Origin of the sequence: Actinomadura sp. NPDC000600 (assembly GCF_040492135.1) — a bacterium.
Lineage (GTDB): Bacteria > Actinomycetota > Actinomycetes > Streptosporangiales > Streptosporangiaceae > Spirillospora.
Genome location: NZ_JBEUPD010000004.1, coordinates 203,726 through 258,357, shown reverse-complemented (window position 1 = coordinate 258,357; position 54,632 = coordinate 203,726). Strand labels below are relative to the sequence as shown.

59 protein-coding genes and 1 pseudogene (1 of these 60 cut by a window edge) are annotated in these 54,632 nt (G+C 72.9%); 44 read left to right on the top strand and 16 right to left on the bottom strand.

The annotated features are described in order from the left end of the window. Window positions 1–79, top strand: partial view of an RNA polymerase sigma factor gene (locus ABWI07_RS08395; protein ID WP_149261060.1) — the end only. Its footprint begins 521 nt before the window's first position; 79 of the gene's 600 nt are visible here — the last part of the coding sequence; its start codon lies beyond the left edge, outside the window; the stop codon is at window positions 77–79. 2 nt (window positions 80–81) lie between these two features. Then, window positions 82–1,074, top strand: a complete 993-nt coding sequence (locus ABWI07_RS08390; RefSeq protein ID WP_353818106.1) for a CU044_5270 family protein — start codon at window positions 82–84, stop codon at window positions 1,072–1,074. A gap of 202 nt (window positions 1,075–1,276) precedes the next feature. On the opposite strand, the gene ABWI07_RS08385 is transcribed toward ABWI07_RS08390, so the two are convergent. Beyond that, window positions 1,277–2,155 (bottom strand): alpha/beta fold hydrolase, encoded by an 879-nt coding sequence (locus ABWI07_RS08385; protein WP_353818173.1) that lies wholly within the window; start codon window positions 2,153–2,155, stop codon window positions 1,277–1,279. A 5-nt stretch (window positions 2,156–2,160) separates the two neighbouring features. Beyond that, window positions 2,161–3,090, bottom strand: coding sequence for a metal-dependent hydrolase (locus tag ABWI07_RS08380; protein WP_353818105.1), 930 nt, complete (start codon window positions 3,088–3,090; stop codon window positions 2,161–2,163). A 225-nt stretch (window positions 3,091–3,315) separates the two neighbouring features. Between ABWI07_RS08380 and ABWI07_RS08375 the strand changes: the two genes are divergently transcribed. Further along, a complete protein-coding gene (locus tag ABWI07_RS08375; protein ID WP_353818104.1) occupies window positions 3,316–3,930 on the top strand; it encodes a TetR/AcrR family transcriptional regulator in 615 nt (204 codons plus the stop codon). A 60-nt stretch (window positions 3,931–3,990) separates the two neighbouring features. Here the strand turns inward: ABWI07_RS08375 and ABWI07_RS08370 are convergent, their stop codons facing one another. Together ABWI07_RS08370 and ABWI07_RS44475 are read right to left on the bottom strand one after the other, a co-directional pair. Continuing rightward, complete coding sequence (locus tag ABWI07_RS08370; protein WP_353818103.1) at window positions 3,991–4,431, bottom strand: DUF6069 family protein; 441 nt, start codon at window positions 4,429–4,431, stop codon at window positions 3,991–3,993. A gap of 10 nt (window positions 4,432–4,441) precedes the next feature. Then, the gene (locus ABWI07_RS44475; RefSeq protein WP_502912806.1) at window positions 4,442–4,546 is read right to left on the bottom strand and encodes a hypothetical protein; all 105 of its coding nucleotides are present in this window, start codon (window positions 4,544–4,546) and stop codon (window positions 4,442–4,444) included. Between ABWI07_RS44475 and ABWI07_RS08360 the strand changes: the two are divergent. Next, window positions 4,541–5,368 (top strand): annotated as a pseudogene (locus ABWI07_RS08360) (helix-turn-helix transcriptional regulator); the annotation flags it as partial. The gene ABWI07_RS44475 and the pseudogene ABWI07_RS08360 overlap by 6 nt on opposite strands. Here the strand turns inward: ABWI07_RS08360 and ABWI07_RS08355 are convergent. The 3 genes from ABWI07_RS08355 to ABWI07_RS08345 form a co-directional block, all read right to left on the bottom strand. Continuing rightward, window positions 5,339–5,665 (bottom strand): MmcQ/YjbR family DNA-binding protein, encoded by a 327-nt coding sequence (locus ABWI07_RS08355; RefSeq protein ID WP_353818102.1) that lies wholly within the window; start codon window positions 5,663–5,665, stop codon window positions 5,339–5,341. The pseudogene ABWI07_RS08360 and the gene ABWI07_RS08355 sit on opposite strands and share 30 nt — an antisense overlap. Before the next feature lie 152 nt (window positions 5,666–5,817). Beyond that, window positions 5,818–7,428 carry an FAD-binding oxidoreductase gene (locus ABWI07_RS08350; RefSeq protein ID WP_353818101.1) on the bottom strand — a complete coding sequence of 537 codons (1,611 nt, stop codon included), beginning with the start codon at window positions 7,426–7,428 and terminating at the stop codon, window positions 5,818–5,820. A gap of 216 nt (window positions 7,429–7,644) precedes the next feature. Continuing rightward, a complete protein-coding gene (locus ABWI07_RS08345; protein WP_149261052.1) occupies window positions 7,645–8,310 on the bottom strand; it encodes a TetR/AcrR family transcriptional regulator in 666 nt (221 codons plus the stop codon). Between the two features lie 95 nt (window positions 8,311–8,405). Here ABWI07_RS08345 and ABWI07_RS08340 point away from each other — a divergent pair, with 95 nt between their 5' ends. The 3 genes from ABWI07_RS08340 to ABWI07_RS08330 all read left to right on the top strand — a co-directional run bounded on the left by ABWI07_RS08340 (window position 8,406) and on the right by ABWI07_RS08330 (window position 10,739). Then, the gene (locus ABWI07_RS08340; protein WP_149261051.1) at window positions 8,406–9,095 is read left to right on the top strand and encodes a hypothetical protein; all 690 of its coding nucleotides are present in this window, start codon (window positions 8,406–8,408) and stop codon (window positions 9,093–9,095) included. Then, window positions 9,092–9,901, top strand: a complete 810-nt coding sequence (locus tag ABWI07_RS08335) for an SDR family oxidoreductase (RefSeq protein ID WP_353818100.1) — start codon at window positions 9,092–9,094, stop codon at window positions 9,899–9,901. The genes ABWI07_RS08340 and ABWI07_RS08335 overlap by 4 nt, the downstream gene beginning before the upstream one ends. Window positions 9,902–10,142: 241 nt before the next feature. Further along, window positions 10,143–10,739 carry an HD domain-containing protein gene (locus tag ABWI07_RS08330; protein ID WP_353818099.1) on the top strand — a complete coding sequence of 199 codons (597 nt, stop codon included), beginning with the start codon at window positions 10,143–10,145 and terminating at the stop codon, window positions 10,737–10,739. 75 nt (window positions 10,740–10,814) lie between these two features. On the opposite strand, the gene ABWI07_RS08325 is transcribed toward ABWI07_RS08330, so the two are convergent. Beyond that, window positions 10,815–12,260 carry an MFS transporter gene (locus ABWI07_RS08325; protein WP_353818098.1) on the bottom strand — a complete coding sequence of 482 codons (1,446 nt, stop codon included), beginning with the start codon at window positions 12,258–12,260 and terminating at the stop codon, window positions 10,815–10,817. Between the two features lie 115 nt (window positions 12,261–12,375). On the opposite strand from ABWI07_RS08325, the gene ABWI07_RS08320 reads away from it, so the two are divergent. Then, a complete protein-coding gene (locus ABWI07_RS08320) occupies window positions 12,376–12,987 on the top strand; it encodes a TetR/AcrR family transcriptional regulator (RefSeq protein WP_353818097.1) in 612 nt (203 codons plus the stop codon). 18 nt (window positions 12,988–13,005) lie between these two features. Here ABWI07_RS08320 and ABWI07_RS08315 read toward each other — a convergent pair whose 3' ends face one another. After that, window positions 13,006–14,508 carry a SulP family inorganic anion transporter gene (locus ABWI07_RS08315; protein ID WP_375708339.1) on the bottom strand — a complete coding sequence of 501 codons (1,503 nt, stop codon included), beginning with the start codon at window positions 14,506–14,508 and terminating at the stop codon, window positions 13,006–13,008. A 219-nt stretch (window positions 14,509–14,727) separates the two neighbouring features. Further along, window positions 14,728–16,335: a peptide chain release factor 3 gene (locus ABWI07_RS08310; protein ID WP_353818096.1), complete on the bottom strand. Its 1,608-nt coding sequence runs from the start codon at window positions 16,333–16,335 to the stop codon at window positions 14,728–14,730. Window positions 16,336–16,554: 219 nt separating this feature from the next. Here ABWI07_RS08310 and ABWI07_RS08305 point away from each other — a divergent pair, with 219 nt between their 5' ends. Together ABWI07_RS08305 and ABWI07_RS08300 are read left to right on the top strand one after the other, a co-directional pair. After that, entirely contained in the window at window positions 16,555–17,274 is a 720-nt protein-coding gene (locus ABWI07_RS08305; protein WP_353818095.1) for a polyamine aminopropyltransferase, read from the top strand. Between the two features lie 41 nt (window positions 17,275–17,315). After that, complete coding sequence (locus ABWI07_RS08300) at window positions 17,316–17,699, top strand: MerR family transcriptional regulator (RefSeq protein ID WP_149261252.1); 384 nt, start codon at window positions 17,316–17,318, stop codon at window positions 17,697–17,699. Window positions 17,700–17,711: 12 nt separating this feature from the next. On the opposite strand, the gene ABWI07_RS08295 is transcribed toward ABWI07_RS08300, so the two are convergent. Continuing rightward, complete coding sequence (locus tag ABWI07_RS08295) at window positions 17,712–18,350, bottom strand: TetR/AcrR family transcriptional regulator (protein WP_149261045.1); 639 nt, start codon at window positions 18,348–18,350, stop codon at window positions 17,712–17,714. Between the two features lie 110 nt (window positions 18,351–18,460). On the opposite strand from ABWI07_RS08295, the gene ABWI07_RS08290 reads away from it, so the two are divergent. Beyond that, complete coding sequence (locus ABWI07_RS08290) at window positions 18,461–19,465, top strand: oxygenase MpaB family protein (RefSeq protein WP_149261044.1); 1,005 nt, start codon at window positions 18,461–18,463, stop codon at window positions 19,463–19,465. Between the two features lie 75 nt (window positions 19,466–19,540). Beyond that, window positions 19,541–21,691 carry an acyl-CoA dehydrogenase family protein gene (locus ABWI07_RS08285; RefSeq protein ID WP_353818094.1) on the top strand — a complete coding sequence of 717 codons (2,151 nt, stop codon included), beginning with the start codon at window positions 19,541–19,543 and terminating at the stop codon, window positions 21,689–21,691. Window positions 21,692–21,739: 48 nt separating this feature from the next. On the opposite strand, the gene ABWI07_RS08280 is transcribed toward ABWI07_RS08285, so the two are convergent. From ABWI07_RS08280 to ABWI07_RS08270, 3 genes are all read right to left on the bottom strand, one after another. Then, window positions 21,740–22,780 (bottom strand): aldo/keto reductase, encoded by a 1,041-nt coding sequence (locus ABWI07_RS08280; RefSeq protein WP_353818093.1) that lies wholly within the window; start codon window positions 22,778–22,780, stop codon window positions 21,740–21,742. A gap of 66 nt (window positions 22,781–22,846) precedes the next feature. Beyond that, entirely contained in the window at window positions 22,847–23,653 is an 807-nt protein-coding gene (gene hypB / locus ABWI07_RS08275) for a hydrogenase nickel incorporation protein HypB (RefSeq protein ID WP_353818092.1), read from the bottom strand. Next, complete coding sequence (locus ABWI07_RS08270; RefSeq protein ID WP_149261040.1) at window positions 23,646–23,984, bottom strand: hydrogenase maturation nickel metallochaperone HypA/HybF; 339 nt, start codon at window positions 23,982–23,984, stop codon at window positions 23,646–23,648. The genes hypB and ABWI07_RS08270 overlap by 8 nt, the downstream gene beginning before the upstream one ends. A gap of 181 nt (window positions 23,985–24,165) precedes the next feature. Here ABWI07_RS08270 and ABWI07_RS08265 point away from each other — a divergent pair, with 181 nt between their 5' ends. The 16 genes from ABWI07_RS08265 to hypE all read left to right on the top strand — a co-directional run bounded on the left by ABWI07_RS08265 (window position 24,166) and on the right by hypE (window position 35,709). Next, the gene (locus ABWI07_RS08265; RefSeq protein WP_149261039.1) at window positions 24,166–25,215 is read left to right on the top strand and encodes an NADH-quinone oxidoreductase subunit B family protein; all 1,050 of its coding nucleotides are present in this window, start codon (window positions 24,166–24,168) and stop codon (window positions 25,213–25,215) included. A gap of 130 nt (window positions 25,216–25,345) precedes the next feature. Continuing rightward, window positions 25,346–27,151: a nickel-dependent hydrogenase large subunit gene (locus ABWI07_RS08260; protein ID WP_149261038.1), complete on the top strand. Its 1,806-nt coding sequence runs from the start codon at window positions 25,346–25,348 to the stop codon at window positions 27,149–27,151. Then, window positions 27,151–27,636 carry a NifU-related iron-sulfur-binding protein gene (locus ABWI07_RS08255; protein ID WP_149261037.1) on the top strand — a complete coding sequence of 162 codons (486 nt, stop codon included), beginning with the start codon at window positions 27,151–27,153 and terminating at the stop codon, window positions 27,634–27,636. The genes ABWI07_RS08260 and ABWI07_RS08255 overlap by 1 nt, the downstream gene beginning before the upstream one ends. After that, entirely contained in the window at window positions 27,633–28,307 is a 675-nt protein-coding gene (locus ABWI07_RS08250; protein WP_353818091.1) for a DUF5947 family protein, read from the top strand. The genes ABWI07_RS08255 and ABWI07_RS08250 overlap by 4 nt, the downstream gene beginning before the upstream one ends. Continuing rightward, window positions 28,304–28,507: a hypothetical protein gene (locus ABWI07_RS08245; RefSeq protein WP_149261035.1), complete on the top strand. Its 204-nt coding sequence runs from the start codon at window positions 28,304–28,306 to the stop codon at window positions 28,505–28,507. Before ABWI07_RS08250 ends, ABWI07_RS08245 begins: the two co-directional genes overlap by 4 nt. 108 nt (window positions 28,508–28,615) lie before the next feature. Beyond that, entirely contained in the window at window positions 28,616–29,287 is a 672-nt protein-coding gene (locus ABWI07_RS08240; RefSeq protein ID WP_353818090.1) for a DUF6084 family protein, read from the top strand. After that, on the top strand, window positions 29,275–30,267 hold the full coding sequence (locus ABWI07_RS08235) for a hypothetical protein (RefSeq protein ID WP_353818089.1): 993 nt from the start codon (window positions 29,275–29,277) through the stop codon (window positions 30,265–30,267). Before ABWI07_RS08240 ends, ABWI07_RS08235 begins: the two co-directional genes overlap by 13 nt. Continuing rightward, window positions 30,264–31,040 carry a hydrogenase maturation protease gene (locus ABWI07_RS08230; RefSeq protein WP_235036995.1) on the top strand — a complete coding sequence of 259 codons (777 nt, stop codon included), beginning with the start codon at window positions 30,264–30,266 and terminating at the stop codon, window positions 31,038–31,040. Before ABWI07_RS08235 ends, ABWI07_RS08230 begins: the two co-directional genes overlap by 4 nt. Next, on the top strand, window positions 31,037–31,195 hold the full coding sequence (locus ABWI07_RS08225; RefSeq protein WP_160160996.1) for a DUF6893 family small protein: 159 nt from the start codon (window positions 31,037–31,039) through the stop codon (window positions 31,193–31,195). The genes ABWI07_RS08230 and ABWI07_RS08225 overlap by 4 nt, the downstream gene beginning before the upstream one ends. A gap of 23 nt (window positions 31,196–31,218) precedes the next feature. Beyond that, window positions 31,219–31,737: a DUF892 family protein gene (locus ABWI07_RS08220; protein WP_353818088.1), complete on the top strand. Its 519-nt coding sequence runs from the start codon at window positions 31,219–31,221 to the stop codon at window positions 31,735–31,737. Further along, window positions 31,734–32,330, top strand: a complete 597-nt coding sequence (locus ABWI07_RS08215) for a D-sedoheptulose-7-phosphate isomerase (RefSeq protein WP_353818087.1) — start codon at window positions 31,734–31,736, stop codon at window positions 32,328–32,330. The genes ABWI07_RS08220 and ABWI07_RS08215 overlap by 4 nt, the downstream gene beginning before the upstream one ends. Continuing rightward, entirely contained in the window at window positions 32,327–32,533 is a 207-nt protein-coding gene (locus ABWI07_RS08210) for a HypC/HybG/HupF family hydrogenase formation chaperone (protein ID WP_160160995.1), read from the top strand. Before ABWI07_RS08215 ends, ABWI07_RS08210 begins: the two co-directional genes overlap by 4 nt. Before the next feature lie 5 nt (window positions 32,534–32,538). Further along, on the top strand, window positions 32,539–33,207 hold the full coding sequence (locus tag ABWI07_RS08205) for a D-sedoheptulose-7-phosphate isomerase (protein ID WP_149261030.1): 669 nt from the start codon (window positions 32,539–32,541) through the stop codon (window positions 33,205–33,207). Continuing rightward, a complete protein-coding gene (locus ABWI07_RS08200) occupies window positions 33,207–33,476 on the top strand; it encodes a HypC/HybG/HupF family hydrogenase formation chaperone (RefSeq protein WP_149261029.1) in 270 nt (89 codons plus the stop codon). Before ABWI07_RS08205 ends, ABWI07_RS08200 begins: the two co-directional genes overlap by 1 nt. Further along, window positions 33,476–34,645, top strand: coding sequence for a hydrogenase formation protein HypD (hypD, locus tag ABWI07_RS08195; protein WP_353818086.1), 1,170 nt, complete (start codon window positions 33,476–33,478; stop codon window positions 34,643–34,645). Before ABWI07_RS08200 ends, hypD begins: the two co-directional genes overlap by 1 nt. Then, complete coding sequence (gene hypE / locus ABWI07_RS08190) at window positions 34,642–35,709, top strand: hydrogenase expression/formation protein HypE (RefSeq protein WP_149261027.1); 1,068 nt, start codon at window positions 34,642–34,644, stop codon at window positions 35,707–35,709. Before hypD ends, hypE begins: the two co-directional genes overlap by 4 nt. On the opposite strand, the gene ABWI07_RS08185 is transcribed toward hypE, so the two are convergent. Next, window positions 35,692–36,939 carry an MFS transporter gene (locus ABWI07_RS08185; protein WP_353818085.1) on the bottom strand — a complete coding sequence of 416 codons (1,248 nt, stop codon included), beginning with the start codon at window positions 36,937–36,939 and terminating at the stop codon, window positions 35,692–35,694. The two genes, hypE and ABWI07_RS08185, sit on opposite strands and share 18 nt — an antisense overlap. Window positions 36,940–37,018: 79 nt before the next feature. Here ABWI07_RS08185 and ABWI07_RS08180 point away from each other — a divergent pair, with 79 nt between their 5' ends. The 15 genes from ABWI07_RS08180 (at window position 37,019) to ABWI07_RS08110 (ending at window position 52,367) form a co-directional block, all read left to right on the top strand. After that, window positions 37,019–37,981 carry a LysR family transcriptional regulator gene (locus tag ABWI07_RS08180; protein WP_353818084.1) on the top strand — a complete coding sequence of 321 codons (963 nt, stop codon included), beginning with the start codon at window positions 37,019–37,021 and terminating at the stop codon, window positions 37,979–37,981. 195 nt (window positions 37,982–38,176) lie between these two features. Then, window positions 38,177–39,181 (top strand): sulfotransferase family protein, encoded by a 1,005-nt coding sequence (locus ABWI07_RS08175; RefSeq protein WP_353818083.1) that lies wholly within the window; start codon window positions 38,177–38,179, stop codon window positions 39,179–39,181. 463 nt (window positions 39,182–39,644) lie between these two features. Further along, on the top strand, window positions 39,645–39,902 hold the full coding sequence (locus tag ABWI07_RS08170; RefSeq protein WP_160160994.1) for an acyl carrier protein: 258 nt from the start codon (window positions 39,645–39,647) through the stop codon (window positions 39,900–39,902). Continuing rightward, on the top strand, window positions 39,902–40,543 hold the full coding sequence (locus tag ABWI07_RS08165; protein ID WP_149261023.1) for an SGNH/GDSL hydrolase family protein: 642 nt from the start codon (window positions 39,902–39,904) through the stop codon (window positions 40,541–40,543). Before ABWI07_RS08170 ends, ABWI07_RS08165 begins: the two co-directional genes overlap by 1 nt. A gap of 34 nt (window positions 40,544–40,577) precedes the next feature. After that, a complete protein-coding gene (locus ABWI07_RS08160; protein ID WP_149261022.1) occupies window positions 40,578–41,408 on the top strand; it encodes an SGNH/GDSL hydrolase family protein in 831 nt (276 codons plus the stop codon). A 29-nt stretch (window positions 41,409–41,437) separates the two neighbouring features. Next, a complete protein-coding gene (locus tag ABWI07_RS08155) occupies window positions 41,438–41,890 on the top strand; it encodes a nuclear transport factor 2-like protein (RefSeq protein ID WP_149261021.1) in 453 nt (150 codons plus the stop codon). A gap of 72 nt (window positions 41,891–41,962) precedes the next feature. Then, complete coding sequence (locus ABWI07_RS08150; RefSeq protein ID WP_353818082.1) at window positions 41,963–43,951, top strand: acyl-CoA dehydrogenase family protein; 1,989 nt, start codon at window positions 41,963–41,965, stop codon at window positions 43,949–43,951. A gap of 5 nt (window positions 43,952–43,956) precedes the next feature. Then, window positions 43,957–45,831, top strand: a complete 1,875-nt coding sequence (locus ABWI07_RS08145; protein WP_149261020.1) for a fatty acyl-AMP ligase — start codon at window positions 43,957–43,959, stop codon at window positions 45,829–45,831. A 174-nt stretch (window positions 45,832–46,005) separates the two neighbouring features. Beyond that, a complete protein-coding gene (locus ABWI07_RS08140; RefSeq protein ID WP_149261019.1) occupies window positions 46,006–46,587 on the top strand; it encodes a PadR family transcriptional regulator in 582 nt (193 codons plus the stop codon). Window positions 46,588–46,728: 141 nt separating this feature from the next. Continuing rightward, window positions 46,729–47,298 (top strand): ATP-binding protein, encoded by a 570-nt coding sequence (locus ABWI07_RS08135; protein ID WP_149261018.1) that lies wholly within the window; start codon window positions 46,729–46,731, stop codon window positions 47,296–47,298. A gap of 39 nt (window positions 47,299–47,337) precedes the next feature. After that, window positions 47,338–47,952: a hypothetical protein gene (locus ABWI07_RS08130; RefSeq protein ID WP_149261017.1), complete on the top strand. Its 615-nt coding sequence runs from the start codon at window positions 47,338–47,340 to the stop codon at window positions 47,950–47,952. A gap of 113 nt (window positions 47,953–48,065) precedes the next feature. Next, complete coding sequence (locus tag ABWI07_RS08125; RefSeq protein WP_353818081.1) at window positions 48,066–50,888, top strand: nitrate- and nitrite sensing domain-containing protein; 2,823 nt, start codon at window positions 48,066–48,068, stop codon at window positions 50,886–50,888. After that, window positions 50,885–51,304, top strand: a complete 420-nt coding sequence (locus tag ABWI07_RS08120; protein WP_149261015.1) for a roadblock/LC7 domain-containing protein — start codon at window positions 50,885–50,887, stop codon at window positions 51,302–51,304. Before ABWI07_RS08125 ends, ABWI07_RS08120 begins: the two co-directional genes overlap by 4 nt. 6 nt (window positions 51,305–51,310) lie before the next feature. Beyond that, entirely contained in the window at window positions 51,311–51,754 is a 444-nt protein-coding gene (locus ABWI07_RS08115; RefSeq protein ID WP_149261014.1) for a DUF742 domain-containing protein, read from the top strand. After that, window positions 51,735–52,367, top strand: coding sequence for a GTP-binding protein (locus ABWI07_RS08110; RefSeq protein ID WP_149261013.1), 633 nt, complete (start codon window positions 51,735–51,737; stop codon window positions 52,365–52,367). Before ABWI07_RS08115 ends, ABWI07_RS08110 begins: the two co-directional genes overlap by 20 nt. Window positions 52,368–52,401: 34 nt before the next feature. Here the strand turns inward: ABWI07_RS08110 and ABWI07_RS08105 are convergent, their stop codons facing one another. Then, window positions 52,402–52,908: a winged helix-turn-helix transcriptional regulator gene (locus ABWI07_RS08105; protein ID WP_200842039.1), complete on the bottom strand. Its 507-nt coding sequence runs from the start codon at window positions 52,906–52,908 to the stop codon at window positions 52,402–52,404. A gap of 65 nt (window positions 52,909–52,973) precedes the next feature. Here ABWI07_RS08105 and ABWI07_RS08100 point away from each other — a divergent pair, with 65 nt between their 5' ends. Beyond that, window positions 52,974–54,413, top strand: a complete 1,440-nt coding sequence (locus ABWI07_RS08100; protein ID WP_353818080.1) for an MFS transporter — start codon at window positions 52,974–52,976, stop codon at window positions 54,411–54,413. Window positions 54,414–54,632 lie beyond the last annotated feature (219 nt).

The following is a 54,632-nucleotide window of genomic DNA, read 5'->3' as shown; positions in this document are numbered from 1 at the left end:
CACGGTGCGCTCCCGTCTCAACCGCGCCCGGCGGAGCCTGCGCGCGGCCCTCGGCACCCCGACGACGAGTGAGGACTGACCATGGACGAACTGAACACGCTGCGGAACATGCGGGCCTCCCTGGCCGAGCCCGAGCCGGTACGGCTCGCCGCGGTCCGGTCGCGGGTGACCGCGGGATTCGGCGAGCGGGGACGCCGCGTCCGGCTGCCGCGCACCGGCGTCCGGCTCGTGGCCGTCGGCGCCCTGGCCGTCACGGCCGCGGCCGGGATCACCGTCGCCCAGAACCTGGGAGGCGTGGACGAGGACGGCCATCGCCGGTCCGGCATCCCGGGCCTGCCCGCCGGGCCCGTCGCGTCCGCCGCCGAGCTGACCCACCGGGCCTCGCTCAAGGCGGCGACCGAACCCGCCTGGAACCCGCGCCCAGACCAGTGGACCTACGTCAAGGAGTTGCTCGCGACGTCCTCCGCGGGCACTGCCGGCTCCCTGTCGGGACGACCTGACAAGCGCACCACCGTCGAACGCTGGATCCGGGTGGACGGCATGCGGCGGGCGACCATGGAGAACGGCGGACGGCTCGAGAACGCTCCGACCACGCCGATGGACCGCTCGGCCGTGCCGCGCCCCGACTACACCTACCTCCGGTCGCTGCCCACCGACCCGAAGGCCCTGCTGGCGCTCGTCTACCAGCAGTCGGGGCAGACGCCCCTCGGGCGCGACGCCGGGGCGTTCACCACGATCCAGGACCTGATGAGCCGCAGCGTCCTGCCGCCGAAGCTGCGCGCGGCGCTGTACGGTGCGCTCGCCGCGATCCCCGGCGTCCGGTTCGCCAGGGACGTGACCGATGCGGCCGGGCGCCACGGCGTCGCCCTCTACCGGATCGACGAGGGCTACCTGCGCACCGACGTCATCATCGACCCGACCACCTTCGCCTACCTCGGGCACCGCGCCATCGCCGTCAAGGACCACACGTCGACCGGCGGCGACGGCACCGCGCGGTTCACGAAGGGCCAGAAGCTCGGCTGGTCCGCCCAGCTGGGCACCGCCATCGTCGACCGGCCCGGAACCCGGGGATGAGAAGGCCCCTGGCCGTCACCGGCGTCACCGGGTCCCGCGTCGCCGACTCCGTCACATAGCCGGCGTCCGCCGGGTTCGGGCCGTTCGCAGATGCGGACGGCCCGGACCGCTGGGCCCGGTCGGGACGGTGTGATCAGCGGTCGGTCGGCACTTCTGCCAGCGCCGGCCTGGCCGTCCGCGACCGCCGGCCTAGCCGAGACCGTCAGGTGAGCCAGTTCAGGATGCGGGCGTTGATCTCCCGCGGCTGCTCAAGGTGCAGGAAGTGGCCCGCTCCTTCGATGATCTCCATCTTCGACCCCTGCGGCAGCCCCTGCTCGGCGTCCCGCACGAGGTCGGCCGCCAGGGCGCCGTCGGCCGCGCCGTGCAGGTAGAGGATCGCGCGTTCCCCCTTGCGGCCGGCCGCGGCCTGCTCCTCGGCATAGGCCTGGAGATGGTGTGAAACGTCCAGCAGCGCGCGGTAGTAGCCGATCGCGGCCGCGACGTTGGCCGGCTCGCTCAGGCACTGGACGACGTGCGCCACGTCCTCGGCCGCGGCGTACCCGGGGGACCAGTCGCGCCACAGGCCCTCGATGAAGTCCGGGGTGAGCGCCAGCTCGGCGAGAGGGGTCTGGAACAGGAAGATGTAGAAGGACCGCTTGAACTGCTCGTAGCCGAAGAACGCGTTCAGCATGGCGGACACGGGCGGGACCGCCAGGGTGACGACCGTCCTCCAGCGGTCCGGTGCGTGGGCGGCGGCCGAGTACGCGGCGATCGCGCCCCAGTCGTGGCCGATCAGTACCGCGTCCGAGCCGCCGCCGAGCGCCTCGTGCAGCGCGTTCGCGTCGGCCGCGAGCGCCCCGCTCTGATAGGCCCCGTCCGACGGCACCTCGGTGGGCGCGTAGCCGCGCATGAACGGGGCGACCGCGTGATAGCCCGCCGCGGCGAGCTCGGGGAGCAGATGCCGCCAGGAGTAGGCCGAATCGGGGAAGCCGTGCAGGCACAGGGCGAGCGGGCCGTCGTCCGGCCCGGCCGACAGGTAGCCGAAATCCAGACCGTTGGCTTTGATCGTGCGTAGCGGCTGAATCATGTCGATCTCCGTCATGTCGCTCAAGAGGCGCTCCGCAGGGGCTTGCCTTCGAAGCGGGTCATGTCCGCGCCCTCGTCGTAGGCGGCGAACCAGGTCTCGGCCCAGGCGGGCAGGGGCTCGTCGGCCGGTCGGTGGTGCGGGGTCTGCGACAGCAGGAGCCGCAGGAGGGCCACCATGAGCTGGCGGCCGGGCACCGCTTGGAAGGCGGTCGGACGGTCCGACGAGCGCCTCCGGGGTCCGATGAGGGGGAGGTGCACCGCGGCCTCCCGCACCCAGGCCTGCTTGGAGTTGATGCGGCGGAGATCGGTTTGCAGGTCCTCGGGCGGTACGTGGCGGTGGAAGCCTTCGATGACCTCACCGTAGAGCCGGGTCAGATGCCCGAAGACCCGCGGGGCCGTCCGGGTGCGGTACCAGGGGTCGTCGATCAGCCCGTGGTAGATGACCAGCGCCGAGCTGCGGTGCTCGATCTCTTCGACCAGATGCCACACCAGCAGGGAGGCGACCCTCGCGTCGCCCGGGCTGAAGAGCGTCGAGCGGTTGTCGAGCATCATCTTGAACAGCGGCGTGAACGTGGCCTCGACGGCGGCGATGTAGGCGATGCCGAACTCGGGCGACTCCCGCTCCCGCAGCCGGTCGTAGTCGGCGATCGCGCCGTCCAGGACGTCCCGCAGACCGGGGTACTGCCGGATGAGCGCGTTGACGTGGAGCCGGTGTGCGCGCGAGTGCTGCCCCTCCTGCCGCAGGAAGGCCTCGGCCTCCTCGACGATCCCGGGGTCGCTCAGCCTCGGGAGGACCTGCCGGGTGACGCCGAGGATGTACCGCTCGAAGGCGATGGCCAGCACGCTGAGCGCGTTGACCAGCAGGCCGAAGTCGGGATTGGCGGGATTCCACTGGAAGGGCACGGACTCGTCGAACTCGAATGGGATCTTGCGGATCTGCAGGTCGGTCACGGTGGCGTTCTCCTTGTGACATCCCGCGGGCGTTCGCCATGGCGGAGGCCGAACCAGGGCGGACGCCGAGGGCGGCGGACGGCACGTCGGCTCGGCATGCCTCCATGTTGACACTCTTTGATCGACTGTCAAGGGAGAGAACGTTCAGGTCATATCTGTCACCCATGGCGTAGTGATTGGGTTGATGTCAGCTATATGGACAGTCCGCTTGATAGTGTCGAGCCTGTGAACAGTTCCGCACCGGCCAACTTCCACGCGCGAGTTCGCCACCAGCTGCATCACGACGCCCTCGACGCCGCGTACCGGCTCCTGGTCGACCGGGGCTGGGCGGCGGTCACCATGACCGCGATCGCCGCCGAAGTGGGCGTCAGCCGCCAGACCCTCTACAAGGAGTTCTCCTCCAAGGACGAGATCGGCCAGGCCCTGCTGAACCGCGAGGCCGCACGGTTCCTCGACGGCGTCGCCGACCGGCTCGCCACGCACGACGACCCCGTCGCCGCGATCGAAGCCGCCGTCCGCTACGGACTCACCGAGGGTTCGGCCAACCCGCTGCTGCGCGCCGTGCTGTCCGGCGACCACGGCGGCGACACCCTGCTCGGCCTCCTCACCGCCAACTCCCAGCCTCTGATCACCCTCGCCGGGCAGGTGCTGCAGGAGCACATCACCGCCCGCGCACCCCATCTGGACGAGGAGGACGTCACCGCCACCGCCGACGCCCTCGTCCGCCTCACCGCCAGCCACCTGCTCCAACCCCTCGACCCCACCGAGACGACCGTCGCCCGCCTGACCCGCCTCGCCCGCCGCAACCTCGTCCCGCGCAGCGACCCCGACCAACCGTGATCCCGCCCCGTCCGGGAACGCGCTCTGCTCGGCCCCGTATTGGGGCCGAGCCGGTGGGCGCTACTTCGCGGGTCGCTCGCGGTGCGGAACCGGCCGGTTCCGGCGGCTCAGGAGCGGGGCGAGTACGGCGGCGACGATCAGGTGCAGCGACCCGAGGATGAGCCGGGTGCCGCTTGACGCCTCGACGTACAGCACCGGCACGAACGACACCAGCAGCACGATGAAGGCCGATCCGGTCCAGATGGCCGGAGCGCGGTCGGTCAACCGGTCCAGCGCCGCCCGCGTGGCCGAGGCGAGCAGACCCACGACGAACGTGACGCCGGCGGTGAGGGGCAGGCCGACCACCTGGCCGGGCCGTCCATCGCCGGGATCAACGCGAAGGTCGACGCCCAGGCCGTGCGCCGCGGTCCACACCAGGACCGTGGCCAGGACGGCGCCGCCCACCGCGTAGGCGTAGCGGCGGAGGTTCTGACCGGCCGGGCGGGTGGGAGTGGTCGTCATCTGGGCTCCTTCAGGGAATGAGGATGGCCTTGCCGCTGGTGCGGCCGGCTTCGGCGTCGCGGTGCACGGCCGGCAGTTCGGTGAGGGGGCGGGACGCCGTGGCGTCCACCCGCACCGCGCCCGCGTCGATGAGGGCGACGAGTTCCGCGAGCTGACCGGGGCCGTTGCGGGCGCGGCGGGATTCCAGATCGTCCTGCGCGGCCCCTGCTGGCTCATTCCCGAAGAGGGTGAGCCCTTCCCGCTCGCCGTCGGCGACGTGGTGTTCCTGCCCCACGCGGGTCGGCACGGCCTGGCCGACGCTCCGTCCACGCCGCTGGCCGAACACGTCTGCGACCCGCGGGAAGGCCCCAGGTTCGAACGCAGGTACGCCGCGCCGCCGGTCGGCCGGGCACCCGCCGGTGCTTCGACCACGGTGACGTTGTGCGGGGCCTACGAGCTCGACGCCGCTCGCGTCCACCCGCTGCTGGACACGCTGCTGCTCTACATCCTGCGGGCCTGGTTCGCCGACCAACCGGCGGACGGCGGGGCCACCGGATGGGCGGCGGCGCTCGCCGATCCCGCCGTCAGCGCCGCGTTGGGGGCGATCCACGACGATCCGGCACGGCCCTGGACCGTCGCGAGCCTGGGCGCGCACGCGGGACTGTCGCGGGCCGCCTTCTCCCGCCGTTTCACGGCGCTGGTGGGGCGGCCGCCGCTCGCGTACCTGACCTGGTGGCGGTTGACGACCGCGATGCGGCTGCTACGCGACTCCGACGCTCCGCTGAGCGCCGTGGCGGAGCAAGTCGGGTACGCCTCGGAGTTCTCCTTCGCCAACGCGTTCAAGCGCGAGTTCGGTGTCTCCCCCGGGCGCCACCGGCGCGACAGCCGCACTCCTGGCCGGCCGGACCGGACGGAGGACGCCGAGCCGTCATCCGGCCGCGAGGCGTTTCGGGGCTGAGAGCCGCCAGGCCTCGGTGACCAGCTCTCTCATTTCCTCGGGGTCGACGCTGGCCAGCTTGACCTCCACCCATGCGAAGCGCCCACTGGCCCAGGACGGGGAGAAGGTGCCGGGGTCGTCGGCGACGAGGGCGGCCTGTTCCTCCCGGGTGGCCTTGAGCAGGACGAAGCCCTCGTCCTCGTTGAGATAGCAGAACCCCTTGTCGCGGACCCGGAAGCCGGTCAGGTTCGAGAACGCCTCGCGTTCGGTGACCTCCGGCAGGTCGAGCACCATGTGCAGGAACTCCTCAGGACGCATGCCCGAAGGTGTACCAGCCGGGTCGGACGCTTCACCGCCGTCGAAACCACCGCGGTCACCGGTCCTGCCCGGCCGATGGGAGGACCGCCCCCGCCGAGACCGTCTCACTCGGCGGGGGCGCCGGCAGTGGCGGATGCTCGGGGCCCGTGCTTTCAGCGCGTGGACTTGGGTTGGATGGACTGGCCGTGGTGGAAGACGTTGAGGGGGTCCCAGCGGGCCTTGATGCGCTGCAGGCGGTCGTAGGCGTCCTTGTAGTACAGCTGCGACCAGGGCTGTTCGGACTTGTTCCAGTTGCCGTCGGACAGGTCGACGTCCGGGTAGTTGATGTAGCAGCCGTCGCTTCGGCCGCCGGTCTCCGGGGCGCCGCCGGTCTCGGCGAAGGTGGCGCGGTAGGTCTCGCGGATCCATTTCAGATGCCGCGCCTCGGCCTCGTGGTCGGGGAGCGAGTCGCTGGGCCGGTTCCAGTACACCTGGTACTGCATTTTCAGGATCGAGTCGCGTTGCCGGGTGGCGGTGTCGCGGGGCGGACGGTTGACCGCCGAGCCGTAGGAGTCGATCTGGATGACCGCCGCCTTGTTGTCGTAGTCCTTGAAGTGGGCGTTGCCGAGGTAGTCCCACATGGCGCCGATCTGGTCGTCCGTGAGGGGTTTGCGCAGGTAGGCCGACTTGTACTTGCCGCAGCGGTTCTCCCCGGAGCCGTTGAGGGCCTGCGTGGCGGTCAGCCACGGCATCATGCGGGGGTGCCATGCGTTGGGGATGGCGGCGTGCTCGGCGACCGACTCCCACATCGGCCTCGAGTCCGGCACGGCGCGGCTGTCGACCTGGCGCAGGAAGTCCTGCATCGCGGCGACACCCGCGTCCTTGGTGTCGCCGGGATCGTCGGTGGCGGTGTCGACCTGGGCGACCAGGCCGATCTCGCCGTTGGCGCGGTGGTTGAGGGTCAGCAGGGCGAACAGCCGTCCGGCCGCGGTGCCGGGGTCCTGGTGGCGGGCGAAGTAGTCGCAGTAGTTGGCGACCAGTGGAATGAAGTCCTTCTTCTCCTTGAAGCCGGACCACGGCCAGGCGCGGGCGGTGATGAGGACCTTGCGGGGCGGGGTGGGCAGGTCCCGGAACCAGAACCGGGTGACGACGCCGAAGTTGCCGCCGCCTCCGCCCGTGTGCGCCCACCACAGGTCCCGCACGTGGGGGTCGGGGTCGTCGCGGGTGGCGACCACCAGGTCCACGGTGCGGTCGCGGTTGACCACGGCGACCTCGACGGCGTAGAGGTAGTCCACCGTCAGGCCGGCCTGGCGCGACAGCAGCCCGTAGCCGCCGCCGGTGATGTGTCCGCCGAGCCCGACCGAGTAGCACGATCCGGCGGGCAGGGTGCGGCCCGACAGCGGGAACAGGTGGCTGTAGACGTGCCAGTTGGTGGCGCCCGCCTCGACGGCCCAGGCCTCCAGGCGCGGGTCGTAGGCGATGCCGCACATCGGGCTGAGGTCCAGGATCACCCGGACGTCGTCGCCGCACACGAAGTCCTCGTAGCAGTGGCCGCCGGACCGGACGGTGACGCGCGTGCGCTTCGGGTCGGCGGGCTTCTGGTTGACCGCCTCCCGCAGCGCGGTCACCACGCCGTCCGAGGAGGTGATCAGCCGCACGTACTCCGGGTGGGCGATCCACCGCTGGTTGAAGCCGCGGCTCAGCGTGGGGTACCGGCCGTCGTCGGGTCCGATGGTGATGGCGGGACGCTTTTCGGGTTCGAACGGCGGAGGGTTGGGGGGCATGCACTGACCTCCGGGGGGACTCGAGCCGGTGACCCGGCCGGGCGGAAGGAGGCGGCCGATCCGGGACGCGGGGGACGCCCGGATACGTCCGTTCCCTCCACTAGTAGTTGACCCAGAGTGTCGCTGTGAATGCTCTGAGTAGTAGATCGTTGGAAGATCTCTGGCGGTCGACGCCCCCGGAGCGGCCTTCTGCCGGCCGCCGTTCGGGCGGCGGGGTCAGGGGTTGCGGACGCGGTGGCGGGCGTGGTCGGCGGCACCGTTGCCGGTGATCAGCCACAGGGTCGTCAGGTCGTCGATGAGGATGTCGAGCGGGACGGCGACGGTGCCGTTCACCCAGGCCAGGATGGTTTCGGCGGTGCCGCCCACCACGAAGGGCGGGGCCGTCCGGGCGAGGCTGTCGGCGGCGAGTTCGACGCCGTGGATGGCGCGGGCGTGGTCCATGAGGATCTCGGTGAGGCCCTGGACGACGGCGGCCCGGTGCTGCTGGATGAGCGGCGGGCCGCCGACCATGCCGAACAGGACGCGCGCCTTGCGGGGGTCGTCGGCCAGGCCGTGGACGACCGCGCCGATGGCGGCGCGGGCCTGGCCGGCCAGAGGGAGGCCGGCGGAGGCGGCGTAGGCGTCGAGTGCGGCCTGGCCGACCTCCTGGGCGATCTGGTCGATGGCCGCGACGGCGAGCTGGTCGAGGTCGGTGAAGCTCTCGTAGAAGTAGCGCTTGTTCAACTCCGCTCGGGCGCACAGCCGCGCGACGGTCTCGGCCCGCCAGGCGCCGTCGGCCATGGAGGTGAGGGCGGCGTCGATGAGCCGCCCGCGGCGGACCGCCTTGCGCTGGTCGGCGGACTGCCCTCCGTAGGCGCGCCGCCGGACCGTCTCGTCTGCCACCAGGTCATGGTGGCATCCCGCCGGACCCGCTCTTGACACCTCCCGCCCGCCATCTGGTACAAAACTGTACCAGATTCGATCCGTGGAGGTTCTCGATGACCACCGAACGTGCCGCCGCCGCGGTGCCGCGCCCGGCCGGCGAAGCCGCGGGATCGGGCGATCCGCTGCTGGACGAGCTGCGGGCGCTCGCCGCCGTCTCGCCCTGCCGGGCCCGGGTCGCGGGCTGGGAGTACCTGCGCGAACTGGGGCGCAAGAACGACCGCGCCGCGATCTCGGCGCTGTTCGCCCGCGGACTGCCCCCGGGCGAGCTGGACGGGAGGCTGGAGGGCCTGATCGTCGGCCGGCTGTTCGGCATCCCGGAGGCGGCGCTGGCGAACCCGCTGCTGGCGATCGACCCGACCTGGCTGGGCAAGACCTTCGACGCCGCCGCCGGAACCGGCTTCAACCGGCTGATCCCGCTCGCCCGGTACGCGATGCGGGTGATCGCCCCCCGCTACGGCGGGCTGCGCCGCGCCGGGAACGCGATGGAGGGGTTCGACTTCGACCACCGCCTGGACACCGGGCTGATCGAGCCCCACATCCCGGTCCGGGCCCTGGACTACGGCGTGAGCGCCTATCGCAACCCGAGCGTGCGGACGTTCCCGATCAAGCGGACCCGCGACGAGATCGTGGAGCTCCTGCCCGGCCTGTACCTGGGCCGCGCCCTGCTGACCATGCACAGCGGCGAGATCCGCACGGTCGCCCACTTCGCGCTCCGCGAACCGGTCGCCGGGCTGCGCGCATGATCGAGCTGAAGGGCGCGGTGGTGTGCGTGACCGGGGCCGCCCGGGGCATCGGCCGCTGCACGGCCGCCGCGCTCGCCGCCCGCGGCGCGCGCGTGTGGATCGGGGACGTCGACGGCGACGCGGTCGCCGAGACGGCGTCCGACCTGGGTGTGAAGGGCCATCTGCTGGACGTCACCGATCCGGAGGGCTTCCGGGCGTTCCTGGACGCCGCCCGCGCGGACGGCCCGGTCGACATGCTGGTCAACAACGCGGGCATCATGCGGATGGGCGCGTTCTCCGAGCAGTCGCTGGCCGGCCACCACCACGAGATCGCCGTCAACCTGGCCGGTGTGGTCAACGGCACCTACCTCGTCCTGCCGGACATGATCGCCCGGGGGCGCGGCCACATCGTGAACGTGGCGTCCATGGCCGCCAAGGTGACCACCCCCGGCATCGCGGTCTACTGCGCCACCAAGTTCGCCGTGGCCGCGCTGTCGCGCGCCGTCCGCGCCGAGCTGCACGGCACCGGCGTCACCCTCACCACGATCATGCCGGCCGCCACCCGCACCGACCTCACCTCCGGTGTCTCCCTCGACCTCCAGCCGACGCTGAAGCCCGAGGACGTCGCCGAGGCGATCGTCGCCAGTGCCCGGCACGGCCGCCGGGAGGTCACCGTGCCGCGCTGGCTCGCCCCCATGGGCGCCGTGGAGCAGGCCCTGCCCGAACCGGCGCTGGAAACCCTCAAACGCGTCGTCACCCGCCACCGTCCGCCCGGCGACTTCGACCCCGACGAGCGGCGGGCCTACCTCGACCGCACCGGCCCCTGACCCGCTGTCCGGGCGGACGCGGCACAGCGGGGACGCCCTGTCCGCCCGGCGGCGCTCCGGTCACCGCAGGTGGTCGATGATCGCCGCGGTGACGTCGGCGGTGGTGGCGGAGCCGCCGACGTCCGGGGTGAGGACGCCGGCGCCTGTGGGGACCACCGAGCTGAATCCCGCCTGATCCCCCGGCGCGCCACGAGCACGTGAAAGCCTGGTCCGGCGGACGACCGGGGAGAGAAGGGCGGGCATGGCGAGCGAGACGGAGCGGCTGGCCGGCTTCCTGTACGAGATCGGCCTGCTCAAGCGCTACAAGCGCACGGGCTGGCTCGTGGCGGGGGTGAACGCCCCGGAGAGCATCGCCGACCACTCGTTCCGTACGGCGGTCATCGCGAGCGTCCTGGCCGCGCTGGAGGGCGCCGACCCCGCCCGCGCCGCGCTGCTGAGCCTCTTCCACGACAGCCAGGAGACGCGCCTCACGGACCTCCCGTACCTGGCCAGACCGTACGTGGAGAAGGCGCCCAACGAGCAGGTCACCGAGCACCAGACACGCGGCCTGCCGGAAGCGGTGGCCGCCCTGATCACGGGTGCCGTAGCGGAGTACGAGGGCAAGGACAGCGCCGAGGCGCTGTGCGCCCGCGACGCCGACAAACTGGAGTGCCTCATCCAGGCCATCGAGTACCGGGAGCAGGGCAACCGGAACACCCAACCGTGGATAGACAGCTCACTGGCCCAACTCCAGACCCCGTCGGCCAAACGCCTCGCCGAGCAGACCCAGAAAACCGGCTCCCTAGCCTGGCTAACCCAAGCCCTGAACACCCCCAGAAACCCTGAAGACCTCCCGTGACCCCGCCGCCGGATTCAGGACTGCGAATGTGCCGGCCGATGCTCTTGCCGCCCTCGAGGAGTACGGCCTTCCGGCTCACCGCGGCGTGTCCGCGGCCGCGGGGTCGCGTCTGGGCGGGAGGGCGAGGGAGGCGGCGGCGATGGCGAGCAGCATGACCGCCATGATCAGGAAGGCGTCGCCGTAGGCGTCCGCGAGGGACGGCGGGGTGGGGGCATGGTCTGCGACGGCCGCGGTGAGGGCGGCCAGGCCTAGGGCGCCGCCCACCTGTTTGGCGGTGTTCATCAGGCCGGAGGCCGCCCCGGCGTCGCGCTCGGTGACGCCGGAGGTGACGGTGGCCGTCAGGGGCGTGTTGAGCAGGCCGCCGCCGACGGACATGAGGACCGCCGGGCCGAGCACGGCCGAGAGGTAGCCGCCGTCCGCGGTGATGCGGCTCTGCCACAGGAAGCCGGCGGCCGCGACGAGGGCCCCGGCGATGACGAGGGCCCGGTCGTCGACCCGCCTCATCAGCCGCGGGGTGGCGCGCAGGCCGACGATCATCGTCAGGAGCGTGTGCGGGAGGAAGCCGAGGCCCGTCTCCAGCGCGGTGTAGTGCAGGACGTCCTGCATGTAGAGGGTCAGGAAGTACCACATCGGCACCTGAAAGCAGGCGCCCGCGAGCAGCATGACCGCATTCCCGGCGGAGACCGCCCGGATGCGGAACAGCCGCGGCGGGATCAGCGGGTCGCGGGCGAGGCGCGTCTCGATGAGCGCGAACGCCGCGAGGAGGAGGGCCGCGGCGGCGAGGGCGGCCGCGGTCACCGGGTCGTCCCAGCCGCGCGGTCCGGCCTGCATGATGCCGTAGGCGAGCAGCGCCAGGCCGGCGGTGGCCGTGGCGGCGCCGGGAAGGTCGAGGCGGGCGGCGCGCCCGGTGCGGCGGCGGGCGGCGGGCAGGCGGCCGGTCAGGGCGAGCGCGGCCGCGCCGATCGGCACGTTGATCAGCAGGATCCAGCGCCAGGACAGCGACTGCGTGAGGACGCCGCCGACGAGGTTTCCCGCCGCGCCGCCCGCCAGGCTCACCGCCGTCCAGACGGCGAGGGCGCGGGTGCGGCGGGGGCCTTCGGGGAACGTGGTGGTGAGGACGGTCAGGGTCGCCGGAGCGAGGACGGCGGCGCCGACCCCCTGCGCCGCGCGCGCCGCGATCAGCAGCGCGGGCGTGGTCGCCAGGCCGCCGATCAGGCTCGGGACGGTGAACAGGGCGAGGCCGGCGACGAGGACGCGTCTGGTCCCGTAGAGATCGGCCAGTCGCCCGCCCAGGAGCAGGAAGCCGGCGAAGGCGAGCGTGTAGGCGCCCGCGACCCACGGCAAGTCGGTGGCCGCGAAGCCCAGGGACGCCTGGATCGAGGGCAGTGCGACGTTCACCACCGAGACGTCCAGCACGACCATGAACTGGGCGGCGCAGGCGAGGGCGAGGATCACCCGGGACGCGCGTGCGGCCGGCGCCTCGGCGGTCGTGCGGGCACCGTCCGGTCCGGTTCGGGTCACGTCCCACCGCCAGTCTAATCAATGTGATCACATCGTGTTGCTCGCCCCAGGCTAGGGTCGGCTAGGTTCTGAGGTCAATCCGATGTGATCGCATCGATAAAGCCGGGAGTGGTCGATGGAGCGGCGGACGCGCGGGCCGGGGGCGGGCCACGAGGTGCGGCGGCGGGAGATCGCCGACGCGGTGCTGGTGGTCGTCGCCGAGCGCGGCCTTCCGGCCGTGTCGCTGACCGAGGTCGCGGCGCAGGCGGGGGTGTCGGCGGGACGCGTCCAGCACTACTTCCCCACGAAGCAGAAGCTCGTGGAGGCCGCGTTCGAGCGCGGCAACGAGTTGAGCGCCGCCCGCATCAGGTCGCTCGTGGGCGAGGACCTCGAAGGCGCCGAGCGGCGCACGGTGCTGAGCGTCGTGCTGAGCGAGCTCATCGCCTACGACCCCGAGACGCGGGCGCACATGCGCGTCCGCCAGTCCTTCACCGCGCTGGCCCTCACGGACGAGGCGATCGCGGAGCGCATGCGGGCGGACTACGCGCGCTTCCACGACCAGGTCGCCGAACTGCTCCGCAAAGACCGGGAGGCTGGGCTCCTCCGCGTGGCGGTGGACCCCCGCGAAGCGGCCGTCGATCTCGTCGCGCTCGCCGAGGGCCTCGCCTACTACGTCCTGATCGGCGTCACCGCACCGGAGGCGGCGCGTGACCGCGTCCTCAACGCGATCGCCGCCCTCTACCCCTGACGCGTGAGCGCCGGGCGGTCAGTGGCTTCCGGCGAGCTCGCCGCTGAGGGCGCCGTGCATGCGGGCACTGTGCTCGTTGAGGCCGACGATCTCGACGGTCTTGCCGTGCCGCTCGTATTTGGTGGTGACGGCGTCGAGGGCGGCGACGGTGGACGCGTCCCAGACGTGGGCGTCGGTGAGGTCGATGGTGACGCGGTCGGGGTCGCCGGCATAGTCGAACTGGTAGACCAGGTCGTTGCTGGAGGCGAAGAACAGTTCGCCGGTGACGGCGTAGACGACCTGGCCGCCGTCGGGGTCGGTGACGGCGGAGACGTTGACCAGGTGCGCGACCCGGCGGGCGAAGACGATCATTGCGGTGATCGAGCCGGCGACCACGCCGATGGCGAGGTTGTGGGTGGCGACCACGACGGCGACGGTGACCGCCATGACGATGGTCTCACCGAGCGGCATGCGCTTGAGGGTGGACGGCTGGACCGAGTGCCAGTCGAAGGTGCCGACCGAGACCAGGACCATGACGGCGACCAGGGCGGCCATGGGGATGTCGGAGACGATCGGGCCGAAGGCGATGCACAGGGTCATCAGGAACGCCCCGGCCAGGAAGGTCGACAGCCGGGTCCGGGCACCGCTCTTGACGTTGATCATGGTTTGGCCGATCATCGCGCAGCCGCCCATGCCGCCGAAGAACCCGGTGACGATGTTGGCGATGCCCTGTCCGATGGACTCGCGGGTCTTGCCCGAGCGGGTGTCGGTGATGTCGTCGACGAGCTTGGCGGTCATCAGCGACTCCATCAGCCCGACCAGCGCGAACGCCAGCGCGTAGGGGGCGATGAGGGTGAGGGTGTCCAGGGTGAGGGGGACGTCGGGGATGCCGGGGGTGGGCAGGGAGGACGGCAGTGCGCCCTTGTCTCCGACGGTCGGCACGGCGATGCCCGCGGCGACGGTGATGACGGTGAGGATGACGATCGACACCAGCGGCGCCGGGACGGCCTTGGTGACGCGGGGGAACAGCACCATCAGCGCCAGACCGGCGGCCACCAGCGGGTAGACGGGCCACGGGACGTTGCGCAGTTCGGGGACCTGCGCCATGAAGATCAGGATGGCCAGGGCGTTGACGAAGCCGACCATCACGCTGCGCGGCACGAACCGCATCAGCCGGGCCACGCCCAGCGCGCCGAGGACGATCTGGAAGATCCCGGCGAGGACGACGGTGGCGAACAGGTGTCCCAGGCCGTGCTCGCGGGCGATGGGCGCGACGACCAGGGCGACCGCGCCAGTGGCCGCGGAGATCATCGCGGGGCGTCCGCCGACGACCGAGATGGTGACGGCCATCGTGCAGGCGGCGAACAGCCCGATCCGCGGGTCCACCCCGGCGATGATCGAGAAGGAGATCGCCTCGGGGATCAGCGCGAGCGCGACCACCAGGCCGGCCAGCGCCTCGGTGCGCAGCAGCCTTGCGGTGACCGGCTGCGAAGGCGTGAGAGCGGGCTTCAGATGGCGTGCCAGGACGGCAGGCAGGCTCAAAACACTCCAGACATGAATCGTCCGCACCGGTACGGCGCGGGCACACGAACAACGGCGTGCGGGCGGGGGCCGGCGCCGATGCCGGCGAGAAGGCCGCGGGACGCGCGGGCGGTCAGGCCGCGGCTCGTTCACTACCCTAACGTAAGGGGAGAGTTTCCGGTGCCGCCGGGAGGCGCCGGGCAGCCGGCAGGGACGAGCGTCACACCCCTCGCGGGCGGGTCAGTCCAGGACGCCGGCGGCCAGCATGGGGGTGAGGGTGACGTCGGGGTGCTCGCGTTCGATGGCGCGCACCCGCCACTTGTCGACGAAGACCGCGACGTACGAGCCGTCGAGGGTGCGGGTGAGCACCTCGACGCCGCGGCGCCCGGCGAGCGTCTCGGCGGACTCCTTGTCGGTGACGCGGGCGGTGGTGTAGTCGAGGCGGGTCAGCTCGACCGGCGCGCCGAACTCGTCGGCCATCCGCGCGGTCACCACGTCGAACTGCAGCGGCCCGACCGCGGCGAGCACGGGGGCCTGGTCGCCGCGCAGGTCGCTGCGCAGCACCTGGACGACGCCCTCACTGTCGATCTGGTCGATGCCGCGGCGGAACTGCTTGGCGCGGCTGTTGTCCTTGACCCGCGCCACCATGAAGTGCTCGGGGGCGAACGCCGGGATCGGCGGGAAGGCCACGGGGGTCTTGGTGTACAGGGTGTCGCCCACGGTCAGGCCGGAGGCGTTCGGCAGGCCGATCACGTCCCCGGGGTAGGCGGCGTCCAGGGTGGAGCGGTCGCGGCCGAAGACCGTCTGGGCGTACTTGGTGGCCAGCGGACGCCCGGTCGGGGCGTGGGTGAGGGTCATGCCGCGCTCGAAGCGGCCCGAGCAGACCCGGATGAAGGCCAGCCGGTCGCGGTGTGCCTTGTCCATGCCCGCCTGCACCTTGAACACCTGCCCGGAGAACGGCGCCGACACCGGGCGCTCGCGGCCTTCGGAGTCGGTGCGCGCGGACGGCGCGGGCGCCAGCCGGCGGACGGTGTCCAGCAGCGCGCTCACGCCGAAGTTGGGCAGCGCGGCCCCGAACAGCACCGGGGTGCAGACGCCGGCGGCGAAGGCGTCCATGTCAAGGGTGGCGCCGATCTCGTCCAGCAGCGCCAGCTCCTCGTTGGCGGTCGTCCACGCCTGGCCCTCCTCGGCGGCGGCCCGGTCGGCCGGGACGTGCTCGGCGGCCGCGCGGGTGGCGCCGCCGGGGGTGCGGCGGAACCGGGTGAAGGAGCCGTCGGCGCGGTCGATCAGGCCGCGGAAGTCGCCGGCGATCCCGACCGGCCAGTTCAGCGGCGCCGGGCGCAGGCCGATGCGCTGCTCGACCTCGTCCAGCAGCTCCAGCGGCTCGCGGCCCGGCCGGTCCCACTTGTTGACGAAGGTGATGACGGGGATGCCGCGGTGCCGGCACACGTCGAAGAGCTTGAGCGTCTGCGCCTCCAGGCCCTTGGCCGAGTCCAGCAGCATGATCGCCCCGTCCACGGCGGCGAGCACGCGGTAGGTGTCCTCGGAGAAGTCGGCGTGGCCCGGGGTGTCGAGCAGGTTCAGCAGCACGCCCTCGTACTCGAACCGCAGCACCGAGGAGGTGATGGAGATGCCGCGCGAGCGCTCCATGTCCATCCAGTCGGACCGGACGCCCCGCCGGCCGGCCTTGCCGTGCACCGCGCCCGCCTGCTCGATCGCCTGCGCGTGCAGTGCGAGGGCCTCGGTCAGCGTGGACTTGCCCGCGTCCGGATGACTGATCACCGCGAACGTCCGGCGCCGCGCCGCCTCCGCCGCGACGTCCTCCGCCGTCCCGATTCCGGCGCTCACCGCGCTCCTCTCCCGTGCTCCGCCTCGCCGGGCCCGGCCGGACGCGTCCGGTCCGCCACGGCCGCTCGTACGTCCGAGACCGTCCTGGAACAATCTAACCTTACGTTAGAGTTCGAGGTGGGCGGGTCGGCGGAGACGGCTTGCACCGGCTGTCGCCGCGCCCGCAGAGCCGGCCGGACGGCCGGCCAGACGCCGCAGGACCACGAGGATGTGAACCCCATGGGCGCACGGTTCGAAGAACTCGACTGGCGTCCGACGCCCATGGGCGCCGTCAGCCTGCGGCGGCGCCGCGATCCTGCCGCCGGCGTCGATGTCTACGAGATCAAACTCGATGACGACTTCCTGATGTCGAGCCTGTGGACGGAGGGCGAGACCGAACTCGCCCGCCTCGGCCTGGCGGCGGCGGCGGGTGACGCGCTCGACGTCGCCGTGGGCGGGCTCGGTCTCGGCTACACCGCCCAGGCCGCGCTGGACGATCCCCGCGTGCATTCGCTCGTCGTGGTGGAGGCCCTTGCCGAGGTCATCGAATGGCATCAGGCAGGGCTGGTGCCGCTGGGCGAACGGCTGGCGGGCGACGAGCGCTGCCGCCTGGTCCAGGGTGACTTCTTCGCCATGGCCCCTTCCTCGGACGGGCTGGACCCGCGCAATCCGGAAGCCCGCTTCCACGCGATCCTGCTCGACATCGACCATTCGCCGAGCCACGTCCTCGACCCGGCCCACGCCTCGTTCTACCGGCCCCCGGCGCTGGGTCGCATGGCCGAGCGGCTCCACCCCGGCGGCATCTTTGCCCTCTGGTCGAACGAAGCCCCCGACGACGGCTTCAGCGCCGTGCTCGGTGAGGTGTTCGCCGAAGCGGAGGCGCACGTCGTGGAGTTCTCGAACCCCATCCAAGGGGGTACTTCAGCCAACACCGTCTACGTCGCCCGCACCGAGCGGTGAGGCGGGCCGGCGTGGGGAGGAAGCCGACGGACGGCCGGCAGATGCAGATCGGCGAGGTCGCGGACCGGACCGGTCTGAGCCTGCGCACCATCCGCCACTACGAAGAGGTCGGCCTCGCGGTCCCCACGGCGCGCTCGCAGGGCGGGTTCCGCCTCTACACGGACGAGGACGTCGCGCGCCTGCTGGTCATCAAGCGGATGAAGCCGCTCGACTTCACCCTCGAAGAGATGCGCGACCTGCTGACCGTCCTGGACGAACTCCGCTCCGGCGACGCCGACGAGGCGACGCGGGCCGACCTCGCCAAGCGCCTCGCCCTCTACCGCGCCCTGGTCGAGGAGCGCTGCGAGAAGCTCCGCACCCGCCTGTCGGACGCCGAGCGGTTCTCCACCGAACTCACGTCGGAACTGCGCAAGCACCGCCGCTGACCCGGCGGGGGCTCACTCGCCGGGGAGGTGGGGGGCGGTCGTGGCGTGCAGGGCGAGGGAGAGTTCGACGGCGCTGTCGACGACGGCGTCGAGGTCGTCGCCCAGCCGTCCGTCGGCCCACTGCTGGGCCAGCTCGGTCATCGCGCCGGTGAACATCGTCGCGCCGACGACGACGGGGAGCCGCGGGCTCTCGGTGCGGCTCATCGCGAGGACGCCCTCCAGCAGGGCGGTCTGCGCGGCGCGGCGGCGCTCGGCCAGCACTTCGTGGCCGCGCGCCTCGGCGAACAGTACGCGTCCGCGGCGGGGGTCCTCGCTGATGAAGCTCAGCACGGCGCGGATGCCCGCGCGCGTGCGGACGTCCGGGTGTGGGCCCGCCTCCTCCAGGGCGCGGGCCAGGACCTCGGCGAGCGAGGCGGCCTCCCGGTCGTAGACGGCGGCGAGCAGCGCGCCGGTGTCGGGGAAGTTCTCGTAGAAGTAGCGCGTGTGCAGCTCGGCCTCGCGGCAGACGGCGCGGACGGTGAGGGCCGCCTCGCCCTCCTCGCCGAACAGCCGGAACGCGGCCCGGACGAGCATGGCGCGCCGCTCGTCGCGGCGCCTGCTCGCGGGGACCCCGGCCCACCGTGTGGACGCGGCCGTGCGCGTGCTCGCCATGCCGGTCACCCTACCCCCGCGCCGCCGCGCGCCCCGGAAGTCTGGACACGGTTGTACCCAAACACTTACTCTGGATACACCTGTCACCAGAATGGGCCGGGAGTTGCGGCATGCCATCGAGGACCAACATCATCGCGGCGCGGTTCGAGCGGGCCTTCGACACCGATATCCGCTCCAGGTTCTTCCGCGGTCTGGAGTTCGCCGGGCCGGAGGGCGACCCCGGCTGGTTCGGGCCCGGCAGCGCGGTCTGGTACGTCCACTCGCACCTGCCGACCCTGCTGCTCGGGCTGGTCGGGGCCGCCTACATCGAGGGCCTGGACCCGAGCATCAGCTGGATGGCCTACGACCACTCCCGCATCCCCGAGCGCGTCGACGGCGTCCCGACCGGCGGCATCGACCCCGAGGGCGCGGCGGTGCGGCTCGGGCACTCGCTGTCGTTCTTCATCGGGACGGCCTACGGCTCCACCGCGACGGCCGAGCGCCTCGCCCGGACCGTCCGCGCCATGCACCACACGGTGAAGGGCACCCGTCCGGACGGGCTGCCCTACGACGCCGACGACCCCGACTGGCTGCGCTGGAACTACGCCACCGTCGTGTGGGGGCTGGCGACCGCGCACGAGCGCTACCACCGCCGCCCCCTCAAGGGCGACGGCCTGGAGCGCTACTACCGCGAGTTCGTCCGCGTCGGCGAGGCGCTGGGCGGCACGGACCTTCCCGCCACCAAGGCGGAGGTCGCCGAGTGCCTGGAGTCCTACCTGCCGCGCCTCGCCCTCACCCCGATCAAGGCGTTCGGGACCGGGCCCAACCTGCGCGACAGCAAGGCCAAGCCGTGGGAGCCCGGCAGCCCGTTCATGGACTGGGCGGCCCGCGACATGCTGCCGGAGTGGGCGCGGAAGCTCGCCCTCTACCGGCCGCCGAACCCGGTGGCGCTGCGGCTGCGCCGGACGACGCTGTGGGTCGCCCTCAACGCCCTGCACGACGCCACCGGGCCGCTGCCGGAGTTCCGCCAGGCGCGGGCCCGGGTGGCGGCGGGCGCGGCGGCGCCGGTCGCCTCCACCGCGCCGGCCGCGCCCGACCCGGAGCTGTCCCGCGAAGAGGTCGAGGCCATCGCCTGATTTCGGCGCCCACCCTCGCCCCTGACGGCAACCGAATGTCATTCTGGTGTTCTGGACGCAGAACTTGGAGGGGCCATGGCGATCGCGATCGGCGACGAGCACCGCGAGCTGGCACGGACGGCGCGCGCGTTCCTGCGCGACCAGAAGGCGCGGGCGGCGAACCGCGCGCTGCTGGACGCGGAGCAGGAGACCCTGCCCGCCTTCTGGACGGGGTTCGCCGCACTGGGGCTGCTCGGCCTGCACCTTCCCGAGGAGCACGGCGGCGGGGGAGCGGGCCTTCCGGAGCTCGTCGTGGTCGCCGAGGAGCTCGGCCGCGCCGCCGCGCCGGGCCCGATGCTGCCGACGATGATCGCGTCCGCCGTGCTCGCCGCGGCGGAGGACGAGGAACCGCGGGCCCGGCTGCTGCCCGGCCTCGCGTCGGGCGCGACCCCGGCGGCCCTCGGCCTGGACGGGGCGCTCACCGTGAGCGGCGGCGCCGCCACCGGGGACGCGGGCGTCGTGCTGGGCGGCGGCCTCGCGGAGCTGCTCGTCCTGCCCGCCGGGGACGACATGGTGGTCGTGCGGGCGGACGCACCGGGCGTCACCGTCGAGGTGCCCGAGAACCTGGACCCGGCCCGCCGCTCCGCGCGCGTCCGGCTCGACGGCGCCGCCGTGGAGGTCCTCCCCGGGGCCCGCGCGTACGCGACCGCCGTCGCCCGGACGCTGATGTCCGCGGAGGCCGTCGGGGGCGCGCTGGAATGCGTCGACGCGGCCACCGCGTACGCCAAGGTGCGCCGGCAGTTCGGGCGGCCGATCGCGACGTTCCAGGCCGTCAAGCACCACTGCGCGAACATGCTCGTCGCCGCGGAGCTGGCCACGGCCGCGGTGTGGGACGCGGCGCGGGCCGCGTCCGGTCCGGCCGACCAGTTCGAGCTGGCCGCGGCCGTCGCGGCGGCGCTCGCCCTGCCCGCCTTCACCTCCAACGCGGGCCTGAACATCCAGGTCCACGGCGGGATCGGCTTCACCTGGGAGCACGACGCCCACCTGCTGCTGCGCCGGGCCGCGACGCTGGAGGCCGTCGGCGACCCGCACGCGGCGGAGCGCGACGTGACCCGGCTGCGGGTGGCCGGGGTCGTCCGGGAGACGAGCCTCGACCTGCCGCCCGAGGCGGAGGCGCGGCGCGCGGAGGTCCGCGAGCTGGCCCGGGAGATCGCCGCGCTGCCCAAGGCCGAGCAGCGCGAGAGGCTCATCGAGACCGGCTACGTCCAGCCGCATTGGCCGCGCCCCTGGGGCGTGGAGGCGAGCGCCGGGCTCCAGCTCGTCATCGAGGACGAGTTCCGCGCCGCAGGCGTGAAGCGCCCGCAGCTCGGCATCACCGGCTGGGTGATCCTCACGCTCGTCCAGCACGGGACGCAGGACCAGATCGACCGGTGGGTGCGTCCGGCGCTCACCGGTGAGGAGGTCTGGTGCCAGCTGTTCAGCGAGCCCGACGCCGGATCGGACGCCGCGGCCGTCAAGACCCGCGCCGTCAAGGTGGACGGCGGCTGGCTCGTCAACGGCCAGAAGGTGTGGACGAGCGGCGCCCAGTACTGCCGCTGGGGCTTCGCGACCGTCCGCACCGACCCGGACGCGCCGAAGCACTCCGGCGTCACGATGGTCGTCGTCGACATGCACCACCCCGGCGTGGAGGTCCGGCCGCTGCGCCAGACGACCGGCGCCTCCGACTTCAACGAGGTGTTCTTCTCCGACGTCTTCGTCCCCGACGCCGACGTCGTCGGGGAGCCGAACAAGGGCTGGTCGGTCGCCCGCGCCACCCTCGGCAACGAGCGGGTCAGCATCGGCGGCGGCGTCGGCGGCCCGCCCGGACCCGACGTGTTCCGGCTCTACACCGAGCGGGGCGACCGCGTCCCGGCGGCGGCCGAGCGGGTCGGCGCGTACGCGGCCGAGGAGCAGGCCCTCCGGCTGCTCAACCTCCGCTCGGCCGAGCGCGCCGTCGCGGGCGGTGAGCCGGGCCCCGAGGGGAACATCACCAAGCTCGTCCTCGCCGAGCACGGCCACGCCACCGCCGCGCTCCTCGCCGAGTTCGCCGGGCCCGAGACCGCGTTCAACGAGGGGCTCGGCCAGTTCGCGGGCCTGATGCGCCTCGGGTCGCGCGGCATGTCCATCGCGGGCGGCACCTCCGAGATCACCCGCAACCAGATCGCCGAGCGCATCCTCGGCCTGCCCCGCGACCCGCTGATCCGCTGACGGGGCGGTCCGGCCCCGGCGCGGTCACGCCGGGGCCGGGGCCTGTGTTCACGACCGGCGGCGGTGGGCCGGCTCCAGGGACGGGTTGCCGGTCATGTGCCTGATGCCGGCCATGTCGGTGCCGGGCGGGACGACCTCGTCGATGGCGTCGAGGATGGCCGCGTCGAGCCGGACGTCGGCGGCGGCGAGCAGGTCCTCCAGCTGCGCCATCGTCTTCGGGCCGATGATCGTCGAGGTGATGGCCGGGTGCTCGGCGACGAACCCGAGGGCCAGGTGGGTCAGCGAGAGGCCCGCCTGCTCGGCGATCTTGGTGAGCCGTTCCACGGCGTCGTAGCGCGCCGAGGCGCTGGGGTCGGTGTCCACGGTGCGGCCCCGCCACACCGGGCTGTCCGAGGGGGCGAAGCGGGCGCCCTCGGGGGCCTGCTCGCCGCGCCGGTACTTGCCGGTGAGCCAGCCGCCGGCGAGCGGGCTCCACGGGATGACGCCCATCCCGTGCCGCCGCGCCGCTGGCAGCATGGACTCCTCGATCGACCGGGCGAAGATCGAGTACTGCGGCTGCTCGCAGACGAACCGGACGCCGCCCCGGCGCTCGGCGGCCCACTGCGCCTCGACGATCCAGTCGGCGGGGAAGGACGACGACCCGACGTACAGCACCTTGCCCTGGCGGACGAGGTCGGTCAGGGCGTCGAGCGTCTCCTCGAGGTCGGTCTCCCAGTCGCGGCGGTGCATCTGGTACAGGTCGATGCGGTCGGTGCCGAGGCGGCGCAGGCTGTCCTCCACGGCGCGGACGATGTAGCGCCGCGAGCCGCCCCGGGCGTTGCGCGCGTCGTCGTCGAGCGGGAAGAAGAACTTGGTCGCGAGGACGACGTCGTCGCGGCGGCCCTTGAGGGCCTTCCCGACGATCTCCTCGCTCTCCCCGGTGGAGTACATGTCGGCGGTGTCGATGAAGTTGATGCCGGCGTCCAGCGCCCGGTGGACGATCCGCTCGGACTCGCCGTGGTCGGGGTTGCCGACGGCGCCGAACATCATCGCACCGAGGGTCTGGGTGCTGACCTCGACGCCGGTACGGCCGAGCTTGCGGTACTGCATGCGTGCTCCTCGTTAGGCGAACGCGAGGAACGCTAGGTGCTGGAGCGCGCTCCAGGTCAAGCGCGGTCAGGCGCCGGGCGCCGTCTCGGCGAGCCAGTCGTACCAGGCGTCCAGGCCGTCGCCGCGGGTCGCCGAGACGGGCAGTACGCGCAGCCCGGGGCACAGCCGGCGGGCCGCGTCCCGGCAGGCGTCCATGTCGAAGTCGACGTACGGCAGCAGGTCGGTCTTGTTGACCAGCAGGACGTCCGCGCCGCGGAACATGTGCGGGTACTTCAGCGGCTTGTCGTCGCCCTCGGTGACGGACATGAGCACGACGCGGGCCCGCTCGCCGAGGTCGAACAGCGCCGGGCAGACGAGGTTGCCGACGTTCTCGACGAACACCGTGGAGCCGTCCGGCGGGGCCAGCGCGGCCAGCGCCCCGGCCACCATCCCGGCGTCGAGGTGGCAGCCGGCGCCCGTGTTGACCTGGACGGTCCGGGCCCCGGCCGCGGTGAGGCGCCGCGCGTCCAGCAGCGTCTCCTGGTCGCCCTCGATCACCGAGATCGGACGGTCGCGGCTCAGGTCGGCGACCGTGCGCTCCAGCAGCGTGGTCTTCCCCGAACCGGGGGAGCTCATCACGTTGAGCGCGACGATGCCGCGTTCGGCCAGCCACGCCCGGTTCCGGCCGGCCAGTTCGTCGTTGCGGGCCAGCACCCTGCGGCCCAGCGGCACGACGTGCCCCTCCTCCTCCCCTAGGTCGTCCTCCAGGTCGTGTACGAGATCGTGGACGTGCCCGTGGACGTGCCCGGCGGCGTCGCCGTGGACGTGCCCGGGGGCCGTCAGGGTCGTCAGGCGCGCGGCGTCCTCGCCGTCGCAGCCGCAGCTCTCACACATCGTCGGCTACCTCCACCGCCTTGATCGTCAGGTCGGCGCCGCCGCTGATCACCACGTCGGCGCTTCCGCACGGGCACACCGCGAGCGGATCGCGCGCGGGGAACGAGGCCCCGCAGGCGGTGCAGTCGCCGACGCCCTCCGGCTCGGTGATGTCGAGCCGCGCGCCCTCGACGCACGTCCCTTCGCCGGCCAGTTCGAAGCAGAAACGCACCGCGTCCGGCATGACTCCGGAAAGTCTCCCTATTTCGAGGTGGACCACCACCACCCGCGAATCGGGCAATTGGGTGGAAATTGCCGCTATGACGCTCTCCGTGACGGCCAATTCGTGCACGCGTCCTCCCGGCCCGCTTCCATTGCCCCACCGCCGTTCTGCTGCCCCGATCTCCCCAGTTCAAACGGTGTGTTTACCGAACCGAGGAAAGGGGTTGAGGCGCTTTTCGGGCGGTGTTTCGCGCCGTTCCCGCAGGGCAACCGGATGGGGTGATGACCGCAGCCGGTCGAGGGGGGAAGCGATGACGAGCGTCGCTCCGGCGGAGCCGCTGACGGACGAGATCCACATTCTGTGGACGTCCGAGGGAATGAGCTGCGACGGGGACACGGTCTCGGTGACCGCGGCCTCGCTGCCGAGCATCGAGGACGTCGTCCTCGGCGCGATACCGGGCCTGCCGAAGGTCCACCTGCACAACAAGGTGCTGGCCTACGAGAACGGCGACGAGTTCATGGAGGCGTTCCGCCAGGCCGCGCGCGGCGAGCTGTCGCCGTTCGTCCTCGTCGTCGAGGGCTCGATCCCGAACGAGAACATCAACGGGGACGGCTACTGGACGTCGATGGGCAACGACCCGGAGACCGGCGAGCCGATCACGCTGAACGAGTGGATCGACCGGCTCGCGCCGAAGGCGTGGGCGGTCGTCGCGGCCGGGACCTGCGCGACCTACGGCGGCATCCACGCGATGGCGGGCAACCCGACCGGATGCATGGGCCTCGCCGACTACCTCGGCTGGGACTTCCGCTCCGCGGGCGGGCTGCCGATCGTGAACGTGCCGGGCTGCCCGGTCCAGCCGGACAACTTCATGGAGACGCTGCTCTGGGTGCTGCACCAGGCGGCCGGGCTGGCGCCGGTCATCCCGCTGGACGAGAAGCTGCGGCCGACGTGGCTGTTCGGCAAGACCGTCCACGAGGGCTGCGACCGCGCCGCCTACTACGAGCAGGCCGACTTCGCGCGCGACTACAACTCGCCGAAGTGCCAGGTCAAGATCGGCTGCTGGGGCCCGGTGGTGAACTGCAACGTCACCAAGCGCGGCTGGATGGACGGCGTCGGCGGCTGCCCCAACGTGGGCGGCATCTGCATCGGCTGCACGATGCCGGGCTTCCCGGACAAGTTCATGCCGTTCATGGACGAGCCGCCCGGGGCGAGCCTGTCCACCACGCTGCTGAGGTCCTACGGGCCGTTCATCCGGACGATGCGGTCGATCACCAACAGGGGCGCGAACCGGGAGCCGAAGTGGCGCCACAACCGGGAGCGGCTGACCAGCGGCTACCAGCCCCGCTGGCCGCACCAGTGAACGGCGGCCGTGCCGCCGCCGGGCCGGCGGCGGCACGGCCCGACCAGGAAAGACACGAGCGGAGGACGGCCGCGCCGGGGGACGGCGGACGGGCCGCGGAACAGGGGCGAGCGATGAAGCGGGGCGAGTCATGAAGCAGGGGACGGCGGCGCGCGGCGAACGGGCGGCCACGCAGGCGGGCCTCGTGGAGGTGGCGTTCGACCCGATCACCCGGATCGTCGGCAACCTCGGCATCTACACCAAGATCGATTTCGCGAACGGGCAGGTGGCCGAGTGCCGGAGCACCTCGTCCATCTTCCGCGGCTACAGCGTGTTCATGAAGGGCAAGGACCCGCGCGACTCGCACTTCATCACGAGCCGGATCTGCGGCATCTGCGGCGACAACCATGCGACCTGCTCGATCTACGCACAGAACATGGCGTACGGGATAAAGCCCCCGCCGCTCGCCGACTGGATCATCAACCTCGGCGAGGCCGCCGAGTACATGTTCGACCACACGCTCTTCCAGGACAACCTGGTCTTCGTCGACTTCTGCGAGCGGATGGTCGCCGAGACGAACCCGAGCCTGCTGGCGACGGCGAAGAACACCGACGCGCCGCGCGGCTCCGTGCACGGGTTCCGCAAGATCGCCGACATCATGACGGCGTTCAACCCGTTCGAGGGCTCGGTCTACAAGGAGGCCCTCCAGCTCAGCCGCATCACCCGCGAGATGATCTGCCTGATGGAGGGGCGCCACGTCCACCCGTCGACGCTGTATCCGGGCGGCGTGGGGACGGTCGCGACGCCGCAGGTGTTCACCGACTACCTCGTCCGGCTGACGCGCTGCCTCGACTTCGTCAAGCGGGCCGTCGCGATGAACGACGACATCTTCGACTTCTTCCTGGAGGCGCTGCCCGGCTACGACCAGGTCGGCCGGCGGCGGACGCTGCTCGGCTGCTGGAGCGCCTTCCAGAACCCGGACGTCTGCGACTACGACTACCGGCACATGTCCGAGTGGGGGCGGGCCGCCTACGTCACCCCGGGCATCGTCGTGGACGGGGAGCTCCTCACGACGGACCTGGTCGACATCAACCTCGGCATGCGGATCCTGCTGGGCAGCTCCTACTACGACGACTGGGTCAACGAGGAGACCTTCGTCAAGGAGGACCCGCTCGGCAACCCGATCGACCAGCGGCACCCGTGGAACCAGACGACGCTGCCGAACCCGCAGAAGCGCGACCTCGACGGCGGCAAGTACAGCTGGGTGATGAGCCCGCGCTGGCGCCACCCGGAGACCGGCGACCACCTCGCCCTCGACACCGGCGGCGGGCCGCTCGCCCGGCTGTGGGCGACCGCGCTGGCCGGCGAGGTGGACACCCCGTACGTCCGCTCGACCGGGCACAGCGTCCAGATCGACCTGCCGAAGACGCCCGGCATGCCGGAGGTCAACCTGGAGTGGAAGCCGCCGCAGTACGCCAACACGATCGAGCGCGACCGGGCCCGCGCCTACTTCATCGCCTACGCGGCGGGGATGGCGCTGTACTTCGCCGAGAAGGCCCTCGACGAGGTCCGGGGCGGGCGGACGAAGGTGTTCACCGACTTCGACGTCCCGGACGAGGCGATCGGCTGCGGGTTCCACGAGGCCGTGCGCGGCGTGCTGTCGCACCACCTCGTCATCCGCGACGGCAAGATCGCCAACTACCACCCGTACCCGCCGACGCCGTGGAACGCCAGCCCGCGCGACTCCTACGGCACGCCCGGCCCGTACGAGGACGCCGTCCAGGGCCAGCCGATCTTCGAGGAGAACGGCCCGGACGACTTCAAGGGCATCGACATCATGCGGACCGTCCGCAGCTTCGACCCGTGCCTGCCGTGCGGCGTGCACATGTACGTCGGCAACGGCCGGACGATCGAGAAGCGGCACTCCCCGATGTTCGGCGCCCAGGAAGAGCACTGATGGGCTGGGACGACGAGCGCGTGCGGGAGCACGTCCGGCGCCTGGAGGGGCTGCTCGACGGCCTCGACCCGGCGGCGCACCAGGCCGTCCAGGCGCTGGTGGAGCTGTACGGGGAGGCCCTCGACCGGATCGTGCGGCTCACCGCGGACGCCTCCGCCCTCGCCGGCGACGAGCTGGTCGGCCACCTGCTGGCCATGCACGGCCTGCACCCGGAGACGCCGGAGGCGCGGGTCGGGCGGGCGCTCGCCGCGCTGGAGGGGTTCCTCGGCAAGCACCGCACGTCGGTGGAGTTCGCCGGGATCGACGGGGCGGCGGTGCGGCTGAAGGTCGCGACCGAGGGGCGCGCCGCCGCGCCCCGCCCGGTGCTGGACGCCGTGGAGCGGGCGGCCCTGGCCGCGGCGCCGGAACTGGAGCGGGTCGAGATCGAGGCGCCCGCGCCGGAGAAGGTGCTGATCACCCTGGACCAGGTGCGGAGCCGCGCATGACGCCCGCGCTGTCCACGCCGAGGCTGGCGGCGCTGGCCTCGGCACCGCCGCTCCCGCCGCCGGCGGCCGAGGCCGAGGCCGAGGAGCAGTGCGACCTGTGCGCCGAACCCGTGCGCGGCGCGCACCGGCACCTGCTCGACCTGGACAAGGGCGAGCTGCTGTGCGCGTGCGGGGCGTGCACCCTGCTGTTCGACGGCCAGGCGGCGGGCGGGCGGCACTACCGGCTCGTCCCGGACCGGCGGCGCGAACTGACCGGCTTCCGGCTGGACGGCCCGCTGTGGGCGGGCCTCGGCATCCCCGTCGACCTGGCCTTCTTCTCCGTCTCGGAGCTGGGCGAGGTCACCGCCCGCTACCCGAGCCCGGCCGGCGCGCTGCGCGCGGCCGTGCACGCGGAGAACTGGCGGCGCGTGGCCGACGCCAACCCCGTCCTGGCGGAGCTGCGCCCGGACGTGGAGGCGCTCGTCGTGCACCGGGCGCGGGGCGCGGCCGAGCACTGGATCCTCCCGATCGACGACTGCTACCGGCTCACCGCCCTGCTGCGCGAGCACTGGACGGGCTTCACCGGCGGCGACGCGGTCTGGGAGCGCATCGGCGCGTTCTTCGCGGAGTTGAGGGCGGCCGGTGGGAAGGCGGCGCAGGCAGGCACCGAGGGGAAGAGGAGAACACGATGATCAAGGTGGGGAAGCCCGACGTCTCGCCCGACAAGCCCTCGCACACGAGGGGCGTCCACGAGGGCAACGCGACGGGCAACTACGACAAGCAGGTCGGGCACCTGCCCGACGGCACGTCCACCGCGGCCCGCTCGACGGGGATCAACCCGGCGGCCCGCGGCCCGATCCTCGACTCGATGCCGAATTTGTCTCCGGCATGAGCGAAGCGAACCGGGGGGCGTGGGGGGTCGCCCCCCCTCGAAGGAGCAGGGCATGAGCGAAGCGAAGCGGGGGGCGTGGGGGGGCGTCCCCCCTCGGGGAGGCGGAGCATGAGTTCGACACCGGAGCTCGGGCTCGATCTGCTCGGGATCGAGGCGGAGGCGTACGCGGCTACGCCGACGCTGAGCCTGCGGGTCGGGCTGCGGCGGCTGGACGGCGGGCCCGTGCAGTGCGTCCTGCTCACCACCACGGTGACGATCGCGGCGGCGCGCCGCGGCTACGACGACGCCGAGCGCGACCGGCTCGCCGGGGTGTTCGGCCCGCCGGAGATGTGGGACCGGTCGCTGCACGGCCTGACCTGGGCGCGCGTCGGCACCACCGTGCCGACGTTCCGCGGCGGGACCGAGGTGGCGCTGTCGCTGCCGTGCGGGCACGACATGCAGGTGGCGGCCGACCGCTACCTGCACGCGCTCGGCGGCGGCGACGTCCCGCTCGACCTGACCTTCAACGGCACGGTGTTCTACCCCGGCGAGGACGGCAAGCTGCGCACCATGCAGATCCCGTGGCACCACGAGGCCACCGGCGACCTGCCCCTCCAGGCGTGGAGGGACCTGATGGGCCGCTACTACGGCACCGCCCGCTGGCTGCGCCTGGACGACGACTGCTTCGGCCGCCTGTCGGCCTACCGGGCCCGTCGCGCGCACTCCTCGTTCGACGACACGGTCGACGAGCTGCTGCGGCACGCCGAGAGCCGACGTGAGGAGGAAGAGTGGACCGCGTAAGGGCCATCGCGGACACCGTCCTCTACGAGGGGTACCTCCTCTGGCCGTACCGCCGGTCGGCCCTGAAGAACCGCCAGCGCTGGACGATCGGCGGCGTCTACCCGCGCGGCTACGCCGAGCGGAACAGCGACCGCTGGACGGTCCACGCCGAGTTCCTCATGGAGGCGGGGCCCGGCGCGCAGGTCGAGGTCACGCTGCGCTTCCTGCACGCGGTGCACCGCCAGGTGATGAACGGCGACACCCCGGTGGACGAGATCCGCGTCGGGGACGAGATCTGCACCACCTGGCAGGAGGCCCGAGAACGCGAACTCACCAGCGGGCCGGTCGCGGTCGAACGCCTCGTGCGCGCGCCCGTCCAGGTGCCCGTCGAGGTCGCGGCGGGCAGCGAAGAGGAAGCCGTGAACGGCAGGGGGCCGTGCGGGGGCGGCGGCGTGCGGTTCGTCCGGTCGTGGGAGCGGGTGGACGGACGGGTCGAGGTCTCGGCCGTGCCCGCCGGGGACGGCGCGGTGCGGCTGCGCGTGGAGGTCGTCAACACCGGCGCCGCCGACGAGCGCGAGGATGCCGTGCGGGCCGGGATGCTGTGCGCGCACGTCGTGGCGCACACCGGCGGCGGCGCGTTCGTCTCGCTCACCGACCCGCCGGAGCGGCTCGCGCAGGCGGCGGCGGAGTGCGGCAAGGACGGGCTGTGGCCGGTGCTCGCGGGCGAGCCGGGCGGCCACGACACCGTGCTCGCGGCGCCGATCGTCCTCTACGACTGGCCGCAGGTGGCGCCGGAGAGCCCCGGCGACCTGTTCGACGGGACGGAGATCGACCGGCTGCTGATCCTCAGCGTGCTCAGCCTCACCGAGGACGAGCGGCGGGAGATGGCGGCGACCGATCCGAAGGCGCGGCGGATCCTGGAGCGGTGCGACGCGCTGTCGTCCGGTGAGCTGCTGGCGCTGCACGGGACGTTGCGGGATCCGCGGAAGGACGTGTGGTGAGCGGGGGAGAGATGGGCACGGGCGGGCGGGAGACGGCACCCGGGAGCCGGGTCAGGCTGCGTCCCCGCGGGGGCGCCGACATCTTCGACCTGGCGCTCGTCGGGCGCACCGCCGTCGTCGAGCGCGTCGAGGAGGACATGGAGGGCGGGGTGCACCTGGTCGTCGCGCTGGACGACGACCCGGGCCGCGACCTCGGCCCCCGCAACCAGCTCGGGCACCGCTTCTTCGTCCGGCCGGACGAGGTCGAGCCGCTGCCCGGGGAGGCGCCGGACCGCAGGGTCCTCGTCGCGGGGATCGGCAACGTGTTCCACGGCGACGACGGGTTCGGCGTGGAGGTCGTCCGGCGGCTGGAGACGCGGCCGCTGCCGCCCGGCGTGGACGTCGTCGACTTCGGCATCCGCGGCATCGACCTGATGTACGCGCTCGGCGACGGCTACGGGGCGGCGGTCCTGGTCGACGCCGCCGAGCGCGGCCACCCGCCGGGCACCGTGTCGCTGGTCGAGCCCGGCCCGGACGACTTCGGCGGCGTCGCGGTGGACGCGCACGGCCTCGACCCGGCGCAGGTGCTGCGGCTGGCCAGGGACAACGGCCCGGTCCCGCCGCGCATCCTGCTCGTGGCGTGCGAGCCGGCGGCGCGGACCACGGACGCCACCTGGGAGATGCGGCTCAGCGCGCCGGTCGAGGCGGCGGTCGGGGAGGCCGCCGCGCTGGTCGAGCGGCTGCTCGCGGAGGAATTCACGCAGGAACTCGCGCAGGAGGGAGCGGGGAGATGAAGGCGAACGGACGGAGAGTGGAGATCAAGAAGGGGTTCTGCATCGGCGCGGGCGGGGCCCGGGTGATGCTCGCGCTGGTCGCGGTCGGCGCGGTCGTGCTGGTCGTCAGGGAGCTTCCGGGGCTGCGCCGGTACCTCAAAGCCGAGTCGATGTGATCGGGGACGCGGAGCGGACGCTCATGACGTCGATCGAGCGGCGCCTCGTCGGCCAGCTGAAGGAGGCGCACGCGCTCCAGGAGCACGCCGAGGCCGCGCTGAGCGAGATGCTGACCGCGGCGGCGGACGAGCCGGACCTCTCCCGGCCGCTCGGCCACTACGCCGAGCGGTCCCGGGCGTACACGAGGGCGGTCGAGGCGCGGCTGCACGCGCACGGGGCGTCGCCGAGCATCGCCCGCGACGCGGGGTCGCTGCTCGCGTCGGTGGTGGAGGCCGGGGTCGGGCGCGGCCACCGCGACCCCGTGCGGCACATGCGGGACGCCTACGTCGCCGTCCACCTGCAGATCGCGGCGGGCGAGACGCTGCGCCGGTTCGCCGAGCGCGCCGGGGACCGGGAGACGGCGGCGGTCGCGGCGGCGATGTGCGAGGACGCCCACGCGATGTCGCACGAGCTGTCGGACCGCTGGGACATCGCCGTGGAGATGTCGCTGCGCGCCCGCGGCGCCGGGCACTCCCCGCCGTCCGCGGGGGGCGGGCGATGACCGCGGCCGTGGCGGAGGTGTTCCGGCGGCGCGCGGAGCCGGCGGCCGCGCTCGCCGACGCGGCGGGCGCCATCGCCGCCGCCTGCCACGCGATGGCGGCCCGGTTCCACCGCGGGGGGCGCCTGCTCACCTTCGGGACCGGCGCCGCCGCCACCGACGCGCAGCACGTCGCGGTCGAGTTCGTGCACCCGGTGATCGTCGGCAAGCGGGCGCTGCCCGCGCTGTCGCTCACCGGCGACGTCGCGACGCTCACCGGCGTCTGCGCCGACGCCGGGTTCGACGACGTGTTCGCGCACCAGGTCCGCTGCTTCGGCGGCCCGGACGACATCGCGCTCGGGATCTCGCCGGACGGCCGCTGCGGCAGCGTCCGGCGCGCCCTGGAGTGCGCCCGGGAGCTCGGCATGCTGACGGTCGCGCTGGCGGGCGGGGACCCCGGAGCGCTCGCCGGGACGGTCGACCACCTGGTCACCGTGCCGTCCGACGACCCGCGCGTCGTGAAGGAGGTGCACGTCACCGCGTACCACGTGCTGTGGGAGCTGGTCCACGTGTTCCTGGAGCAGCCGGCCGTGCTCGACCAGGAGGTGACCGCGTGACCGGATGCACGGGCGACCACTGCGTGACCTGCGCGGACGAGGCCGTCCCGGTCGTCGTCGCGCGGCTCCTCGACGGCGGTCTCGCGGACGTCGACGTCGGCGGCGGGCGGCTCGAACGGGTCAGCGTGGCACTGGTGGACGCCGGTGTCGGCGACACCGTGCTCGTCCACGCCAAGGAGGCGATCGGGGTCGTGGCGACGTGACCGACATGCTCTATCCCTTCCTGTACGCGGGCGGCTCGGGGCTGGACACCCTGCTGGAGGACGTGCGCCGCTCGACGCGCGAGAAGGCCGGCGACATCGTCCGGCTGCGCGAGACCGTCCTGGAGGAGTACGGCGAGGACCTCGCGGCCTGCGCCGCGCGGATGGCGGGCGCGTTCCGCTCCGGCGGCCGGCTGTTCGCGTTCGGGAACGGCGGCAGCTCGACGGACGCGCAGGACGTCGCGGCGCTGTTCCTCCACCCGGGCGGGTCCGCGCGGCCGCTGCCGGCGCTGGCGCTCACGACCGACGCCGCCGTCGTCACCGCGCTGTCCAACGACATCGGGTTCGAGGTGGTGTTCGCGCGGCAGCTCGCCGCGTTCGGGCGGCCCGGCGACATCGCGCTGGCGCTGTCCACCAGCGGGAACTCCGACAACCTGATCGCCGCGCTGCGGGAGGCGGAGCGGCGCGGGATGGTGACGGTCGGGCTCGCCGGATACACCGGGGGGCAGATGGCGGAGATGCCCGGCCTGCACCACCTGTTCACCGTGCCCTCGTCGTCGGTGCACCGCATCCAGGAGGCGCAGACGACGGTCTACCACGCCCTCTGGGAACTGACCCAGCACGAACTGACCCAGCACGAACTCGCACAGCAGGGATCGACGGGGGAGGCTTTCTGATGTGCCTGGCGATACCGGGCGAGATCGTGGAGATCATGCCGGACCGCCCGGTGGCGAAGGTGGACGTGACCGGCGTCCGGCGGGCGGTGAACACCGCCCTGCTGGACGGGGAGCGGCTCGCCGCGGGCGACTGGGTCCTCATCCATGTCGGGTTCGCCATGTCCAAGATCGACGAGGCCGAGGCGCGGGCGACGCTGGCGCTGCTGGAGGGCCTCGGCGAGGCCTATGACGACGAGATCGACGCGCTGCGGGAATCGAGGATCGACTGATGCGCTACGTCGACGAGTACCGGGATTCGGAGCGGGCGCGGGCGCTCGCGGCCTCGATCGCCTCGCTGTGCGAGGCCGGGCGGCACTACAAGTTCATGGAGGTGTGCGGCGGCCACACGCACACCATCTACAAGCACGGGCTGGAGGACTACCTGCCCGAGTCCATCTCGCTAGTGCACGGGCCGGGATGCCCGGTGTGCGTGATCCCGATGGGGCGGGTGGACGACGCGATCCACATCGCGTCCCAGCCGGACGTCATCATGACGTCGTTCGGCGACATGATGCGGGTGCCGGGCGGCAAGGGGTCGTTCCTGGACGCCAAGGCCGCCGGCGCCGACATCCGGATGGTGTACTCGCCGCTGGACGCGCTGAGGATCGCCGAGCGTAACCCGTCGCGGCGCGTGGTGTTCATGGGCATCGGGTTCGAGACGACCGCGCCGTCCACGGCCATGACGGTGCTGCGGGCGGCGGCGGCGGGCATCGAGAACTTCTCGGTGTTCTGCAACCACGTGACGATCCTTCCGGCGATCAAGGCGATCCTCGATTCGCCGGACCTGCGCCTGGACGGCTTCCTCGGCCCGGGGCACGTGTCGACCGTCATCGGCTGCCGGCCCTACTCGTTCATCACCGGCGACTACGGCAAGCCCCTGGTCGTCGCCGGGTTCGAGCCGCTGGACATCCTGCAGGCCGTGCACATGCTGCTGGTCCAGCTGGCCGAGGGCCGCTCGGAGGTGGAGAACCAGTACGGCCGGGTCGTCCCGTGGGACGGCAACCCCAGGGCGCTGGACGCGATCTCCAAGGTCATGGAGCTGCGGCCGTACTTCGAGTGGCGCGGCCTCGGCTTCATCTCGCACTCCGCGCTCCGGATGAAGGAGGAGTACGCCGCCTTCGACGCCGAGCGCATCTTCGAGATCCCGGGCGGCCGGGTCGCCGACCCGAAGGCGTGCCAGTGCGGCGAGGTGCTCAAGGGCGTCCTGAGGCCGTGGGAGTGCAAGGTCTTCGGGACCGCCTGCACCCCGGAGACGCCGATCGGCACGTGCATGGTCTCGTCCGAGGGCGCGTGCGCCGCGTACTACAACTTCGGCCGCTTCACCCGCGAGCGGATCATCGAGGTCGGCCGGACGAGGCAGCCGGAGAACCCCGGCCAGGTAAGGGAGACCGTTCGATGACCGTCCGCGAGGAGCAGGTGCTGGAACGGATCGAGCGCGCGCGGGGCCGCAAGGCCAGGCTGCGCGAGGACGCCATCACGCTCGCGCACGGCTCCGGCGGCAAGGCCACCCACACGCTGATCGAGGCGGTGTTCCGGGAGGCGTTCGCCAACCCGCTCCTGGACCGGCTGGACGACTCGGCGCGGTTCGCGGTGAACGGCGCCGAGCTCGCCTTCACCACCGACTCCTACGTCGTGTCGCCGCTGTTCTTCCCCGGCGGCGACATCGGCGACCTGGCCGTCAACGGGACCGTCAACGACCTCGCGGTCTGCGGCGCGCGCCCGCTGCACCTGTCGGCCGGGTTCATCCTCGAAGAGGGCTTCCCCGTCGCCGACCTGCGCCGCATCACCGAGTCGATGCGGCGCGCGGCCGACGCGGCGGGCGTCGACATCGTCACCGGGGACACCAAGGTCGTCGAGCGCGGGAAGGCCGACGGCTGCTACATCAACACCGGCGGCGTGGGGGTCGTGCGCTCCCGGCTGTCCGGGGAGCTCCGGCCCGGCGACGCCGTGCTGGTGACGGGGCCGATCGGGGAGCACGGCGTCACGATCATGCTGGCCCGCGGCGAGCTCGACTTCGAGGCCGACGTCGAGTCGGACACCGCGCCGCTGACCTGCCTGCTCGCCGACCTGGCCGACGCGTGCCCGGGCGGCGTCCGGCGGATGCGGGACGCGACCCGGGGCGGCGTCGCGACCGTCCTCAACGAGCTGGCGTCGGACGCCGGGGCGGCCGTGGCGGTGGACGAGGACGCGATCCCGGTGCGGCCGGCCGTCCGGGGCGCGTGCGAGCTGCTCGGGATCGACCCGATGTACGTCGCGTGCGAGGGCCGCGCCGTGGTCGTGGTCGCCCCCGAGTGCGAGCAGGCCGCCCTGGCGGCGCTGCGGGCCCACCCGCTCGGCGAGGAGGCCGCGGTCATCGGCCGCGTGACCGACGACCCGTCCGGCCTCGTCCTGCTGCGGACGGCCTTCGGCGGCACCCGCATCGTGGACCTCCTCGTCGGCGACCCGCTACCGCGCATCTGCTGACGCGGAGCGGCCCCGGCGGACGCCGGCGAGCGTGACGAGCAGCGACGCCGCCGTCAGCGCCGCCCCGAACCAGAGGACGCTCCTGACCCCCAGATGGTCGGCGAACAGCCCGCCGAACAGGGCACCGACCGCGATGGAGGTGTTGTAGGCCATGGTGTTCAGCGACATCGCGGCCTCGAAGGTGTCGGGCGCGGCGGCGAGCGTCATGTTGACCTGGCACAGCTGCCAGGCGCCGAAGGACACGCCCCACAGGACGAGCAGGACGACCGGCGCGGCCGTCCAGTGCCCGATCGCGAGCAGGAGCAGCAGGGACGCCACGAGCCCCGAGCAGGCGGTGACGAAGGTGGCCCGCAGGTGCCTGGTCGCGGTGTGCCCGGCGACGAAGTTCCCGACCGCGCCGCCGATGCCGTAGGCCATCAGGAGCCCGGTGATGGCCGCGGGGGAGGCGTTCGCGTCGCCCTCCAGGAACGGCCGCACGAAGGTGTAGGCGCCGAAGTGGCCGAGCACGAACAGCACGACGGTGACCATCACCGTCCGGAGCGGCACGTTCCTGACCGGCAGGAGGAAGACCTCCCGGACCGGCACCGCGTTCCGCGACGGCAGTGACGGGATCACGGCGGCGACCGTGAGGAGCACCAGCGCGCTGAGGCCGCTCCAGATGAGGAACGTCGTCCGCCAGCCGGTGAGGTCCTCGAGGAGCGTCCCGAGCGGCATGCCCGCCACCGCGGCGATCGAGATGCCGGACATCACCACCGCGGCCGCCCTGTTCGCGTGGCGCTCCGGGACGAGGCGCATCGCCATGCTCACGCCGATGGCCCAGAACACCCCGTTGGCGAACCCCATGGCGAGCCGCGTCGCCAGCAGCAGCGGAAAGTTCGGGGAGACGGCGGTGACCAGGTTCCCCGCCGCCAGGACCGCGAGCAGCGCCGACAGCAGGACGCGCCGGTTGACGCGCCTGGTCCACGCCACGATGAACGGCACGCCCAGCCCGGCCGAGATGCCGTAGACGGTGACCATCAGCCCTGCGACCCCGACCGAGACGCCCAGGCTGGTGCTCACCGGAGTGAGGATGCCGACGGGCATCAACTCGGTGGTGAGGAAGGCGAACAGGCTCGCCGTGATCGCCGCGACCCCCAGCCATGCCCGCAGGGCCGCCGGGGTCCGCTCCTCGGGTGCGGCCGGGCTCTCGGCCGTCTTCTCGTTCTCGCTTGTCGGCGCGTTCTTGTCCACCCCCGGAGTCTCGCCAGGGAGCCATTGATGAGTCCAACACATGTTTGTCATCTGATTGATCGTGATTCACGATGGATCGATGGAGCTCCAGCAGATGCGCTACGTGGTCGCGGTGGCCGAGACGGCGAACTTCACCCGCGCGGCCGAGCGGTGCCGGGTCGTCCAGTCGGCGCTGAGCCACCAGATCGCCCGGCTGGAACGCGAGCTCGGCACCCGCCTCTTCGACCGGACGAGCCGCCGGGTGCGGCTGACCCCGGCGGGGGAGGCCTTCCTCCCCGCCGCCCGGCAGGCCCTCGACGCCGCGGACCGGGCCCGCGCCGAGGTCGCGGCGGTGTCCGGCGAGATCCGCGGCCGGCTCGCCATCGGCGCGATCCCCACCGTGACGGCGGTGGACCTGCCGAACGCGCTGAAGGACTTCCACGTCCGCCATCCGCAGGTGCGGATCACGCTGCGCCTGGGCGGGAGCGCGGAGATGGCCGAGCGGGTGCGGCAGGGCACGCTGGACGTGGCGTTCCTCGGGCTGCCGCGCAGCGCGCAGCCGAAAGGCGTCCACGGCCGCGTCCTGGCCCGCGGTGAACTGGTCGCGGTGGTCGCCCCCGGGCACCCGCTGGCCGCGGCGGCGGACGTCGACCTGCGGGGGCTCTCGGACGAGGTGTTCGTCGACTTCTCCGCCGGGACGGCCGGGCGCGCGCAGTCCGACGAGGCTTTCGCCGCCGCCGGGGTCGTCCGGGACGTCGCCTTCGAGGTGACGACCCCGGACCTCGTGGTGCGGCTGGTCCGGCTCGGCCTGGGCGTCGGCATGCTGCCCGCCGCCTACGTCACCGGGGTCGCCGGCCTGCACGTCATCGAACTCCGCGACCCGCCCACCCGGGTGGAGCACATGATCTGGAGCCGCCTGGGCCCGTCCCCGGCCGCCGCCGCTTTCCTGGCGGGCCTGGACGTCCCGGCGGCCACCGCCCCACCTCGCGGCGCAACACCGGAAACGCCAGGGCCGGAAAAGGGCGGGGCGCCGCCGGACGAGGTCGAAGCCGCCGGGCGGTGAACCACTCCGGCGGCTTCGACTCCGTCCGGCGGCGCATATCCCGCGCCCTATGCGGAGACCAAGAAACCGCTTGTTGGCATTACATGGCCGACAATTGGGGACCGACCGGCCCACCGGCCCGCAGGCCTGCGCTTTTCACGTGATGTTGAGATCCGCTTGGGCGTTCTTCGCGGGGGGCGCGGGTACCCGCTGGCCATGACAGGGGAATCGTGCCGGCCGGTCTTCGTCCTCGGGTGCCCGAGGTCGGGGACGACGCTGCTCCAGCAGATGCTCCACTCGCACCGGCGCATCGCGTTCCCGTCCGAGACGCGGTTCGTGCACACCGCCTACGAGGCCCGGCACCGGTTCGGCGACCTGGAGCGGCCGGAGAACCGGCGCGCGCTGGCCGAGTGGATCACCAGCGGCGAGGGCACCAAGTTCAAGGTCCTGCGGCTGGACGCCGCCGCCGTGGTCGAGGAGATCGTGCAGGGGCCGCCGACGCTCGGCTCGGCGATCGCGGCCGTGTTCCGCGCCTACGCCCGCCGGCACGGCAAGCCGCGCTGGGGGGACAAGCGGCCGAGCTACTTCCGCCGGGTGCCGATGCTCCGGCGGATGTTCCCCGACGCCCAGTTCATCCATCTCGTCAGGGACGGACGGGACGCGGTGAGCTCCCTGATGCGGATGCCGTGGTTCCACGGCGACATCCACACCGCCGCGCTGACATGGCGGGAGGCGGTCGACACCGGCATGCGCCTGCGCGCCCGCCTCGGCCCCGCCACGTTCTACGAGTTCCGCTACGAGGACCTGGTCGCCGACCCCGAGGACGCCCTGACGCGGCTCTGCGAGTTCCTCGGCGAGGAGTACGACCCCGGGATGAGGACGGCGCACCGGCACGCCCGGCAGACGGTGCCGTCAACGCGGAAGTGGCACCTGCGCACGCACGAGGAGGTCAACGCCCGCCGGGTCGGGGCCTGGCGCGACCGCCTGGAGGGCTGGGAGGCGGACTTCGTCCAGTACGTCCTCGCGTCGCGGCTGCGCCGCCACGGCTACGCGCTGACGGAGGGGGCCCGTCCTCCGGCCGGGCAACTCGTAAGATTCCACCGGCTCGCGGTGTACCGGTGGCGGTCGCGGCACGCGCGGGCGGTCCTCGACCGGCTCGCGGAGGCGCGCGAGCCCAACCCCGTCGTGTCGTGCCTGGACGGCCCTGTAAGCGTGTCCTGACCGACTGATGGCTCCTGCCGGTTGGACAGATGAACCTTGCCTCTTGGTAAGACCGGCGCCGCGGGGCCGCGCGGCACCCGGTCGAAGGGTTGTCCGAAATTCTCATGGAACGTGCCCGGGGTGCGGTCGGCGGAGCGGCGCCCCGGGGCCGAGCCGGTTGGGGAACGGCGCAGGTCGCGTGCCGCCGGGGGGCCCGCGGGGGTGGACGTATCGGTGGGGCGCGGGGTGAGGGCGTGCCCGCCCGGCCCGCGCTGGGCCCTAATCGGAAGTGGTTACTGATCGGTAACTTCTCGCCGTTTTTACCGTACCACTGACTCGGTTTACAGGACGGAGACACCTTCGTGTCCGATCGTTCACAGCCGGATCGAGACACGCCCACCATTTGGTTGTATCTTGCGTGTTGCTCGTCTTCCGTTACCAATCGCGATTGATTCGATGATCCTCTGACAAAGGAGGAGTGGCGGTGACCCGATCGGAAACAATTTCCCACGACGAGCTGCAATCGTGGCTTCTTGACAAGATCGCCTTCTACCTCGACAGGCCTGTGGAAAACATCGATCCCGGGGTGGAACTCGCCCGCTACGGGGTCGACTCGGTGTACGCGATCAGCATCATCAGCGACATCGAGGACCACCTCCAGGTCGAGGTCGACGTGGCCGAGGCGCGGCGCCGGGAGACGGTGGCCGACCTCACCGACTACCTGCTCGACCTCGTCACGTGATGGCCGGCCGGCCCGAGGCCGGCGCCGCCGGGCCCGCCATGCCCGCCATGGTGGTGCTCGGCGACAGCGTGGCCGAGGGCCAGGACGATCCGGATCCGGCCGGCGGTTGGCTCGGCTGGGCCGGACGACTGGCCCGTCACCTGGGGATTCCCCGCGAGGAGATGCTCAACGCCTCCGATCCGGGCGCGACGGTCGAGGACGTGGTCCGCGACCAGCTGCCCGGCGTGCGGGAGTTGCGGCCGCGGCTGGTCGTGCTCGGCTGCGGCATGAACGACGCGCTGCGCGGCTTCGAGCCGGAGGCCGCGGCCCGCCGGCTGGCGGAGCTGTTCGGCTGGGCCCGCGGGCGCGGCGCGGTCGCCCTCGCCATCCCGGTGCCGCGGCCGCCGCTGCTGGACATCAGCCCGATATCGCAGTTCCGAAAGAAACGCACCGTACAACGCATTCACGACTTCAACGCCGAACTCGACCGGGTGTCGCGCGAGTTCGGAATGGCGTTCCCCGAGCGGGAAACGGTGGCGAGAGTCGCCGATCCGGCGATGTGGAGCGCCGACGGAATCCATCTGAACCCGGAAGGGCACGCCTATGTCGCGGAGGTGATGGCGCAGATCGCGGCAAGCCTGCTCGGCGAGCGGGTGAAATGAGTTCCGGGGGCCGATCAAGCAGTCTGGGAGACTGATGAAAAGAGAATATTCCGCCGCCCGCGCGCTGCGTTCGCCGCTGCTGCCGCTGCTCGCTCCCGTGCTGGCCGTGCAGGCATGGCGGACGGTGCGGCGGACACCGCGGCTCGCCCCGGCGACCGGGGACGAGAGGGGCTTCGTCGCCGGCGCCGATCCCCGGCGGGGCCCCGCCTTCCGGGTCGTGGTGATCGGCGAGTCCACCGCCGTGGGCGTCGGCGCGTCCCGGCACGCGGAGGCGCTGCCCGGCTTCCTGGCGGAGGAACTGGGCGAGCGGCTGCGGCGCAGCGTGTCCTGGTCGGTCTCCGGCGAGAACGGCGCGACGGCCCGGCGCATCATCGGCGGGCTCGTCCCGCCCGCGAACGGGTCGCCGCCGGACCTCGTGGTCGTCACCACGGGCATCAACGACCTGATCCGGCGGCGCTCCCTGCGCCGCTGGGCGGCGGACGTGACCGAGCTCGTCGCCCTGCTGCGCGGACGGTTCCCGGACGCGACGGTGCTCGTCGCCGGCATGCCGCCGGTGCACCGGTTCCCCGCCCTCCCGCGCCCGCTGCGCTCCGTCCTCGGCGCGCGGGCGCGCGCGATGGACCGCGTCATGCGGGACGCGGCCGCGGCGGGCGGCGCCGTCCACGCTCCCATGGACGAGGCGATGGCCCGCGACCGGCGGCTGTTCGCGTCCGACGGCTTCCACCCGTCGGCCGCGGGCTACCGGGTCTGGGCGCGGGACCTCGCCAGCGCCGCCGTGCCCCGCACCGCTCCCGCCGCCGCGCTCGGCGACCCCGCACCGGACACGCCCCCCGCCGGCGCCGTCCCGCCAAGGACGGCCGACTGACCGCACGGCAAGCGAAGGGAGCAGCCGAGATGACGGTGCCCGGAACGTTCCGATCGGCGGTGGAGGCCAAGGACCTCGCCGCGATCATCGGTGCGCTGGACCCGGCCATCGAGTTCCGCAGCCCGGTGATGGTGAAGCCCTACGTGGGCCGCGACACCGTCGCCGCGCTGCTCGGCGTCCTGCTGGACGTCTTCGAGGACTTCCACTACACCGACGAGCTGGTGGGGGTCCCCTCCGGCGGGGCGAACGGCGCGGGCCCGCCGGCGCACGCGCTGGTCTTCAGCGCGAAGGTGCTGGGCAAGGCCGTCCAGGGACTGGACCTGCTCAGGTACGGCGAGACCGGGCTCGTGACCGGTCTGACCGTCATGGTCCGCCCGCTGCCCGCGGCGATGACGCTCGCCCGGGTGGTCGGGAGGCGCATGGAGGATCCGATGAACGCCGACGACGCGGGGGGCCCGTCCGGCGATACCGCGCAGCCATAGGGAGCCGACCCGCACAGGAGTCGCGCCCTCGCCCCGGGAGGCGCGACCCGCACAAGGGAGTCGAAGAGAAAAATGGATAGCAAGGTCCCCGCACACCCCGTGCACTCCGCCCGCCCCGCCCACTCCGCGCACGGGGCCCACGCCGAGAACCCCGCCCACCCCGCGCATTCCGTCCACCCAGGCCATGCCGAGAACCCGGCCCCCGAGACCCCCGCACCCGAGAACTCCGCACCCGAGAACTCTGGACCTGACGACCGCGGACCCGGGAACCCCGGCCCCGAGGGGGCCGCACGCGAGAGGCCGCCGCGCGAGCGGCTGGCCCCCGCGCACCGGATCGCCGCCGATCTGGACGGCTACCTCGGCGACCCGATGGACGACGAGGCCGGACCGTTCTCCTACAAGGCCATCGTGGAGGCGGAGGAGCGCGACGAGCTTCCGCCCGGCGCGGTCGACGCCGTCCGGGCATGGGGTTTTCCCAAGTACTTGGTGCCGATCGGGCTGGGCGGGCGCCTGACGACCCTTGAGGAGCTGTTCTTCGTCACCCGCGGCATCTCCCGCCGCAGCGTCACCGTCGCGGTCATGTACGGTTCCGGGCTCCTGGCGGTGAACCCGGTGTGGCTGTGGGGCGACGACTGGCAGCGCAGGACCGTCGCGGACGGCGTGCTGCGCGGCGACCTGGCCTGCTTCGGCGTCTCGGAGGCCGACCACGGCAGCGACGTGATGGCGTCGGAGTCGGAGGCCGAGATCCAGGGGGACGAGCTGGTCCTGACCGGTGTGAAGTGGCCGGTCGGCAACGCCACCCGCGGACGGTTCGTCACCACCTATGCCAGGACCGGCCCGCGCGACTTCTCCCTCATCCTGGTCGACAAGCGGGAGCTGGACCCGGCCGCCTGGTCGTCGCTGCCGCCCGTCCGGACGGTCGGGCTGCGCGGCCACGACCTGTCCGGGGTCGCGTTCTCCGGGGCGCGGCTGCCCGCCGAGCGGGTGATCGGGCGGCGCGGCTCCGGGCTCGTCCAGACGCTGAAGACCCTCCAGATCACGCGGACCGCGATCGCCGCGCTGTCGGTCGGGACGATGGACGCCGTGGTGCGCATCGGGATGGAGTACGCGCGGCAGCGCACCCTGTACGGCTCGGACATCTACAAGATCCCGGTCATCCGCGACCACCTGGTCAAGGCGCACCTGGACCTGCTGATCGCCGAGTGCGTGGCGATCCCGGTGGCGCGCTGCCTGACGGTCGCGCCCGGCCGGCTCAGCCTGTGGTCGTCGATCGCGAAGTACTTCGTGCCCGTCCTCGGCGAGGAGGTCGTGGCCAGCATCGGGACCGTGCTCGCCGCGCGCGGCTACCTGCGCGAGGGCGTGGCGCACGGGGTGTTCCAGAAGCTCCAGCGCGACCACGCGATCGCGAGCATCTTCGAGGGCACCACGCACGTGAACCTCGCCAACGTCGCCGGCCAGCTGCCCTTCCTGATCGACCCGCCGGCGGAGACGGGCCGCGAGGACGAGCTGCTCGCCGACCTGTTCCGCTGGACGCGGACGCCGCCCCCCTGGGACCCCGACGGCCGCCTGCTCCAGCTCACCAACGAGGGCCGCGACGAGGTCGGCCAGCGGTTCGAGGAGATCTCCGAGGAGATGCTGGCGGCGGCGAACGCGCACGCCGCGCCCGGCGTCGCGGCCGAGCTGAAGGACCTGGTCTCGGCCATCGGCGCGCTGCGCGCCAGGATCGAGGAGGGCATCCGCGCGAACGAGGGCGACACCTCGTCGGTGGCGGCGCTGACGCGGGCCAAGAGGTACTGCGAACTGCACGCGATGACCTCGTGCATGCTCACCTGGCTGCACAACCGGAGCGCGTTCGGCGGGGCCTTCGAGGACGGCCAGTGGCTCGTCCTGTGCCTGCAACGGCTGCTCCAGCGGGCGCAACCCGACACCGTCCTGTCCGAGGACCTCCTCCCCGCACTGGAGGAGGCGATGTTCGCCGCCACGGGCGAGCGGCGCTGGTTCTCCCTGCTCTCCCTCGTCCCGCCGTCCTCCTCCCTGCTCCCCTCGGCCGGGGACGAGTGACACCCATGGCCGGGGCACCGGAGACCACGGGACACGCGGATTTCGTGTCGCTCGTCCGGCAGAACGTCCGGACGCACGGCGACGCCCGCTCCTTCACCTTCATCAGCGAGGAACCGGGACGGAAGTACAAGGAGAACGTGCTCGGTTTCGCCGAACTCGACCGGAAGGCCCGCGCGCTCGGCTGCCGCCTGGAGGCGCGCGGCCTGCGCGACCGGGCCGTCTTATTGCTCTATCCGGAAGGGCTGGAGTTCCTGACGGCGTTCCTCGGCTGCCTGTACGCGCGCGTCGTCGCCGTCCCGGCCCCGCTCCCGGACCTGGACGCGGGGAGGTTCGGCCGCACCCGCCGGATCATCGAGGACGCCGACGTCGCGCTCATCCTCACCGACACCGCCCACCGCGCCACCCTCGACGCGTGGCTGTCGGCCGCCGGGCTGAAGGGGCGCGTCCACTGCCTGGACACCCAGGCGGGCAAGGACACCGATCCCGGCGACTGGGCCCCGCCGGAGTGCGGCCCGGACACCCTCGCCTTCCTCCAGTACACCTCCGGGTCGACCAGCGCGCCGAAGGGCGTCATGGTCACCCACGGCAACCTGCTGGCCAACGGCGAGGAGATCAAGCGCCGCATCGAGGGGTCGTCCGCGACCGTCGGCGTCGGCTGGGTGCCGCACTACCACGACATGGGCCTGGTCGGGCAGTTCATCGAGCCGCTCTACCTCGGCTGCCGGTACGTGTTCACCTCGCCGATCACCTTCATCAAGCGGCCCGTGCTGTGGCTGGAGCTGATCACCCGGCACCGGGGGACGATCACCGTGGCGCCGAACTTCGGGTACGAGCTGGTGCTGCGCCGCGTCACCGACCGGCAGCTGGAGGGCCTGGACCTGTCGTCGCTGACCGTCGTGAAGAACGGCGCCGAGCCCGTCCGGGCCGCGACGCTGGAGGCGATCGCCGAGCGCTTCGCCCCGGTCGGGTTCAAGCCCTCGATGTGGATGCCCTGCTACGGGATGGCCGAGACGACCCTGCTCATCACCGGCGCGCCCCTCGGCGGCGGCCCCGTCGTCCGCGACTTCGACGCAGGCGCCCTCGCACGCAACGAGGCCGTCCCCGCGAGCGAAGCGGCCCCCGCGGGCGAGGTTCCGGAGGGCTCCGCCTCCTCGAACGGCGCGGGCCGCGGCGGCGTCAGGCGGCTCGTCAGCAGCGGGCGGCCCGTCACCCTCGACGTCCGCGTCGTCGACCCCGAGACCCGCGAAGAGCGGCCGGAGCGGCGCGTGGGCGAGATCTGGGTGCGCGGCGGCAGCGTCGCCCGCGGCTACTGGGAAAGCCCCGAGCAGACCGAGGCGGTCTTCCGCGCGCGCACGGCCGCGGACGAGGGCCCGTTCCTGCGGACGGGCGATCTCGGCTTCGTCGCCGACGGGGAGCTCTACGTCACCGGGCGGATCAAGGATCTGATCATCGTCAACGGCCGCAACATCCACGCGCACGACATCGAGGAGGTGGCGCGGGCGGCCCATCCGGCGGCGCTGCACGGCGCCGCCTTCGCGATCGACGCCGCCATCGACGCCGACGTCGGCGACCCCGCCGACACGGGCCGGGAGGTCGACGCGAGCCGGGAGCAGGTCGTCATCGTCCAGGAGATCAGCACCCGCGCCGCGGCCGGGACGCCCCTGGAGGAGGTCGCGGCGGTCATCAAGACCCGGGTCGCCCGCGCCTTCGAGCTGCCCTCCGTCAGCGTCGTGCTGGCGGCGCGGGGCTCGGTCAGGCGGACGACCAGCGGCAAGATGCAGCGCCGGCTGACCCGCGAGGCGTTCCTGAACGGGCAGATCAGCGAGCTCGCCGGCGCCCTCGAACCGGGCGTCGCCGGCCTCGGCGGAGCGCGCGCGTGAGCGCCGGGCCCGGCGCTCGGCGCGCCGCCGTGCGCCCTTTTCGTGCGCTTCGGGCGTCCCATTCGAAGATCGTCCAAATTGGCGCTGACCAATCCTAGTCAAAATGATGACTAATCATGTCGTTGTCTGATAACGTCGGGCATCACCCTGAGTCAAGGCGGGGAGAGAAGGCCGATGGCGTTGCGTCACGCGGTGCTGGCGGCGCTGCTCGACGGCGAGTACAGCGGCTACCAGCTGGCCAAGATCTTCGATTTGTCGGTCTCCAACTTCTGGCATGCCGTACCGCAGCAGCTCTACTCGGAGCTGTCGAGGTTGGAGACGGAAGGTCTGATCAGCGGGCGGCAGATCATCCAGCACGACCGGCCCAACAAGCGCGTGTACACCGTCACCCAGGCCGGCGTCGACGAGCTCGAACGGTTCGCCGTGACCCCCGCCAAGCCGGGGATCATCCGCGAGAACCTGCTCGTCATGGTCCAGGCGGTGGACCACCTCTCCGCCGACTCCGTCATCGCGCAGCTGGAGGACCGGGCGGTGGCCTCGGCGGCCAAGGTCGAGGTCTTCGAACGGACCCTCAAGCACCTGCGCGGCGACCTCGACGAGGAGGAGTTCCTGCGCACCGGGTCCCCCCTCGGGCCCTACCTCACGTGCCTGCGCGGACGCCGCTTCGAGCAGGAGAACTACGAGTGGTTCACCAGCACCGCCCGGCTGCTGCGCGCCCGGGCGGGCACCCAGTCCGAGGGGAGCGGCCCGCCATGAGCCGGCCGCGTCCCTCGCACGCCGTGCCGCCGTCCGCCCGGACGGCGGCGGCACCGGCACCAACCCCCCGAGCCCACCTCAGCCTCGCACCCCGGCCGGGCTGGAACAGGGCGGCACGCCTTAGTCAAGGAGGCGTTCATCATGTCGGGCGACCACCACACCATCGAACTCCCTAGCACCCCACTCCCGAGCCACCTGACCACCACCGCGTCGCAGGCCGCGCCACCGAACGGCGCCCCACCGAACGGCACGCTGCCGAACGGCACCCTGCCGGACGGGCTGCGGGCCCTGGACGAGCCCCCGGCGGTCCTGCTGGGCGAGCTGGCGCTGCCCGCCGAGCGGGAGTCGGTGCCGAGGGCCCGGCGGTTCAGCCGGTCCGTCAGCACCGCGTCCGGCATCGGGCACATCGCCGACGACGCCGAGGTACTGGTGTCCGAACTGGTCACCAACGCCGTCCGGCATGCGCCGGTCCCCGGCTCCGCGCTGTCCTTGCGGCTGCTGCGCGCCGGTACCCGGCTCCGCATCGAGGTGCACGACCAGAGCGCCGCCGTCCCGACGGCGCGGCCGGTCGACCTCATGGAGGAGACGGGCCGCGGCTGGTTCCTCGTCGCGGTCATGGCCGACGGGCACGGCACCGACCACACCGCCTCCGGCAAGGCGGTCTGGTGCGAGGTGCGCGCCTGGCCGCGGGACGAGCACCCCGGCCGCTGAGCATCTCCCGCGCACCCCGGTACGGCGATGGGAAGTGCCATGCCTGCTAACGCCATGCCCGCCGGCAACGGGCCCGCTGACAAGGGGCCCGGCGGCCAGGGGCCCGCTGACCGGTGGCCCGCCGACCGCCGGCCCGACCAGAGGCCCGTCGACCCCGGGCCCGCCGACCGGCGGCCCGTCGACCGGAGCCCCTTCGAGCAGGGGGCCTTCGGGCAGGGGGCCGTCGGCCGAGGGCCCGCCGAGAGGCCCGGCGACCACCGGCCCCGGCAGGACGAGCCGGCCGGCCGGCGGCCCGCCGATCCCCGCCGCCCCCCGGACTACTACCGGGAGGACGGGCGGCGCGCCACGGCCGAGGAGGCCCAGCGGCTGCTGCTCGACGTGCGGGGGCGCCTGCTCGCGCAGGACGTCATCCGCGTCGGCGCCGTCGTCGTGGTCGTCTCGACCTGGTTCACCGTGATCGACCTCGGACTCGCGGCGAACGGGAGGCCGCTGCTGTGGCAGACGATCGTGTCCGACCACGCGATGCACGCGGACATCGGGCAGTACACCACGCGGGAGAAGGCCCTGCGCGGGCACGCCCAGGCGGTCGCCATGATCACCAGTCGGCTGCGCGGCCTGGTCGCCCGCGCGGCGCTGGACGAGGCGCGGCCCTGACCGAACACCCGACACACGGGCACCCCCGACACACGGGCACCCCCGACACGTGGGCACCCCCGACACAAGGGCCGGCAGGCGCGGCCCGTCCCCGGCTTGAGGTAGTGATCTCGATGTCCCGCACCAAACCCCGCGACGACGCGGCCGGCCGCAGGCCCCGGCGCAGGCGCCCCATCCGGCTGCGGATCACGGCGCTGCTGCTGGTCCCGCTGGTGTCGCTCATCGCCCTGTGGGCGTTCGCCGCGAACATCACGCTCGGCGACGCGTTCGACAAGTACGACTTCTCGACGACGTACGAGAAGGTCGGCCTTCCCGGCATCTACCTGGTGAACCAGCTCCAGGCGGAGCGGTCCCTCAGCGTCGTCGCGCTCAGCACGCGCGACCCCGCCGACCGGCAGAAGTTAGGCGGGCAGCGCGCCCGGGTGAGCGCCGTCGACAAGGCGTTCCGCTCCACCGCGCTGTCGCCCGACGCGCGGGACGCGGCCCGCCCGGAGACCAAGAAGCGGCTCGCCGAGGCGGTCCGGGCGCTGGACCGGCTGCCGCAGCTGCGCGCCAAGGTCGACTCCGGCCGGGTCCAGCCGCTGGAGGTCATCAACTCCTACAGCGTCCTGCTGGACCAGGTCATCAAGGTCTTCGACGGCCTGGTGACGGTCAACGACGTCGCGATCTTCACCCAGGGGCGCGCGCTGATCGGCATCGGCAACGCCCGCGCCTACATGCTGCGGGAGGACTCGCTCGTCACCGCCGCGATGGCGCGGGGCGGCCGGCTCACCCCCGCCGAGCACACCGCGTTCGTCCAGTGGGCCGCGGAGGGCCGGCGCGAGTTCGACGCCGGGCTCGCCGACCTGAACGAGCAGATCCGCGGGCCGCTGGGCCGGCTCGCCGCGTCCCCGGAGTTCCAGCGGTACCGGGCGGCCGAGGACGCGATCGTGAACGCCCGCGGCGACCGGCTGCCGTCCGAGGCCGCGGACTGGCAGGCCACCTCGCAGCTGCTGTCGCAGGCGTGGGCGCAGAAGGTCACCGAGGCGAGCCTCGCGCTCAACGAGATGGCCAAGCCGATCGGTGAGCGGATCGTCATGCGGCTCGTTCTGGCGGGCGGGTTCGGACTGCTCGCGGTCATCGCCTCGATCGTGCTGTCGCTGCTCGCGGCGCGCAGCCTGTCGCGCGAGCTGCGGGGGCTCCAGCGCGCCGCGCTGAAGCTCGCCGAGGACCGGCTGCCCGGCGTCGTCGCCCGGCTGCGGCGCGGCGAGGAGGTGGACGTGGACGCCGAGGCCCCGCCGCTCGTCATCGGCAAGACCCGGGAGGTCGCGCGCGTCGGCGACGCCTTCACGAAGGTGCAGCACACCGCGATCGAGACCGCCGTCCGGGAGTCCTACCTGCGGCAGGGCATCAGCCGCGTCTTCCTCAACGTCGCGTGGCGCAGCCAGTCGCTGCTGCACCGCCAGCTGCGGATGCTGGACGAGATGGAGCGCGACGCGTCCGACCCCAAGGTGCTGGAGGACCTGTTCCGCCTCGACCACCTCACCACCCGCATGCGCCGGCACGCCGAGGGCCTGGTCATCCTGTCCGGGACGTCCCCGGGGCGGGGCTGGAGCCGGCCGGTGCACGTCGAGGACGTGCTGCGCGCCGCGGTCGCCGAGGTCGAGGACTACACGCGGGTCGAGATCGTCGTGGTGTCCGGGCAGGCCGCGGTGATCGGCGAGGCCGTCGCCGACATCATCCACTTGCTCGCCGAGCTGATCGAGAACGCCACGGTGTTCTCGCCCGCGCCCACCGAGGTGCTCGTCCGCGGCGAGATGGGCGCCAACGGGTTCGCCGTCGACATCATCGACCGCGGCATCGGGCTCGACCAGTCCGAGCTGGACGCGCTGAACCTGCGGCTGTCGCGGCCGCCCGAGTTCGACCTGGCCGTCACCGACCGGCTCGGGCTGTTCGTCGTCGCCCGGCTCGCCGGCCGGCACGGCATCAGGGTCGCCTTGCAGCCGTCCCTGTACGGAGGCGTCAGCGCGGTCGTGCTGATCCCGCGCCAACTGATCGTGGACGTCGACCAGCCCGAGGACGAGGACGGCGCCGTCCAGGCCGGGCCCGCCCAGCAGCGGGGCGCGGCGCCGGTGAACGGGTCGCTGCGGCCGTGGCCCCCGCCCCCGGCGTCCACCGCGACGCTCAACGCGCCCGTGTACGACACGGCCTCCGTCCAGGACCTCGCGCCGACCGACACGGCCTCCACGGACACGGCGCCCAACCACACCCTGCCCAACGGCGCACTGCCCAACGGTGCTGTGCCCAATGGCACGGCGCCCCACGAGACGGGGCCGGTCGGCGAAGGAGCGCCGTCAGAGACGCCGGTGTCCCTCCCCGAATGGACGAGCGAGGAGAGGCCGGACCAGAACGCGGCGGTGGGGTTCGGCGACGGTGACCAGACCCCGACGTCGTTCGGGACCCCACCGTCGCACGGTCCGCCGCCGTCGCGAGGGGCGCCGCCGCAGACCGAGGCCGCGCGGCCGTTCCAGGCCGCTCGCCCCCAGGCTCCCGCCTACGGCGGCGGGACGTACGGGGGAGCGGCGGGCCGGTACGGAGCGCCCGCGTCGTTCGGCGACCCCGGGTTCGGGGAGCCTCCGTTCGGCGGGGCGCCGTTCGGGGAGGCGCAGGCGCAGACGGCCGGCGGGCGGGCCCCGCTGCCGCGCCGGGTGCGCGGCGGGAGCCTGGCGCCCCAGCTGCGCGACGCCGCCGTCTACGAGGAGACGAACCCCTACGAGGAGACCGGCCCGTACGGAGAAGAGTCCGCGGCCACCGGTGACGCGATCGCCGCCTGGGAGGAACGGTCGGCGGAGGCGTCCCGCGACCTGTTCGCGTCCCTGCAGGCGGGCTGGCTGCGCGGCCGGGACGAGGACGAGGCGCCGGACGGACCCATGGACGGCACGGAAGGAAGATCATGACCCATCAGGGAGTCGCCGCCGAGCTCAACTTCCTCCTCGACGACCTGGTCGACCGGGTCCCGCAGATCCGGAAGGTGGTCGTGCTGTCCAGGGACGGGCTCGTCATGGGCATGTCGCGGGGCGTCGGCCGCGAGGACTCCGAGTACCTCGCGGCCCTCGCCGCCGGGTTCCACAGCCTCGCCGTCGGGGCGCGGCCGCAACTGGACTCCGGCGAGATCCGGCAGACGCTCGTCGAGATGGACAAGGGCCTGTTCTTCGTCGTGCCCGCCGGCGCCAACAGCTGCCTCGCCCTGCTGAGCGAGGTCGGCGCCAACGCGGGACTCGTCGCCTACGAGATGACGATGCTGGTCAAGCGGGTCCACCGGCAGCTGTCCACCGGACTCAGGCAGGGCGCGCCCGGGACCGGACCCAGGTGACCCGCCATGGACCCCAGTAGCGGGCCCGGTGCTCCCCGGGGTCCCGGCCGGGAACGGTGGCTCGACGCCGCCGCCGGGCCGATCGTCCGCCCCTACGCGGTGACGCGCGGCCGCACCCGGCCGAGCGGCGAGCCGCTCGACATCGTGGCGATCCTCGTCGCGACCGGGCGGCCGCCGCCCGAGCCCGGCCGGCTCTCCCGCCAGCAGCGCGGGCTGCTGGCGCTGTGCCGGCGCCCGCACGCCCTCGCCGACCTCGCCTCGGACCTGAACCTGCCGTTCGGGGTGATCCGGGTGCTGGCCGGCGACCTGATCGACTCCGGCCTCCTGGAAGTCCAGCGATGGTCCCCGGCGCCGTCGCCGTCCGGGCCGTTCGGCCAGGCGACCGCCATCCAGCCGCACAACGACCCGAACCTGCTCAGGAGGGTGCTCGATGAACTCCGCGCGCTCTGACGCCCCGCCCCCCGCCGCGGCGGCCCCGGACGAGCCCGACGAACGGGCGGACGGCCCGCGCGTCGCACTGAAGATCCTGGTCGCCGGAGGGTTCGGCGTCGGGAAGACGACGCTGGTCGGCGCGGTCAGCGAGATCCGGCCGCTGCGCACCGAGGAGGCGCTGACGGACGTGAGCGTCGGCGTCGACGACCTCGACGGCGTGGCCGCCAAGACCACCACGACCGTGGCGATGGACTTCGGCCGCATCACGCTGCGCGACGGCGTCGCCATCTACCTGTTCGGCACGCCCGGCCAGGAGCGGTTCTGGTTCATGTGGAACGAGCTGTCGCGCGGCGCGCTCGGCGCGGTCGTGCTCGCCGACACGCGGCGGCTGATGGCGAGCTTCGCCTCGATCGACTACTTCGAGCGCAAGGGCACGCCGTTCATCGTCGCCGTCAACTGCTTCGACGACGCCGACCGCTACGAGCCGCCCGAGATCCGGTCGGCGCTGGACATCGACCCCCACGTCCCCGTCCTGCTGTGCGACGCGCGCCGGACGGTGTCGGCGAAGCAGGTGCTCGTGTCGCTGGTCGAGCACGCCCTGCGGCTCGCCGGCGGCACCCGGCACCCCTGACCGCCGGCCCGTCGCGGGACCGGCCCGCCGCCGGTCAGCCCCCGGTTCCGCCGGGCTCGTCGTCCGCCGTGCTCGGCGGCCCCATGACGATCTCGTCCACCGCCACGTCGTGGCCGTCGGCGCATCTGACCTGCGCCGTCACGCGCTCGTCGCAGCGGGCGTGCGTCAGCATGACCTGGCGCCCCTCCTCGTGGGGAAGGTAGGTCTCGCCCCATTCCATGAGGCTGACGAGGGTGGGCGCGAGGTCCAGGCCCATCTTCGTCAGGTGGTACTCGTAGCGCGTGCGCTGCCCCGGCTCCTGGTAGGGCTCCCTGGTGAGCAGGCCGGCGTCGACGAGATGGCGCAGCCGGGCGGTGACGGCCGACTCCGTCATGCCGAGGTTGCGCACGAAGTCGCCGAATCGGTTGGTCCCGAAGAAGGCCTCGCTGAGCACCAGCACCGCCGACGGCGGGCCGAGCGCGGCGAGCGTCCTCGCGACCGGGCAGTTCTGCATCGACCAGGTCTCGCGGTCGGCGAAGTGCCCTTCCAGTGTGATTGTCACCGTTCCACTATAAACCTGCTGACTTTGCTTGACCAAAGTCAGGGGGCTCGCTAGCCTCCCTGACTATGGTGGAACAAAGTCAGGTGCGCGGCGCGGGCCGGGTCCGCAGGGGGCCGGTGCTCGCGGTGCTCTCCGTCGCCTCCTTCATGGCGGGCCTCGACCTGTTCATCGTCAACGTGGCGTTCACCGACATCGGCCGCGACTTCGCCGGGGAGTCGATGGCCGACCTGTCGTGGGTGCTCAACGGGTACGCGATCGCCTTCGCCGCGCTGCTCGTGCCGCTCGGCAGGCTCGCCGACCGCTACGGCCGCAAGGCGGGCCTCGTCCTCGGCCTCACCGTCTTCACCCTCGCCTCCCAGGCGTGCGCCGCGGCCCCCTCGCTGTGGTGGCTCGTCGCCTTCCGCGTCGTCCAGGCCGCGGGCGCCGCGGCGCTCATCCCCACCAGCCTCGGCCTGCTGCTGTCGGCGTTCCCGGCGGAGCGGCGCGGCGGCGCGGTGCGGATCTGGTCGGCGGCCTCGGCGATCGCCGCCGCGGCCGGGCCCGCCGTCGGCGGCGTCCTCGTCGACGCCTCCTGGCGCTGGGTGTTCGAGGTCAACGTCCCCATCGGGACCGCGGCGGTGCTGCTCGCGGCCCGGCTCGTCCCCGACTCGCGCGAGGGCGCCACCGCCCGCGTCCCCGACCTGGCCGGCACGGCCGTGGCCACCGCGGCGATCGCGCTGCTGGCGCTCGGCCTCGTCAAGATCAACGACTGGCCGGGCGAGCGGACCACCGTCGTGGTCGCCGCCGCGCTGCTCGCGCTCACCTGGTTCTGGCTGCGTTCCCTGCGCCACCCCGCACCGGTGATCGAGCCCGCGCTCCTCGCCGTCCGCACCTTCTTCTGGTCCAACGCCGCGGTGCTGCTGTTCACCGTCGCGTTCGCCGCCAACCTGCTGCTCGGCGTCCTGTGGATGCAGCAGGTCTGGCACTACTCGCCCATCCGCACCGGGCTCGCCGTCGCGCCCGGCCCGCTGATGGTCCCCGTCATGGCGCTCATCGCCGGACGCCTCGCGGCCGCGCGCGTCCCGGTCGGGCTGATCACCGCCGTCGGGTGCATGCTCTGCGCCTTCGGCGTCGTCCTGATCGCGATGAGCCTCGGCCCCGCGCCGGCCTACGCGTCGGAGATGCTGCCGGGCTGGCTCGTCGGCGGGACGGGCGTCGGCCTGGCTCTGCCCACCATCCTGTCCGCCGCCGCGGTCGAGCTGCCGTCCCACCGCTACGCCACCGGCAGCGCCGTGGTGAACATGAGCCGCCAGATCGGCGCCGTCCTCGGCGTCAGCCTCGCCGTCGCGGTCCTCGGCACCCCGCACGGCTACCCCGGCCTCCACACCGCCTACGTCCACGCTTGGCTGATGGTCGGCGCGTTCATGGTGATCGCCGCGATCACCGCCCTTGGCATGACACCGCGCCGGCCCCGGCCGTCCAGTCCCGTCCCCGAGCCAGAAACGGAAGTGATCGCCCGCGCCTGAAACCCCTCCTTGACACGGGAAACGGGCGAAGCCTTGACCCGGACCGCGAGGCCCGGTTCGTCCGTACCCCGCACAGCAGGCACCTCATCCGGAGAGGTGCCTGCTGTATTTATTGTGTTTTTTGGGCGGTGGGGGGGCGGGGGGGGGGGGCGCCCCCCCAAAAAACGGGGGGGAGGGGGAAGCCCCCCGGCCCCCGGGCGGGGGGGGCGCGGGCGCGCA

Coding starts and splice junctions, on each gene's coding strand:
- ABWI07_RS08250 (WP_353818091.1), top strand. CDS start 27,633: ATGACGCCCGCGCTGTCCACGCCGAGGCTGGCGGCGCTGGCCTCGGCA.
- ABWI07_RS08135 (WP_149261018.1), top strand. CDS start 46,729: ATGTCGGGCGACCACCACACCATCGAACTCCCTAGCACCCCACTCCCG.
- ABWI07_RS08240 (WP_353818090.1), top strand. CDS start 28,616: ATGAGTTCGACACCGGAGCTCGGGCTCGATCTGCTCGGGATCGAGGCG.
- ABWI07_RS08370 (WP_353818103.1), bottom strand. CDS start 4,431: ATGACGACCACTCCCACCCGCCCGGCCGGTCAGAACCTCCGCCGCTAC.
- ABWI07_RS08245 (WP_149261035.1), top strand. CDS start 28,304: ATGATCAAGGTGGGGAAGCCCGACGTCTCGCCCGACAAGCCCTCGCAC.
- ABWI07_RS08125 (WP_353818081.1), top strand. CDS start 48,066: ATGTCCCGCACCAAACCCCGCGACGACGCGGCCGGCCGCAGGCCCCGG.
- ABWI07_RS08130 (WP_149261017.1), top strand. CDS start 47,338: ATGCCTGCTAACGCCATGCCCGCCGGCAACGGGCCCGCTGACAAGGGG.
- ABWI07_RS08285 (WP_353818094.1), top strand. CDS start 19,541: ATGGCGATCGCGATCGGCGACGAGCACCGCGAGCTGGCACGGACGGCG.
- ABWI07_RS08255 (WP_149261037.1), top strand. CDS start 27,151: ATGGGCTGGGACGACGAGCGCGTGCGGGAGCACGTCCGGCGCCTGGAG.
- ABWI07_RS08120 (WP_149261015.1), top strand. CDS start 50,885: ATGACCCATCAGGGAGTCGCCGCCGAGCTCAACTTCCTCCTCGACGAC.
- ABWI07_RS08390 (WP_353818106.1), top strand. CDS start 82: ATGGACGAACTGAACACGCTGCGGAACATGCGGGCCTCCCTGGCCGAG.
- ABWI07_RS08320 (WP_353818097.1), top strand. CDS start 12,376: ATGGAGCGGCGGACGCGCGGGCCGGGGGCGGGCCACGAGGTGCGGCGG.
- ABWI07_RS08150 (WP_353818082.1), top strand. CDS start 41,963: ATGGATAGCAAGGTCCCCGCACACCCCGTGCACTCCGCCCGCCCCGCC.
- ABWI07_RS08330 (WP_353818099.1), top strand. CDS start 10,143: ATGGCGAGCGAGACGGAGCGGCTGGCCGGCTTCCTGTACGAGATCGGC.
- hypD (WP_353818086.1), top strand. CDS start 33,476: ATGCGCTACGTCGACGAGTACCGGGATTCGGAGCGGGCGCGGGCGCTC.
- ABWI07_RS08305 (WP_353818095.1), top strand. CDS start 16,555: ATGGGCGCACGGTTCGAAGAACTCGACTGGCGTCCGACGCCCATGGGC.
- ABWI07_RS08200 (WP_149261029.1), top strand. CDS start 33,207: ATGTGCCTGGCGATACCGGGCGAGATCGTGGAGATCATGCCGGACCGC.
- ABWI07_RS08110 (WP_149261013.1), top strand. CDS start 51,735: ATGAACTCCGCGCGCTCTGACGCCCCGCCCCCCGCCGCGGCGGCCCCG.
- ABWI07_RS08205 (WP_149261030.1), top strand. CDS start 32,539: ATGCTCTATCCCTTCCTGTACGCGGGCGGCTCGGGGCTGGACACCCTG.
- ABWI07_RS08385 (WP_353818173.1), bottom strand. CDS start 2,155: ATGACGGAGATCGACATGATTCAGCCGCTACGCACGATCAAAGCCAAC.
- hypE (WP_149261027.1), top strand. CDS start 34,642: ATGACCGTCCGCGAGGAGCAGGTGCTGGAACGGATCGAGCGCGCGCGG.
- ABWI07_RS08220 (WP_353818088.1), top strand. CDS start 31,219: ATGACGTCGATCGAGCGGCGCCTCGTCGGCCAGCTGAAGGAGGCGCAC.
- ABWI07_RS08160 (WP_149261022.1), top strand. CDS start 40,578: ATGAAAAGAGAATATTCCGCCGCCCGCGCGCTGCGTTCGCCGCTGCTG.
- ABWI07_RS08260 (WP_149261038.1), top strand. CDS start 25,346: ATGAAGCAGGGGACGGCGGCGCGCGGCGAACGGGCGGCCACGCAGGCG.
- ABWI07_RS08140 (WP_149261019.1), top strand. CDS start 46,006: ATGGCGTTGCGTCACGCGGTGCTGGCGGCGCTGCTCGACGGCGAGTAC.
- ABWI07_RS08290 (WP_149261044.1), top strand. CDS start 18,461: ATGCCATCGAGGACCAACATCATCGCGGCGCGGTTCGAGCGGGCCTTC.
- ABWI07_RS08295 (WP_149261045.1), bottom strand. CDS start 18,350: ATGGCGAGCACGCGCACGGCCGCGTCCACACGGTGGGCCGGGGTCCCC.
- hypB (WP_353818092.1), bottom strand. CDS start 23,653: ATGTGTGAGAGCTGCGGCTGCGACGGCGAGGACGCCGCGCGCCTGACG.
- ABWI07_RS08165 (WP_149261023.1), top strand. CDS start 39,902: ATGGCCGGCCGGCCCGAGGCCGGCGCCGCCGGGCCCGCCATGCCCGCC.
- ABWI07_RS08300 (WP_149261252.1), top strand. CDS start 17,316: ATGCAGATCGGCGAGGTCGCGGACCGGACCGGTCTGAGCCTGCGCACC.
- ABWI07_RS08100 (WP_353818080.1), top strand. CDS start 52,974: ATGGTGGAACAAAGTCAGGTGCGCGGCGCGGGCCGGGTCCGCAGGGGG.
- ABWI07_RS08280 (WP_353818093.1), bottom strand. CDS start 22,780: ATGCAGTACCGCAAGCTCGGCCGTACCGGCGTCGAGGTCAGCACCCAG.
- ABWI07_RS08265 (WP_149261039.1), top strand. CDS start 24,166: ATGACGAGCGTCGCTCCGGCGGAGCCGCTGACGGACGAGATCCACATT.
- ABWI07_RS08335 (WP_353818100.1), top strand. CDS start 9,092: ATGATCGAGCTGAAGGGCGCGGTGGTGTGCGTGACCGGGGCCGCCCGG.
- ABWI07_RS08215 (WP_353818087.1), top strand. CDS start 31,734: ATGACCGCGGCCGTGGCGGAGGTGTTCCGGCGGCGCGCGGAGCCGGCG.
- ABWI07_RS08340 (WP_149261051.1), top strand. CDS start 8,406: ATGACCACCGAACGTGCCGCCGCCGCGGTGCCGCGCCCGGCCGGCGAA.
- ABWI07_RS08155 (WP_149261021.1), top strand. CDS start 41,438: ATGACGGTGCCCGGAACGTTCCGATCGGCGGTGGAGGCCAAGGACCTC.
- ABWI07_RS08180 (WP_353818084.1), top strand. CDS start 37,019: ATGGAGCTCCAGCAGATGCGCTACGTGGTCGCGGTGGCCGAGACGGCG.
- ABWI07_RS08145 (WP_149261020.1), top strand. CDS start 43,957: ATGGCCGGGGCACCGGAGACCACGGGACACGCGGATTTCGTGTCGCTC.
- ABWI07_RS08175 (WP_353818083.1), top strand. CDS start 38,177: ATGACAGGGGAATCGTGCCGGCCGGTCTTCGTCCTCGGGTGCCCGAGG.
- ABWI07_RS08225 (WP_160160996.1), top strand. CDS start 31,037: ATGAAGGCGAACGGACGGAGAGTGGAGATCAAGAAGGGGTTCTGCATC.
- ABWI07_RS08350 (WP_353818101.1), bottom strand. CDS start 7,428: ATGCCCCCCAACCCTCCGCCGTTCGAACCCGAAAAGCGTCCCGCCATC.
- ABWI07_RS08355 (WP_353818102.1), bottom strand. CDS start 5,665: ATGCGTCCTGAGGAGTTCCTGCACATGGTGCTCGACCTGCCGGAGGTC.
- ABWI07_RS08115 (WP_149261014.1), top strand. CDS start 51,311: ATGGACCCCAGTAGCGGGCCCGGTGCTCCCCGGGGTCCCGGCCGGGAA.